The organism is Saccharomonospora amisosensis, from assembly GCF_011761185.1.
GTDB lineage: Bacteria > Actinomycetota > Actinomycetes > Mycobacteriales > Pseudonocardiaceae > Saccharomonospora_A > Saccharomonospora_A amisosensis.
Window position 1 is genome coordinate 2,316,514 of record NZ_JAAOYM010000001.1, and the last position, 56,466, is coordinate 2,372,979.

Genomic DNA, 56,466 nt, shown 5'->3' on the forward strand with positions numbered 1-56,466 from the left:
TTCGCCGCACCGCGTTGTCCGTGCTCAGTGAGGCCGCCGAGGACTGGGCCGAGGCCTCCCCGGTGTTCGCCGCGGCGCTGGCGGACCCCGACGCCGGAGTCCGGGATCGCGCGATCGACCTGCTCGCCGAACTGCGCGAGGTGCTGATCGCCGGGACGGAGTTCGCCGACGCCCTGCGTGCCGCCACGACCCAACCCGACCCCGCCGTGCGGATTGCCGCGATCGGATCCCTGTGGCGGCACGGGTTGAGCACGGAGGCGGAGCTGACCGGTCTGCTGAACGACTCGGTCGAGTACGTACGCGCCGAGGCGATTCTCGGGCTGGTATCGCTGGACGCGCTCGATGCCATCGACGCGGCGGCCGCCGATCCGAGCGCGACGGTGAGGCTCGCGGTCGCCCGCGCGGTCGCGGCCGTCGGGGACCCCCGTGGCGTCACCACGCTCATCACGCTGTCCGGGGACAGCGACCCACTGGTCCGGGCAGCCGCTCTGAACGGCATGGCCGCCACCGGCTGTACCGAAGCCGCCGTCGCCATCGCAGCCTCGGCACTGACCGACCCGGCATGGCAGGTTCGGCAGGGAGCCGCCGCCGCCCTGTCCGCCGCCGACCCTGCCGACGCGGTCGGTCCCCTCATCACCGCCGCCACCGACGGCAACCTCGACGTACGCAAGGCCGCGGTACGGGCACTGCTGCCCCGGATCGCGGGCAGGCCGGCCGTGCGCGCGGCACTCGAACACGCGCGGTCCGACGTGGACGCCGATGTTCGCGCGTTCGCCCGCATGGGGTTGACCGCGACCGACCACGACCGCTGACGGATCGCTCCCACGAGAAGGCGCTCCGCGTCACGGAAAGGAACCCGGAATGGCTCAAGTGAACACCCGTGTCGACGTACCGGTGACGGTCGACGAACTCAAGTGCATCGACGGCTGCACCCTCTGCGTCGACATGTGCCCGCTCGACTCGCTGGCCATCAACCCCGACACCGGCAAGGCCTACATGCACGTCGACGAGTGCTGGTACTGCGGGCCCTGCGCGGCGCGCTGCCCGGTGGACGCCGTCACCGTCAACATCCCCTACCTGCTGCGCTGAATGGAGCGACCATGAAGCGACTCTCCCGAGCAGGCGCCACCGTCATGGCCGTGCTGCTGACCACCACGGCGTGTGCCACGGGCGCGGCGGACTCGGACACCGTCGTTGTGGCCGTCGGCTACCAGTCGAAGACCATCAACACTGTCACGGCGGGCACGCTCATGCGTGAACTCGGTTTGCTGGAGGAAAAGCTAGCCGAAGCGGGCGCGGACAGCGGCAAGAAGTACGAGGTCACCTGGCACGACTTCGCATCCGGCCCGCCGTTGACCGCCGAGATGATCGCGGGCAAGGTCCACATCGGTTCGATGGGCGACTATCCACTGTCGGTCAACGGCGCCAAGACGGCGAATCTCGGTGACGTCAAGACCCGGTGGGTCAGCGTCACCGGCTACAACCTGCGAGGCTCGCTGAACCAGGTCGTGGTGCCGAGCTCCTCGAACGCCAAGACCATCGCCGACCTTCGTGGCAAGGTGGTCTCGACCAGTCTCGGTTCCACGGCGCACGGCAACCTGGTGAGCGCGCTCGACAGCGCGGGCATGGCCGTGGAGGACGTCAAGCTGCTGGGACAGGACCCGCCGGTCGGCGTTACGGCACTGGAGTCCGGTCAGGTGGCGGCGCTTGCTCAGTTCGTGCCGTTCCCGCAACGTGTGATCTTCTCCGGCGAGGGGAGGCTGCTGCACGACGGCAACACCGGGGTACCCACCTTCCACGGCGTGGTGGCGAACGAGCGCTACGCCGGTGAGCATCCCGAGGTACTGCGGGCGTTCCTGCGGGCGCAACTGGAGGCCACCGAGTACCTGCACGAGAACCCACTGGAAGCTGCGTTGAAGGTCGCCGAGGCCACCGGCCTGCCACCGGAGGTGGTCTATCTCTACAACGGTCCGAACGGCGCGGTCACCTTCGATCCCACCATAAAGCGGGAACTGATCGACGCGGTGAGGACCGGGCTGCCGTTCTTGAAGGAACTGGGGGCGCTGGAGGAACTCGACGTCGACGCGTTCGTGGACGACAAGCCGCTGGCCGATGTGCTTGGCGAGGAGTTCGACGCGATGACGGCGTCACTGGCCAACCCCGCGACGATCACCGGTACCGACGAGGTCTGCGATACCGAGGTGGGCGACCCGAAGACCGCGTCCGAGGCGTGGCCGCGAGAGGCCTCCTCCACCACCGTGGCGGCCACCGCGACCTGCCTGCTGCGGCTCGTCGCACGAGGCGGGACCTACCGGGCGCTCTACGTGCCCGACACCGCCTCCGGTACGCGCATCTTCGGGCAAGCCGCGACCTGGGTCAACGACCCCGATGCGGCCGAGAACGCCCGACTGCTGCCGTTCGGCACCGTCGCCGACGCGGAGGAATACGCCGAGGGCAAGTCCGGTGCCACCGTGCTCGACTATCCGTCCGCGCTGGCCGCGGCCAGGGACCTGGGTAAGGAGTGACGATGACGACTACCGAGTCCCCAGCGTTGCCTTCGGCTTCCCCGCTGCCGACCTCCGACGTGACAACGGTTCCCCGCATCCAGCCGATATTCCGGCTGATCAGGACACTGCACCGGTTTCTGCCGCTGCTCCCGATCGTGGTGGCCGTACTTGTCTGGCACCTGCTCACCAGCCACGACGTGGTCGCTTGGGTCCGGTTCGACAAGCTGCCCTCACCGGCGCAGGTGGCCACGTCCCTGCTCACACAACTGGAGTCCGGCCTGTTCTACGGCCACGTGCTGGCGAGCCTGCGGCGCATCCTGGCGGGATTCGCCCTGGCGGCGGTGAGCGGAGTGCTGATCGGCATCGCCGTCGGCCGCTCGCGAAAGGTGGCCGCATTGCTGCGTCCCCTCGTCGAGGTGGCTCGGCCCATCCCCGCGATCGCACTCGTGCCGATCGCGATCCTGCTCTTCCCGACCAGCGAGCAGGGCATCGTGTTCATCACCTTCTTCGCCGCCTTCTTCCCAGTCACGGTCGGCACCATCCACGCGATGAAGACGTTGCCTGGCGTGTGGACGGATGCGGCGCGGACCCTAGGAGCCTCGCGCAGGCAGGTGCTCGTACACGTGGTACTGCCTGGGGCGATGCCCGCGATCTTCTCCGGACTGTCGGTCAGCATGGGCGTCGCCTGGATCTGCGTGATCAGCGCGGAGATGATCTCCGGCCAGTTCGGTGTCGGGTACTGGACCTGGATGTCGTACTCGCTGCTGGACTACGCCGGGGTGATGACCGGGATGCTCACCATCGGAGCGCTGGGTTTCGGCACCTCCTGGCTCATCGAGCGAGTCGGCAGGAAGGTCAATCGCTGGCTACCGGGGGAGGGTACGGCATGACCCCGGGCGTGCGGCCCCAGCTGACCGGGGCGCCGGTGCGGTTGCGTGATGTGCACATCGACTACTCCGACGGCCCGGCCGCCCGAATCGACCTCGACGTGGAGCCTGGGGAGGTGGTGATGCTGCTGGGGCCGTCCGGCTGCGGCAAATCCACGATCCTGCGGGCGCTGGCAGGTCTGCTACCGATCACTGCAGGCGAAGTCACCGTCGATGGCAAGCCCCTCGCCGGTCCCGGCGCGCGTTGCGCGATGGTGTTCCAGGAGGATGCCCTGCTGCCGTGGCGCACGGCGCGGCGCAACGTGGAATTCGCGCTGGCGCTGCGTGGTGTCCGGCGCGCGCAGCGGCACGTGATGGCCGCCGATCTGCTGGAACAGGTGGGCCTGGAGGCCTTCTCCGGGCACCTGCCGCTGCGGCTGTCCGGTGGTATGCGGCAACGGGTGCAACTCGCGCGCACGTTGGCGGCCGAACCCCGCGTGCTGCTGATGGACGAGCCGTTCGGCGCGCTGGACGCGCAGACCCGGGCCGAAATGCAGCGACTGCTGGTCTCGGTCTGGGAACGGCACCGAGCGACCATCCTTTTCGTCACGCACGACGTCGACGAGGCGCTGTTGCTGGCTGATCGGATCGTGCTGCTCACCCCACGCCCCGCGCGGGTCAGCCGCATCGTGGAGATCCCCGAACCGCGCCGCCCCGGCTGGCAGTTCCAACCCGACTTCGCCCGCCGCCGATACGAGATCCTCGCCGGCCTCGGTCACGTCTCGGAGGACGAGTCGGTGCCGCTAGCCGAGCGGAAGGGAGTCACCCCATGACATTCGTGATCGGGTCCGCCTGCCTGGACGTCACCGGCCGCGCCTCCCACCGAGGAATGTCCGGTGGACCGCATTCACATCGGCGCACACAGCGCCCATGTCGGCTATGCCAACCCGCAAGAGCGCATCGACTGCGGTGCCCGCGAGCCGGTTTGCCCGGTGGAGGCGATCATGCCCGCCGTTGACACCCCGTTCGTCGCCGGACGACCGGTCCGGTGAGTGCGCTCAGGACCGAGCGCGGGAGTCTGCCGGGATAACCCTGACTGTGCCGGGGTGCCCGCTGCGCGAAACCATCGGCGGTGGGGGAAGCCGGAGACCGCGGACTCCCGCACCTACTGTCCGAATAGGACTTTGGTGTCGCCGTGACTGTCGTCAGCCGTGGCCAGGAGTCTTTCGGGGCACGAACGCGGCATCGCCTGCCGCCCAACTGCCACCCAGGGATCGGCTGACCTTCGTTCCAGTCCTGCCCTCACCAGCAGCGAGTCCGCCGTGTGTGGCGCGCTCGCACCCGAGCTGCCCAGGAGATGACCCAGGAGATGACAATGACCTCACATCGGTTGCGCGTCGCCGTCGTCGGTTCCGGTCCCGCGGGGGTGTACGCGACCGACGCGCTGCTGAAGTCGACAGCCGCCGTCGAGACGGACCTCAGCATCGACCTGTTCGAACGGTTGCCCGCACCGTACGGCCTGATCCGGTACGGGGTGGCGCCCGACCATCCTCGGATCAAGGGCGCGGTGAGTGCCCTTGCCCGGGTGCTCGCCCGGCCCAGGGTGCGGCTGTTCGGCAACGTCACCTACGGAACGGACCTGAACCTGGACGACCTGCGCGGGCTGTACCACGCGGTGATCTTCGCGACCGGCGCGAACCAGGACCGGCGGCTGCGGATACCCGGCATCGATCTCGCGGGCAGCCACGGGGCGGCGGAGTTCGTCGCCTGGTACGACGGGCATCCCGACGCGCCTCGCACGTGGCCGCTGCGTGCCGAGCAGGTGGCCGTCGTCGGTGCCGGGAACGTGGCGCTGGATGTGGCTCGAATACTGGCGAAGACAGCCGACGAGTTGCTGCCCACCGACATCCCGCCCAACGTCTACTCCGGGCTGCGTGCCAATCGTGCGACCGATATCCACGTCTTCGGCCGCCGCGGCCCGGCGCAGGCCAAGTTCACCCCGCTGGAGCTGCGCGAACTCGACCACTCGCCGACGGTGGAGGTAGTCGTCGATCCCGAGGGCATCCGGTACGACGACGCCTCGGTGCGGGCACGTCGGCAAAGCAAGCAGGTCGACCTGGTCGCCGCCACGCTCGAGGACTGGGCGATCCGTGATACCGGCTCCCGGCCCCACCGCATTCACCTGCACTTCTTCGAGGAACCCACGGAGCTGCTCGGGGAGAACGGTCACGTGGTGGGGCTGCGAACGCAACGCACCGAACTCTGTGGCGATGGCAAGGTTCGTGGGACCGGGCGATTCCGCGACTGGGACGTGCAGGCGGTGTACCGCGCCGTGGGATACCTCAGCGAGCCGGTGGCGAAGCTGCCCTTCGACGACGAGTCGGGAACCGTTCCCAATGAGGCGGGCCGGGTGCTGGGCGTGGACGGTGCGCCGCTGCCCGCCACCTACGTCACCGGCTGGGTCAAGCGCGGCCCGGTCGGGCTGATCGGGCACACCAAGGGCGATGCGAACGAAACCGTCGCCTGCCTGCTCGACGACCATGCCAGCGGTCGGCTGCCGACCCCGGCCGCCGCGGAACCGGAGGCGATTCTCGCGTTGCTCGCGGCGAAGGGCGCGGACTACACGACCTGGGCGGGCTGGCAGCGGCTCGACGCCCACGAGCGCGACCTCGGGAAGGCGCAGGGCCGGGAGCGGATCAAGGTCGTCGACCGCGCGGCTATGACGCGGATTTCCTCCGAGCCCGTGCGCGCCAGCGACTGATGGCCGGGTTTGACACTCACCCAACTCGCGGCCGCGACCGGGGACAAGTCGCGGACAGTGCCCGAAGCTGGTCGAACGGGTAGCCACCCTGCCGCAGGGCTGACGACGGCGACACCGGTCCCTCGACATCGTGGGGTAGGTGGCCGATCCCCAGCACGTCGCCGGGACGGCACCGGGACGGCACCGGGACGACGGAGTCGTAGCCGACGGTCGAGGTGCTCACGTGGCGCCATCCCCCATCCGGGGCTCCATGGCGGAAACGCACGGCATCGAATCACCCGGTGGCGTTGAGTGAGGACCCGGAAGAGTGGGCAGCCCGGGTGGGTCACACGCCGACATACCCGCCTCGGTCTACCTTCGATCGAAGGGCTCGCCCACCATGGCCGTCGTGTCGCCGCCGAAGCGCCCGCGGGCGCGACCGCTGGTGGGCGCGGGGTGGATCGTGATCTTTCCGTCGACAGGAGGCGCGAAGGCTTGAGTACCGTGCTCGCCTTCGCCGTCGCCATGGCGGTCACCGGGGCCATGTTCATCGCCGTGGGATCGGCGTTGCAGGAGCGCGTGGCGGTGCGAAGCTGGACGCTGGGCGGCGGGCAGTTGCGGTTCTTCCTGCGCCTGGTCAAGCAGCCTCGATGGCTGCTTGGGGCCGCCTTCGCCGGCGCGGGAGTGGCGCTGCATGTCGTGGCGCTCAGCTTCGGGCCGGTCAGCATCATCCAACCCTCCGGCACGACTGGCCTGCTGTTCGCCGTGATCACCAAGGCGGTACTGGACCGCCGTCGTATCCGGCTACCCGAACTCGCCGGCTCCATGGCCATCGTGGTCGGACTGGGCGGGCTGCTGCTGGCTCTGCCGCACACCCCGAAAGATCCGGTGCTCAGCTTGCCCCCGGCCCTGCTGCTCACCGTCGTGACCCTGGGCCTGAACGCCGCGGCGATGGCCGTGTCGTGGCTCGTCGTCTCCGGCAGCGCCAAGGCCATCGCACTCGGCTTGGCCGCGGGAGTGACCTTCGGGGTCGGCTCCGCGCTGGTAGGAGTCGTCGGGCACCGGGCAGTGGCCGATCCGGCGGCGGTGCTCGACTGGCTGACCCTGGCGATCGTGGTGCTCCTCTCCATCGGGGGAATAGCGCAGCAACACGCGTACAGAATGCGACGGTTCGCGCTGGCGTTCGCCATGCTGGAGATCAGCGATCCTGTCGCCGCATCCTCCGTCGGTGTGCTGGTTCTGGGCGAACCCATGCCGGAGACGGCCCTCAGGACCGCGTCGATGGGCCTTTCGGCCGCGGTCATCGTCGTCGGTGTGGTGGTACTCGTCCGGTCGTACGCCGCTGTGAATGTCGCCGAGAAGAGCTGAACATGCGAGTGCTGATTGCGACCGACACCTATCCGCCGGATCTCAGCGGGAGTTCGTTCTTCGCCGACCGGCTCTCGAAGGGCCTGGCCGAGCGCGATCACGACGTGCACGTGGTGTGCGCCTCCGAGACAGGTCCACGGCAGGACGTCCGTGACGGTGGCGTGCGGCTGCACCGGTTACGCTCGCTGCCACTGCTGATCCATCCCAGGGTGCGCTTCGTCCCACCACCCGGAGTACCCCTCGTCGTCAGGCGTATTGTCGCCTCGGTGCGGCCGGACGTGGTCCACACGCAGGACCACTTCACCATCGGCCGCGCCGCCATCAAGGCCGCGCAGCGATACGGCATTCCCGTTGTCGCGACCAACCATTTCATGCCGGACAACCTGCTTCCGTACCTGCCTCGGTCGCTGCACGCGCCCGTCGCTGACCTGGCCTGGCGCGACTTCCGCCGCGTCTACCGCCATACGGACTACGTCACCGCACCCACTCCCACCGCCGCGGCGCTGCTGGCCGAGCACGGCTTCGCCCGGCACGTCGAACCAGTCTCCTGCGGAGTCGACACCGTGCGGTTCCACCCGCCCGAGGGCTCCGCCACCGCGATCCGCAAGGAACTGGGACTGCCCGACCTGCCCACGGTCGCGTTCGTGGGCAGACTCGACGCCGAGAAGCGGCTCGACGAACTGATTCGCGCCTTCGCACGGCTGCGGCACTTGGAGGCCCAACTGGTGCTCGCGGGGGAGGGCACCCGCCGCCCGGCGCTGGAGCGGCTCGCCGAGCAGGTCGGGGCGGGTCCTCACGTGCACTTCCTCGGGTTCGTGCCCGACGAGCAGTTGCCGTCGGTGTACCAGGCCGCGGATGTCTTCGCGATCCCGGGCATCGCCGAACTGCAGAGCATCGCGACTCTTGAGGCGCTCGCCTGTGGCCTCCCGGTCGTCGCGGCGAACGCGGTGGCGCTGCCGCACCTGGTCTCGCCGGGAGAGAACGGCTTCCTCGTCGAACCCGGCGATGTCGCGGGGCTGGCCGCGGCACTGGACCGGATACTGTCCTATGAGGAGATGCGACGCGACATGGGCGCGGTCAGTCGCTCCGTAGCGGTGTCGCACGGCCACGAACGGACGCTGTCACGGTTCGAGGAGATCTATCGCGCCGTCATCACGGGCTGATCCACGTGAGCGGCCTGCCGGGGGCAGTCCATTCTGGATTGAGCTGACGCTCGCCTTCACAGCAGTTCGGAGGAGACGACCGGGGGTAGCGCTCGGAGGTGGTCGAGCAGCGGTTCCACGCCGCCGTCGCTGATCATGATGGTGCACACCATGCTGCCTTCGGTGACGCCGTCGCGGACGTCCACGGACAGGTCGTGCACCCGGTAACCACCCTGCCGCAGGGCTGACGAGAGCGCCAGCAGGCCGTCGACGCCGCCGGTGAAGTACGTGGCGATCCGGCGGCGTGCCGGGAACGACGGCCGGGTGGAGTGGATGCGGTACGAAGTGGAACCGACATCGAGAGACATGGTGGAACTCCAACTCGAGGAACCGAACGGATCCGGGCCAGGTCCCGAGATGGATTCGACAACCGAGGTCGACAGCACTGCGCGTCGGCGACCTGGGTTCAGCCGACGCGCCTCACTACTACGTTCAGTGACGATGTTATCGGCGCACGCATGGGTCGAAGGGTAGCAGACCGTCGTGCGCGGACCCAGCCGTACCGCGGTCGACGGAAGAGTCGCAGGCTGTTCTTGATTGATTCCAGAAATTAGGGCACACTGCTGAGCGTGCCAACGACTTCGGACTTCGAGCGCATGTTGCGCGGGGTCGCGCTGCGGGTGACGCGCCCTCGGGTAGCGGTGCTGTCCGCGGTGCACGACCATCCCCACGCCGACACGGAGTCGATCACCAGTGTCGTGCGGGAGAACCTCGGTGCAGTGTCCCATCAGGCGGTCTACGACGTGCTGCGCGCGCTGACCGACGTCGGTCTGGTGCGGCGCATCCAGCCACCCGGCTCGCTGGCGCGCTACGAGGCACGCGTCGGGGACAACCATCACCACGTCGTGTGCCGGTCGTGTGGCTCCATCGCCGACGTCGACTGCGCTGTCGGCGCCGCCCCCTGCTTGACCGCGTCCGACGACCACGGCTTCGCCATCGACGAGGCCGAGGTCATCTACTGGGGCCTGTGTCCCAGTTGCTCCACCGCAACCAGTTCCTGAGCACAAGTTCCGATCTCCTGGAAGGATCCCTGTGTCTGACAGTCCTGACGCCGTTGTCGGCGAGATGAACGACGAGAGCGCCGGTGGGTGCCCTGTCGCGCACCCCAAGCACCCGACCGCGGGCGCCAGCAACCGCGACTGGTGGCCGAACCAGCTCAACCTGAAGATCCTGCGCAAGCACACCGCCGTCTCCAACCCCATGGACTCCGACTTCGACTACGCCTCGGAGTTCCAGAGTCTGGACCTCGACGCCCTGGCAAGGGACGTCGACGAGGTGCTGACCACGTCGAAGGACTGGTGGCCAGCGGACTTCGGCCACTACGGGCCTTTCATGATCCGGATGGCGTGGCACAGCGCCGGGACGTACCGCATCAACGACGGCCGCGGCGGCGCGGGCGCGGGTCAGCAGCGCTTCGCCCCGATCAACAGCTGGCCCGACAACGGCAACCTCGACAAGGCGCGCAGGCTGCTTTGGTCGGTGAAGCAGAAGTACGGCCGCAAGATCTCGTGGGCCGACCTGATGATCTTCACGGGCAACCGCGCCCTCGAGACCATGGGCCTGAAGACCTTCGGCTTCGCGGGCGGTCGGGAAGACGTGTGGGAGCCCGACGAGGACGTGTACTGGGGCCCGGAGGCCACCTGGCTCGGCGACGAGCGCTACAGCGGTGACCGGGAGCTGGAGAACCCGCTGGCCGCCGTCCAGATGGGCCTCATCTACGTCAACCCGGAAGGCCCCAACGGCAACCCTGACCCGCTCGCGGCCGCCAGGGACATCCGCGAAACCTTCCGCCGGATGGCGATGAACGACGAGGAGACCGTCGCGCTCATCGCGGGCGGGCACACGTTCGGCAAGGCACACGGCGCGGCCGACCCGGACAAGTACGTCGGGCCGGAGCCCGAGGGTGCTCCGCTGGAAGAGCAGGGGCTCGGCTGGAAGAACAGCTTCGGCACCGGCAAGGGCAGGGACGCGATCACCAGCGGCCTGGAGGTCACCTGGACGCCGACCCCGACGAAGTGGGACAACACCTTCTTCGAGACGCTGTTCGGCTACGAGTGGGAGCTGACCAAGAGCCCAGCGGGGGCCTACCAGTGGCAGCCCAAGGACGGCGCGGGCGCCAACACCGTGCCGGACCCGGAGGACGGCTCGCTGTCACGTCCGCCGACGATGCTGACGACCGACCTCGCGCTGCGGTTGGACCCGATCTACGAGCCGATCTCGCGCCGCTTCTACGAGAACCCAGCCGAGTTCGCGGACGCGTTCGCCAGGGCGTGGTTCAAGCTCACCCACCGCGACATGGGTCCGATCCAGCGCTACCTCGGCCCGCTGGTGCCGCAGGAGACGCTGATCTGGCAGGACCCGGTTCCCGCCGTGGACCACGAGTTGATCGACGCGCAGGACATCGCGACCCTGAAGAGCCAGATCCTCGACTCGGGCCTTTCGATCTCCCAGCTCGTCTCCACCGCGTGGGCGTCGGCCTCGACGTTCCGTGGCAGTGACAAGCGGGGCGGAGCCAACGGTGCGCGCATCCGGCTCGAGCCGCAGCGGGAGTGGGAGGTCAACGAGCCCGACAAGCTGGTGAACGTGCTGAGCACGCTGGAGGGAATCCAGAGCGCGTTCAACGGTTCCCAGACCGGCGGCAAGAAGGTCTCGCTGGCCGACCTCATCGTGCTCGGCGGGTGCGCCGCGGTCGAGCGCGCCGCCAAGAACGCGGGTTTCGACGTCGAGGTTCCGTTCACCCCTGGCCGTACGGACGCCTCGCAGGAGCAGACCGACGCGGAGTCCTTCGCCCCGCTGGAGCCCGCCGCCGACGGGTTCCGCAACTACCGGGGTAAGGCCAACCAGCTGCCGTCGGAGTACCTGTTGCTGGACCGCGCGAACCTGCTGACGCTGACCGCGCCTGAGCTGACCGTTCTCGTGGGTGGGATGCGCGTCATGGGCGCCAACTACCAGCAGTCTTCGCTGGGCGTGTTCACCTCGGCACCGGAGTCGCTGACCAACGACTTCTTCGTGAACCTGCTCGACATGGGCATCGAGTGGAAGCCGACGTCGGAGGACGCTGAGATCTTCGAGGGCCGCGACCAGGCCACCGGTGAGGTCAAGTGGACCGGCAGCCGGGTCGACCTGGTGTTCGGCTCGAACTCCGAACTGCGCGCGCTCGCGGAGGTCTACGCGTGTGACGACGCGCGGGAGAAGTTCGTGCGCGACTTCGTGGCCGCGTGGGACAAGGTCATGAACCTGGACCGGTTCGACCTCGCCTCCTGATGAACCCGGCGTCCAGGTCGGCGGGCTCGCCCGCCGACCTGGACGCTCACGGCGGCACTACAGCGCGCCCCATCTCCCAGGGCCCGGTCACCGCGTAGGTGATGCCGGGGCTTTGCACGTTGAAGAACAGAATCCGACCGTCGGGGCTGAACGTGGCGTACCGGCGAACTCGCTGGTGTTGGAACTGTTCAACGCCGCGAGGTCGAAGATCTGGCCCCGGTCGGTGACCCGCACGCGGGAAGTCGCGGCCGTCGCCGTCCTCACACAGCACCAGCCCGCCGGTTTTGGGTGAGACACTGGGTGAGACACATGGAAAAGGACACGGGGCCTGGGCCCGCTCCCCGAAGGGACCGGGCCCAGGCCCCGTGCGTGGTTCAGGCGCTCAGCAGGCTCACATGCCGAGGTCCAGATCCGGAGTGCTCGGCAGGTTGTCGGTGCCGGGCACGTCGAGACCACCCGCGAGGTTGCCGACATCGCTGACGTGGACACTGTCCACAGTGTCCATCACGGTGTCGACCGGGTCCATGACGGCGACACCCTGGGCGAGGTCGGAGCTTGCCAGGCCGCCGACCGTGTCGTTGACGTCGTCGACCACGGTGCCCGCGACGGGCACGTCCTCGGTGACGTCGCTGACGGTGTGCTGCACCGTGCCGACGGTGCCCTCCACCGTGCCGACAGCGTCCTCGACGGACGGCGTGGCGGGCAGCGCCGGAGCGGCGGCCGCGACGTGGTCCAGCGTGTCGGCCACGTCGCCCGTCGCGTCGAAGTCGCCGTCGTTGTTCGCGGCGGCCAGTGCCTGGCCGCTCGGCTCACCGATCGGGGTGGAGCCGAGCGCACCGTTGGCGGTGCCGAGCATGGCGCCGCCCTCGTACCGCACGGTCTCCACAAGCCCGCCGAGCGGCTCACCGACGGCGGGCAGCCCGCTGACGGTGTCGACCAGGGCGCCTGCCAGTGCGGCATCGCCGAGGTGGTTGGTGACGCCGTCCGCCACCGCCCCGACGAGCTTGCCGTCGTAGATGTGCTCGCCGACACCGGCCACGGTGTGCTGCAGGTCGGTGGCGGCGGCGTCCACCAGCGGGCCCGCCACCGGCACCTCGTCGACGGTGTCGGCCACACCGTCGACGACGTCGGAAACGGTGTTGAGCACGCCGTCGGTGACGGTGTTCAGCCCCGTCGCGCTTGCCACGTCACTGACGCCGCCGAACACACCGCTCAGGTCAGGCAGGGCGCCCAGCGGCCCGGAAGCGACGTCGGCCACGCCACCGATCAGCGTTGAGCCCGCCTCGCTGACGTGGGTGACGGCGTTGTCGAGAGTGCCTGTGACGTCGGCGGTGGCCGCGAGGGAGCCGAGCGTCTCGGCAACGGCAGCGGGTGCGGTGTCCATGACCAGCGGAAGGATCTCCCGCACGTCGGCTGCGGTGACGTCTCCGAGTCCGGCGGCATTCAACACCCCCTGCGGATCGGCGTCGAAGTCCGCCAGCGCCTGTGGGTCGCTCAGGAGGTTCGTTGCGAATTCGTGCAGCGTCTGCACCGGACCCATATTGGTTATCTCCATCGAATTGCTACTTAAAACGGACATATCGGACAAGATCAAGAACCTTTGGGTTCCAAGCGACGGTAAGCCGGTAGCGTCTGCGTCCGCATCGGAGATCACTCCGAGTCTCCGAGCGATCGCACTAGGGATGCTGGCGTCGCCCGGCTAGGGGTACTAGGGATGCCGGCCCGGTGATGGGGGTGGAGCCGAGCGTGCGGTACGAGTCCGAGCGAGTGGGTCAACTGCTCAGCGGCGACGAGGCGGGTGAGCTGCTCACCGCCGTCGCCGACGACCCGCTCGCGCCGTTACGCGCCATGATCGTCGCTCCTGGCGGGTATGGGAAGAGCGCACTGCTCGGTGAGTTGCGTCGCGGCTACCGGCGCGCCGAGGTACCCGTGGTCGACGCCCACGACGCGCTGACCGACCCGGCGGGATGCGCGCGAGCCGCGATCCTGGTGGACGACGCGCACCGGCTGCCCACCGACCACGTAGCTCGGCTGACCGAACTGGCCGCCGAGCAGCGGAGCCGGCTGATCGTCGCGCGCAGACCGTGGCCGTACTCGTCCGCGCTGGCCGAACTGACCGGCGTCCTGGAACGCACGCGTCCGACGGTGCTGCTGCGACCGCTGGATCGCGCGGCCATCGCCGAGCGAGTCCGCGCGCTGCTCGGTGATGTGCTCGCCCACGACGAAGTCCCTGCCGAACTCGTCGAGGCGCTCGAGGCGCAAACCGGTGGCGTCCCGCGATATGTCGACCGGGTCCTGCGCGCGTTGCGTCCCACGGGGGCTGAGCAGGCGCCGCTGACAGTGCCCTTCCGCGTGCCGCACGCGGCGGTCATCGGGTTCCAGTCCGAACTCGACCGCCTCGACCCCCGGCTGCACCGGCTGCTGCTCGCCAAGGCGGTGGCTCCGGAGTTGCAGGCCGAACTGCTCACCGCGCTGCTCGGACTCGACGCGGACGACGCGTGGGAACTGCTGGACGCCGCCCGCGCCACCGGGCTGCTCGACCGCGGCGGTGCGCTGCTGCCGATAGCCAGGCGTGCGATCACCGCGCTCAACCCGGCCGAACGCAGACTGGCCGTGCACCGAGGACTCATCGAGGCGCAGCGCGAGCGGGGTGGTCCGTTGCTGGCGCTGGTGCGCCCGCTACTCGGCACGGGCGTGGGCGGCAGTGCCATCGCGGCGGCGTTCGAGGAGGCAGCCGACGAGGCCTTCGCGGACTCGCCGGAACTGGCCGCCGAGTTGTACGCCGCTGCCACGGCGGCGGGATCACCGGCCGCCGCGCTGGCGGGTCGCCGGGCACGCGCCGCCGCGCTGTGCGGTGACCTCGACACCGCGATGCGGCTGGCCGACGGTGTGCTCTCCGGCGCACAGGACGCCGACAGGGCGACAGCCGCCAACGTCGCGGGCACGGTGCTGGCACATCGTGGTCTGCTCGGCTCCAGCGCCGAACTGCACCGGTGGGCAGGTTCGGCCTCCGGCAAGGCGTTCGCCGTGCTCGCACTCATCGGCACCGGGCAACTGGCACAGGCGCGGGAGCTGTTGGCCGGGCGCGGCTGCGGCGGTCCACCGGTGCTGGTCAACAGCGTCCTCACGCGGCTGGCGCAAGGCGTCCATGAGTCGGTGACCGAAGGTGCCGTCACCGCGCTGGCCACCCTCACGCGAGCATCGTCGATGCTGGAACCGGTTGGCCGTGCTGAACTGCTGCCCGAGACACCTGCCGCGCTCGCCGCGCTCGTGGCCTTGCACTGCGGCGAGTTCACGGCCGCGGACTCGGTGCTGCGGCGCGCGGAAGCAGCCGGGATGGGAGGTGCGCTCGCCGCCCGCAGGCACCGGCTGTTGCGGGCGTGGGGCGTGATGCTGCGCGGCGACACCGACATCGCCGGGCGGCTCCTGGCCGAGGCGGGCGGTTCGCCGGACAAGCTGGAGCCTCGCGACGCGCTGGTGGCTTCGGCGCTGCGGGCGGGGATCGCCCGAAGGGAAAGCGACCTCGGTGCGCTGCGCGACGCCTGGGAGCAAGCCAAGGAAGTCGCCGTGCGGCACCCCACCGATCTGTTCTGCCTGCTGCCGCTGGGTGAGCTCGCGGTGGTGGCGGCGAGGCTCGGCGAGCAGGACCGGTTGGCCCCACATCTGGCGGAGGCACAGACACTGCTCGACCAGCTTGGTGACCCGCCGCTGTGGGAGGCCCCGCTGCGCTGGAACCGGATGCACGCCGCGATCGTCAGTGAACGGCTGGACGCAGCCGAGCCTCACGTCAGGGCGCTCGCCGCGATGGCTGACGACCACCCGTACTTCAAGGCGCTGGCGACGGCCGCGCACGGCTGGCTGGACGTGCTCGCCGGGAACATCGACCCCACAGTGGTGGAGTCGGCAGCGCGAGGGCTGCACGCCGCGGGTCTGCGGTGGGACGGGGCCCGGCTCGCCGGTCAGGCCGCGATCCGCACCACGGACCGCAAGGCGATGCTGCGGCTGCTGGGGTGCGCCCGTGCCTTGCAGCCGTCGACGTCGCGGCAGGGCAATGATCGGCGGGACAGCCAGGCTGCGACCGGCGAGCCGGGCCGCCGCGCAACGGGCACGCTCAGCGAGCGGGAGCGTGAGGTCGCCGAGCTGGTGGTGGACGGCTTCACCTACAAGGAGATCGGGCAGCGGCTGTTCATCTCGGCGAAGACCGTGGAATATCACGTGGCCAGAATGCGGCAGCGGTTTGGCTGCACGTCTCGAAGCGACCTGCTCGAGCGGTTGCGGAGCCTGCTGGGTCACCGGTCGACGTCCTGACGTCCCGCCGCGAAGCCCGCTCAGAGGCTGCGCAGCACCGAGACGACGATGCCGAGTACGACTGCGTCGTCGCCGTCGATGACCTCGTAGTCGGGGTTGCGCGGCTCGAGATACACGTGGCCGCCCCTGCGGCGATACACCTTCACCGTGGCCTCGTCGTCGATCATGGCGGCGACGATCTGACCGGAGTAGGCCTCCGGCTGTTGCCGCACCACCACGAGATCGCCGTCACAGATCGCCGCATCGACCATCGAGTCACCGCGCACCCGCAACCCGAAGACGTTGCCTCGGCCGGCCAGTTCGCGCGGCAGCCGCAGCATGTCGTCGATGTGCTGTTCCGCGGCGATCGGGATGCCCGCGGCGATCTCGCCGACCACGGGAACGGTCACCGAGTCGTCGGCGGACTCGGCAGCGACCTGCCGCGGCAGGAACATCCGCACGTCGATCGGTCTGGACATCGCACCACCACGCCGCAGGAACCCGTTCTCCTCCAGGCTCGCCAGGTGCTTCGACACCGAGGACGTCGACCGAAGCCCGACGGCGTCGGCGAGTTGCCGCGTTGTCGGCGAGTAGCCGTGCCTGATCACCCAGTCCCGGATCACCGCCAGGATCTGCCGCTGCCGTGGCGGCAAGATCGACGTGTCGAGGTATGCGAGATCATCGTGGGCCGTCACCGGCCAGATGATAGGGACCGGTACCCGAGGCGGGTGCGGCCGCCCAGCGCGGTCCCCGAACGGGCATGCGGTGCCGAACCGGGCGGAGCGCCACGCTATCCTCAGCAGCCGCGTGACGCTGGCTGAGCCATTGTCACAGGTGTGCGTGCTGCCCGGACCGCTACGACGTCGGTTCCGGACACCCGCGCGGCCATCGAGGGCATCGGCCGGCGAGGGCTGGACGATACCTCATCGGCGCCGGGATGAGTTGTTGTCCGAACACTGGAGGAAACCACCGGATGTCCGTGCTTCGAGCCTCGGTGCCCGAAGGGCTTGCCAGTCCTACGCGGCCGCAGCGGCGGTTCCGGCCGGAGTTGCAGGGCCTGCGCGCGCTCGCGGCCGTGCTCGTGGTCGTCTACCACGTGTGGCTGGGCCGCATTTCCGGTGGTGTGGACGTGTTCTTCCTCATCTCCGGCTTTCTGATCACGGGTCAGCTGTTTCGCGCTGGGCTGCGCGGCCGCATCGAGTTCCGGCCGATGTGGGGCCGCATGATCAAGCGGCTGTTCCCCGCGGCGCTGACCGTGTTGCTGGCCACCATCGCGCTGTCGGTGTGGTTGCTGCCGGAGCACCGCTGGTTGCAGACCATCCGCGAAGTGGTCGCCTCGGCGCTGTACGCGGAGAACTGGGTGCTGGCGGCGGACTCGGTGAACTACTTCGCGCAGCACAGCACCGCCAGTGTGGTGCAACACTTCTGGTCGTTGTCGATCCAGGGGCAGTTCTACCTGGTGTGGCCGCTGCTGGTCGCCGCAGTCGCGTTCTTCGCGCGCAGGGCGGGTTGGAGCCTGCGGCGGTCGCTGTTCACCGTGGTCGGCGTCCTGCTCGCGGCATCGCTGGCCTACTCGGTGTGGCTGACCGCTGTCGACCAGCCGCTGGCGTACTTCACGTCACTGACGAGGATCTGGGAGTTCGCGCTCGGTGGGTTGCTGGCGCTGGCGATCGAGGCGATCAGGGTGCCGGGGATGCTGCGAGTCCTGCTCGGCTGGCTGGGCGTGTTCGGTCTCGTGTCGTGCGGGATGCTGTTGCAGGTCGGTACCGTGTTTCCTGGTTACGCGGCGCTGTGGCCGACCGTGTCGGCCGCGTTGGTGCTGGTGGCGGGCGTCACCGGCTACCGGGTGGGTGCCGACCGGATCCTGTCGTCGCGTCCATTGATCTACCTGGGCAACCTCAGCTACTCGCTGTACCTGTGGCACTGGCCGGTGTTGCTGTTCTACCTGATCTGGCGCGACCAGCCCGCCGTCGGCTGGCGCGGCGGCGCCGTGGTGATCGCTGTCTCGACGGTGCTGGCCGCGTTGACGTATCACCTGGTGGAGCAGCCGGTGCGCGACTCCCGAATCGGGGTGAGCACCAACTGGGGTGCGTACCGGTTCGGCGTGGCCGCGCTGGTGCCCGTCTTGCTCGCGGCGGGGGCGTGGCAGCTGGTGAGCACGCAGCGGGCGTCGTTCGCACTCGACGTGGACGACCCGAACCACCCCGGGGCGATGGCGATGGAGGCGGGCGGGCCGATCCTGGACCTGCGGGCGTCGGTTGTGCCACCGTTCGCGGCCCTGCCGCGCCAGTACGCACCGCTTCCCGACGAGGAATGCGTCGACTCGCCACGGCACGAGGACCTGCGGGTGTGCACCATCGAACCCGACGGACCGCCGACCCGGCATGTGGTGCTCACCGGCGATTCGCACGCCCACCAATACATCGCCGCGTTGCGGCCGATCGTGCGGCACCGGGGCTGGCAGATCACCACGATGCTCAAGGGCGGGTGCGCGCTGACCGAGGGATCGAAGTGGCCTGAGTGCGCGAGCTGGAACGAGGCCGTGATGGCCGAAATTCTGCAGCGGCGGCCCGAGGCCGTGATCACGATGGGCACCAGGGATGTGCGGGTGGGGCTGCGGGAGCGAACCCCCGAGGGCTACGTCGCGCAGTGGCGGGTGCTCGCCGAGGCGGGCATCCCAGTGGTGGCCATCCGGGACAACCCGCGATTCGACTACGAACCTTCGGAGTGCGTGCAAAAGCACGGGCTCGACGCGTGGCAGTGCCGCCAACCGAGAGCGGACATGCTGGCGGACGAGCCACCGTACGAGCGGCTCTCGGGAATCCCGTCCACCGTGTCGTTCCTGGACTTCAGTGACTACTTCTGCACCGATCGGCACTGTCCGCCGGTGATCGGAAACATGCTGGTGTATCTCGACGACAACCACGTCACCGCCGCATACCTGGAGACCATGTCGCCGATGGTGGAGGAGCGCATGGTGGGCGCGCTCGGCTGGGAGAACGACCCGCTTCCGGTAGCGAGTCGCTGAGCGGCAGCGAGTCGCGGGCGGCACGGTGGTGATCCGCGGTGGCTGCGGGTACGGCGGGGAGTTCGCGAGCGTCGGGGCGGTTCGTCGCGGGATCACCGCTGCGGGGCGTGGTCGCCTGCCGTCCTGACCGTTCGGCGCCTGGACGCTGACCGCGCAACCCCATTCGATCTGGCGGTCGCCGCCGCGATTCCTGACCACCGACCGAAACCGCTGTGGTTCTCACCCGAGAACGGAAACGCTTCTGCTACCTCGTCGCAGCCCTGCCGTCGCGAATCAGTGGGATGGTCGCCCCGCGGGTTATGCCGGAGCGGCGGTGTCGTGCCGTGCCGCGAACCGTGAGCGGTAGCGCTTCGGTGAGATGCCGACCTCCTGGGTGAAGGCGGTTCTAAACGTCACCGGCGACCCGAAGCCCACGTCGGAAGAGATCCGGTCCACCGTCAGGTCGGTGGCCTCGAGGAGTTCCTTGGCCGCCGCGATCCGCTCCGCGGCGACCCAGCGCATTGGCGTGGTGCCGACGTCCTGCTCGAACCGCCGGGCGAGGGTGCGAGGTGAGAGGTTCGCCGCTCGTCCCAGTTCGGTCAGCGTCAACGGTCGGCGAAGGTTCTCGCGCAGCCAGGCGCGGAGGTTGTCCAGCCAGGCGGCGCGATCCTCAAGCGGCTCCGCGTGCACGTACTGCGCCTGATCACCGTCACGGTGGGCGGCGACCACGAGATGTCGGGCCGTGTTGTTCGCGGCGCGCTCCCCGTGGTCGCGCCGGATCAGGTGCAGGCACAGGTCGAGGCCCGCCGCCGAGCCCGCACTGGTGAAGATGCCGCTGTCCTCCACATAGAGGGCGCGTGCGTCGACCTCGACGTCGGGGTACATCCGCCGCAGCAGCGCGGCGTGCCGCCAGTGGGTGGTGGCCCGACGGCCGTCGAGCAGGCCGGCCTCGGCGAGTGCGAAAGTGCCGGTGCACAGGGCTACGATGCGGGCACCCCGGTCGGAAGCGCGCCGTAGCTCGCGGACCAGCCGGGAGCCGACCGACCGCCCCGGTGGCACCGCGGGCACGAGCACCGTGTCGCCCTCGGCCACGGCGCTGAGTGGCTGCTGCGGTACCAGCCGCGCGCCGGTGTGGGTGCGAACGCCGCGCAGGTCGCCGCACAACGTCACGTCGTACAGCGGGTCCTGGTCCGGTTCCCAGACATAGCCAAGTGCTTCCAGCGGCATGCCGATCTCGAATAGGGTCATGCCGTCGATGAGCGGGATCGTGATCGTCGGACGCCGCGCGACCATAATGGCAAAATCCTAGCAGTTTGCGTCAATCCTGCCACTCCCGTTGGGGCGCGAAGCTTGCGACTGTTGAGCTATGCACTTCGATGACTTCATCGCACAACAGATCCTGAAGACGGACGACTCGGCTTCGCGATGCGCCTGCGCCCAGCAGCGCGTCCGGCAGCTGCTCCGCACCCTGTGGAGCGGCGCCCGCAGGATGGCCTGGGGCGTCGACGCGTTCTCCAGCGTGCGGCACGGGATCGACGTGCCTGCCGACCACGGTGCCCGCGGCCGAGCCCCGTCGGTGCCATGCCGGCACCGACCTCGATGGGGCAGCCGACGGTAGCGGCTTCGCTGCTCGATTCGATCAGGGTCGCCGCACAAGCGTTCAAGATCTCCCGCGCTCCTCGCCGCTACAACGGACACCGTTCGTTCGGCAACGGTGTCTCGCGGGCCAAGGGGGACAAACTCGTCGCCGGTGCGCCGCCGTGCTCAAGGCCATCAGGAACGCAGCGGGCGTGGTGACGTCGGGCCGCGATCCACGCTCGGGCCCTCCTTCCCGGGCGGGAGTGCAGAACTCGCGGTCCTGGGCGGGGGACTCGCGGGCGAGAGCGGGGGACTCGCCGAGTCAGGCGGGCGAGGGCGTGCAACGCGGGCAGTGGTCCTGCGCCGAGGACACGACGTGGTGGCAATCGGGGTGGTAGTAGCGCCTGGACGCCCACAGGACGGGTCCAGCGGTACCCGCACCGATGACGAGCAGGCCAGGAAGCACCCAGCCGAACACCAGCAGTGCCAGTCCGGCTCCGACCGCGGCGAGAATCATCAGCGTGAGCCAGACCGACGTGGTGTGCTCGGTGCGGCTGACGTTCGCGAGTACGTGCGCCAGTCGCGGGTCTTCGGTTCGCAGATTCCGTTCGAGTTCGAACAGCACATGCCGTTCCTGTTCGTTCAGCGGCACGGCCAACCGCCTGTGATTGGTGCGACGAGATCGAGCACGGACAACTTCTCCTTCGGGGCCATGCACTGAGGGGGATGGTCGAATATCCTGGTCACTGGCCTGACTTTGTGCAATGACCACCGTCACAAAGGGCTCTAGATCTTTTTCGAAGAATTGTCGCTGAGTGTGCCGAAATTGTTGCTGGCTGAATTGTGCTGAGTGCTGAAGTTTCTTGCCCGCGAGTCCCCCGTTCCTGCCCGCGAGTCCCCCGTTCCTGCCCGCGAATTCTGCGTTCCGTGTCGCGGGGGCGGACCGGCCGGGAGACCGTGGGTAGCTACTGCTAGGGCGTTGCCGATCGGGGACCCAGCAGTGCGATGGAGGCGCGCACGGCGAGTTCGCTCACCTCGCCGATGTTGCCGCCGTCCTCGACGGTGGTCGCCAGCAACTCGCGCAGCCCGCCGATCAACAGGATCGCCAGCTGCCGGGGCAGTGGCCCGACACCGGCCGCACGCAGTTCCTCGGTGTCGCACAGCCGCTGGATCATGGTCACGAACGCGTCCGTCATGTCCCGCTGCAACTCGCGGGCGGCTGAACCGAGTGAGGGCAGGTCCCTGATCCAGCTCACCGTCAGCGCAGGGGCGGACTCCGACGCCGCGATCCAGGCGCCGACAGCCTGCCTGATCTGGGTCTCCCAGTCCGCCTTCGGATTCACCGCCGAGGAGATCCGCCGGATCATCTCGGCGTTGGCATCGCTGAGCAGCGCGACGTAGCAGGCCTCTTTGCCGGAGAAGTGCTCGTAGAAGGTCCGCCGCGACGTGCGTGCGACGCGGACGATATCGGCGACCGTGGTCGCTCGGTAACCGTCCTGCGCGATGCAGGTCGCGAGGGCGTCGAGCAGGCGACGGCGGAATCCGCTACCCGCGTCGTCCGCCACCGTGCTCGTGGTCGTCACCGTGGTCATCTCCGCACCTCGTTGCCTGAAGACCCTTGCCGCACATGGTACATCGGCGTACCGTACGGCTGGTACGTTCGCGTACCAGGCTAGAAGGGGGTCACCTCGATGTCGACCGTGCGACTGCCACCGGGGCCCGCGTTGCCTCGCGCCGTGCAGGGGGCCTTCGCGGTCGCCGCGCCGCTGCGCGGGGTTCGCATCCTGCGAAACCGCCACGGTGACGCCTTCACCGTCAATGTGCCGATCTTCGGCAGGGCCGTCGTCATCAGTAGTCCCGCCGAGATCAAGCAGCTGTTCACCGCCCGCGCGGAAGACGTGGGCAACCTGGAACGCAACCTGGGGCGGGTACTCGGCCCTGGCTCGCTGTTCGCGCTGTCCGGCGAGGAGCACCGCAAGCAACGCAGGCTGCTGGTGCCGCCGTTCCACGGCCGCAGGTTGGCCGCCTACGAGCGGATCGTCGAGGAGGAGACGGTGCGGGAACTGGCCGACTGGCCGCGGGGCCGGGCGTTCCCGACGCTGCCGTCGATGATGCGCATCACGCTCAACGTCATCCTCCGCGCGGTGTTCGGCGCCGAGGGGGCCCAACTGCACCGGCTGCGCGCGTTGCTGCCACCGTTCGTGCGGCTCGGGTCCTGGCTGGCCGTGGCCCCGGTACCTGCCCTCGGCGGCGGTCGCTGGACGCCGTGGGGGAGGTTTCGACAACTGCGCCGCGACTACGACACGATCGTCGACCAGCTCATAGCCAAGGCGGAGCGCGAGGACCTGGACGCGCGAGACGACATCCTCGCGCTGTTGTTGCAGGCCCGCCACGACGACGGCACGCAGCTGAGCCGCGCCGACATCGCCGACCACCTGCTGACGCTGCTCACCGCGGGACATGAGACCACGGCGACCACGCTGGCCTGGGCCGTCGAGCGGCTTCGCCGTCACCCGGCCGTCCTCGACCGGCTGATCGAGGAGGTCGACACGGGCGGCAGCGAGTTCAGGCAGGCGACCATCACCGAGGTGCAGCGCACCCGGCCGGTGATCGACCTCGTTGGCAGGCAGATCCTGACCGACGGCTACCAGCTCGGCCGGTGGCGGCTGCCGAAGGGATACTCGGTGCTGGTCAGCATCTCGCTCATCCACGAGGACGAGTCGCTGTTCAGCAACGCCTCCGCCTTCGACCCGAGCCGGTTCCTGGACACCAAGCCGGATCTGTACCAGTGGATTCCCTTCGGCGGCGGCACCCGCCGCTGCCTCGGCGCCGCCTTCGCCAACATGGAGATGCACGTGGTGCTGCGCACCATGCTGTGGCACTTCACGCTCGCACCCACCGGCGAGCGGGGCGAACGGTGGCACTCCCGCGGTGTCGCAGGCGCACCCGGCAACGGCGGGCGGGTGATCGTGCACCGCAGGACGCCCGCCGACGCACCCCACCGCGCCACGGCACCGGGTGCGCGGGCATGACCGAGCCGGCGCACGTGGATGTGCTCATCGTGGGTGCGGGGCTTTCCGGAATCGGCGCGGCACACCACATCCAGGCCGCCTTTCCCGGCCGTCACTACGCGATCCTCGAGGCGCGCACGGCACTGGGCGGGACGTGGGACCTGTTCCGGTATCCCGGCGTTCGGTCCGATTCGGACATGCAGACCCTCGGCTACCGGTTCCGGCCGTGGCGGCAGGCCACGGCCATCGCGGACGGGCCGGCCATCCTGAGCTACCTCCGCGAAACCGCGGCGGAGGCCGGGATCGACCGGCACATCAGGTACGGCCATCGGGTGGTGCGTGCCCGGTGGTGCGGCGAGACGGCTCGATGGACGGTGGAGGCCGAGCACGAGGGCGAGCTGGTGCGGTTCACCGCGTCCTTTCTGTATCTGTGCGGCGGTTACTACCACTACGACGCGGGCTACGACCCTGGTTTCGCGGGTACCGAACGGTTTCGCGGTCAGATCCTGCACCCGCAGCACTGGCCCGCCGAGTTCGACTACACGGGCAAGCGAGTCGTCGTCATCGGCAGCGGCGCTACCGCCGTGACACTGGTACCCGCCATGACCGACCGGGCCGCGCACGTCACGATGTTGCAGCGTTCGCCGACCTACATCGTCGCGATGCCTTCCGAGGACGCGCTGGCGACCGGGCTGCGGCGACTGCTGGGGGACAGACTCGCGTACCCTGTCGTGCGCTGGAAGAACATCGTGGCGAGCACGCTGATCTACCAGCTCAGCAGGCGAAGGCCCGCCATGGTGAGGGCCGCGATCCGCGGGATGGTGCTGCGCAGGCTGCCACCGGGCTACGACGTCGACACCCACTTCCGGCCGCGTTACCAGCCGTGGGACCAGCGGCTGTGCCTTGCCGCCGACGGTGATCTGTTCGCCGCGATCCGCCGTGGCCGCGCCTCGGTGGTCACCGACGAGATCGAGGAGTTCACCGAGACCGGGCTCGCGCTGCGCTCCGGCGAGGAACTACCGGCCGACGTCGTCGTCACCGCCACCGGGCTGCGGCTGCTGGCGCTCGGCGGTATCGAACTGTCCGTGGACGGCCGGGACGTGGAACTGCCGAAAACCATGGCTTACAAGGGAATGATGCTGTCCGGCGTACCGAACCTGGCATTCACCATCGGCTACACCAACGCCTCCTGGACGCTGAAGGCCGACCTCGTCGGCGAGTACGTCGTGCGGCTGCTGCGCTACCTGGACAAGCACGGTTACGACAGCTGCGTGCCGGTCAACGACGACCCGGACGTCACCGAGCGGCCGTTGCTCGACTTCGACGCGGGCTACGTGCGGCGCTCGGTCGACCAGTTCCCGCGTGCGGGTTCGCGGGAGCCTTGGCGCCTCGGGATGAGCTACGTACACGATCTGCTGAACCTGCGTTACGGCCGCGTCGACGACGGCGAGTTGAGGTTCTCGCGGCGGGCCGAACCCGCGTAGTCGCACGGCCTGCCAACGGGATCGTCGGTAGGGTCGGGGGTGGCGACACGAGGAGCGAGGTGACATGGCCGAGGATGTCGACGTCGTCGTACTCGGAATGGGGCCGGGCGGGGAGGCGCTCGCGAGCAGACCGGTGCCCGGCCTGGCCCACACTCCGTACTGGACCAACCGGGACGCCGTGACCACCGGCACCGTGCCGGAGTCGCTTGTCGTGCTCGCCGACGTGTTGACCGCGGAGGGACTTTCGCTGCACACCTCGGCCGCCGCGGAGCGAGTCGGCCACGACGGCACGGACTTCACCGTCCGGCTTGCCGATATCCGGCTGCGAGCCCGGCGGCTGCTTGTCGCCACCGGCAGGCGTGCCGACCTGGAAGCCGTCGGGCTCGCCGAACTCGACCGGGAGCCGCGACCGTGACAGGCAGCGAACGCCTCGAGTTCACCGGTGCGACGGGTGCGCCGCTGGCGGCCCGGCTCGAACTCCCCGGTTCGCAGCCAAGGGCCTACGCGCTGTTCGCGCATTGCTTCACCTGTGGCAAGGACGCGCTGGCCGCCACCCGGATCTCCAGGGCGCTCACCGAGTTCGGGATCGCGGTGCTGCGTTTCGACTTCACCGGCCTCGGCGGGTCCGGTGGCGACTTCGCCAACACCGATTTCAGCTCCAACATCGAAGACGTCGTGCGGGCGGCCGACCACCTGCGAGACAACCGCGCGGCACCGACTCTCCTGATCGGACATTCGCTTGGTGGCGCGGCCGTGCTGGCAGCCGCCGGGCACGTGCCGGAGGTGAAGGCGGTCGCCACCATCGCTGCCCCCGCCGACCCTGCGCACGTCCTCAAACTGCTGGGGCCGGTCAGCGAGAAGATCCAGCGGCGCGGCGAGGCCGAGGTGTCGCTGGCAGGGCGGTCGTTTCGCATCCGGCGCGGTTTCCTCGACGACATCGCCGCCCAGCCGCAGGCGGAGCGCATCGCCGGGCTCGGGGCGGCGCTGCTGGTACTGCACTCGCCCGCCGACGACATCGTGGGCGTCGACAACGCACGGCGCATCTTCGAGACGGCGAGGCACCCGAAGTCGTTCGTCGCCGTCGACGGAGCCGACCACCTGCTCACCCGCTCCGACGACGCCGACTACGTCGCCTCGCTGCTGGCGGCATGGGCGAGCCGCTACGTGTTCGAACGGGGCACCACGACCAGGCAACCACCCGAGGAGGGCCTGGTGACGGTCGCCGAGACCGGTGACGGCCCGTTCGCCCAGCGGATAGTGGCGGGCAGGCACGTGCTGGCCGCCGACGAGCCGAGACCGATCGGCGCCGACACCGGGCCGTCGCCCTACGACCTGCTGTTGGCCGCGCTGGGCTCGTGTACGTCGATGACCCTGCGGATGTATGCCACCCGCAAGCGGTGGCCGCTGCAACGGGTGAGCGTGTCGCTGCGGCACTGGCGCAGCCACGCCAAGGACTGCGTGCACTGCGAGACCCGCACCGGAATGGTCGAGCACATCGAACGGGTGATCCGAATCGAGGGTGAGCTGGACGCCGCGCAGCGGCAACGGTTGCTGGAGATCGCCGACAAGTGCCCGGTGCACCGCACGCTGCGTTCCGAGGTCGTCGTCGAAACGACCGAAGCGGGCTGAACCGTCGGGCGCGGGGGTAGGGTCGCGTCGTGGCGGGCGGGGAGCTGATCCACGTCCCCGCGGGTTACGCCCAGTTGCCAGCTGTCCGCCGAATCCGACGAGATCGGGTGGGACCCTCGCGCCGACGGGTACCGGTTGCCGACCGAGGCCGAGTGGGAGCACGCCTGCCGAGCGGGCACGGCGGGCCCGCGCTACGGGAACCTCGCCGACATCGCCTGGTGTTGGGGCAACTCGCGGGAGCGGCTCCCGCTGATCCCGAACGGCTGGCAGGGCCGAAAGACCCTCGCGAGACCGTCCGGTCAGCTCCACCGGCGGCGCCTGCGGAGTTCCTACGGTCTCGGGCATGACGGCTCTGCACACCGACCTCTACGAGGTCCGGATGGCGGCGAGTTACCTGCGTCGCGGGATGACCGAGCTCGCCACGTTCAGCCTGTTCGCCCGCAAACTCCCGCGGGACCGTGGCTTCCTCGTCGCCGCCGGGCTCGCCGACTGCCTCGACTTCCTGCGGCGGTTCCGGTTCGGCGACGCCGAGCTGGCCTACCTCGGGCAAGCGGTGGGATTGCCGGACTCGGACCTGGCCGCGCTGGCGGAACTGCGGTTCGACGGTGACGTGTGGGCGGTGCCGGAGGGGCGCGTGGTGTTCGCAGGGGAGCCGCTGCTGGAGGTGACCGCCCCGCTGCCGCAGGCACAACTGGTGGAGACGGCGCTGCTGAACTACGTCACCTTCCAGTCGGCGGTGGCGACCAAGGCCGCGCGCTGCCGGATCGCGGCGCCGGATGCCGACCTGGTCGACTTCGCGGCCCGCCGCACGCACGGCCTTGAATCGGCGAGGGCGATGGCGAGGGTGTCGGCCATGGTCGGCTTCGCGGGAACCAGCAACGTGGCCGCCGCCAGGGAGTTCGACATCCCCGCGCTCGGCACCATGGCCCATTCCTACGTGCAGGCCTTTGCCACCGAGTACGAGTCCTTCTTCGCGTTCGGCACCGACTTCCCCGGTGCGGCGGTGTTCCTTGTGGACACCTATGACACGGAGCGGGGGGTGCGAACCGCGATCGAGGCCGCTGCTGAGCTCGGACTGGCGCAGGAGCGGGTTGGGGTGCGGCTGGACTCCGGGGACCTGGCGGAGCTGGCCGTGCTCGCGAGGCGGCTGCTGGACGAGGCGGGGATGCCGAAGGCACGCATCGTCGGCAGCGGCGGCCTCGACGAGTACGCGCTCGCGGAGTTGACCACCGCAGGCGCCCCGATCGACACATACGGGGTCGGCACGAAGATCGGGGTGTCGGCCGACGCACCTTCACTGGACAGCGCCTACAAGCTGGTGGAGTACGCGGGACGGCCGGTGCTCAAGCTCTCGCCAGGCAAGGCCACCAACCCCGGGGCCAAGCAGGTCTTCCGGGGCGGTCGAGGAGAGCAGGACGTGCTGGCGCTGCGCGAGGAGGAGCCGCCCGGCGGGACCGAACCGCTGTTGCTGCCCGTACTGCGCGCCGGGATGCCGCGGCCCGGTGTGGACTCGCTGGACGCTGCGCGGCGGCGGTTCGACCGCGAGTTGGCGTGGTTGCCGGAGGCGGCGCGACGACTGCGGGCCCCCGAAACCGTCCCCGTCACCCGGTCGGCGGCGCTGCGGGAATTGACCGATCGGCTGACGGCCGACCACACCACTGCCCGACCCGGACGCTAACCCTTCACCACGCCCAGCGGGACCAGCCTGGCGACCTTGCGGCACAGTCGGGCACCCTCGCTGGCCTCGATGACCGCCGTGATGTCCTTGTAGGCGCTGGGCGCCTCTTCCGCCAGCCCCTTCCATGACGTCCCGCGCACGGCGATGCCGTGGGACTCCAACTCCTCGCGCAGCGCGCGCCCGCTGACTCCCCTGGCCGCCGCGTGCCTGCTGCGGGTGCGGCCCGCGCCGTGGCACGTCGAGTGGAACGCCGGTGAGCCCGCCACCCCGGCGAGTACGTAGGAGGCGGTGCCCATGGTGCCGGGAATCAGGGTCGGCTGACCGGTGCCTGCCAGGTCGGCGGGAAGGTCGGGGTGGTGCGGTGGCAGCGCTCTGGTGGCGCCCTTGCGGTGCACGCACAACCTCCGGGGCCGACCGTCAACCTCATGTGTCTCGATGGTGGCGAGGTTGTGGGAAACGTCGTAGACGAGGTCCAGCCCGCTGCCCAGGTGGGCCTCGAACGCGCGGCGCGCGGTCGCTGTGAGCAGCTGCCGGTTGGCCCTCGCGTAGTTCGTGGCGGCGGCAAGCGCACGCAGGTAGTCTCCGCCTTCGGGCGACTCGACGGGTGCGCACGCCAGTTGCCGATCAGGCACCTGGATGTCGTATCGCGACATCACCTGTTCCATCGACCGCACGTAGTCGGTGCACACCTGATGACCGAGGCCGCGGGAACCGCAATGGATCATGACGCACACCTGGTCGCGGTGCAGCCCGAAGGCCGACGCGGCGGTGTCGTCGTAGACCTCCTCGACTGCCTGGACCTCGAGGAAGTGGTTGCCGGAGCCGAGACTGCCCACCTGACCAAGGCCCCGCTCGAAGGCCCGCCTGCTGACAAGCGACGGGTCGGCGCCCTCGACGCGGCCGCCGTCCTCGCAGCGGTCCAGGTCGCGCGCGACGCCGTGGCCGGACTCCACCGCGTATCCGGCGCCACCGGTCAGCACCCGCTCCAGCTGGCCCGGCCCGGTCAGCTGCCACACGCTGCCCCGGTGCATGCCACGTGGCACCGTGTGGCCGAGCGTGTCCATCAGCCCGGCCAACCGCGAACCCAGCTCGGCGCGGCCTACGCCCGCCGCCAGCAGCCGCACCCCGCAGGAGATGTCGAAGCCCACCCCGCCGGGCGAGACAACGCCGCCTGCGTCGATGTCGGTGGCGGCCACGCCGCCGATCGGGAAGCCGTATCCCCAGTGCACGTCGGGCATCGCGTAGGAGGCGACCACGATGCCCGGCAGCGTCGCGACGTTGGCCACCTGCTCGAGCGACCGGTCCTCCTGCGCCATCGGCAGCAGCTTCCTTGACGCGAACACGATGCCGGGGACCCGCATCGCCCCGTGCGCGGGCATGCGGAACCGGTAGGGGTTCTCCTCGATGATCTCCACGGTGGCCTCACACGTCGATGGTCACCGAACACGACCAACCGTCGGCGTCCGGTGCGATTCGAAGCTCGTGCAGCGACACGGCCTTGGGCACCGAGCCTGTCGAGGCAACGGCGGCGGAGTCGACCATGCGAAACAGCACCCGCACCCCCTTCTCGGTTGGCGACACCTCTGTGGCGACGGGCAGTTCGCCCCGGGTCTCCATGCGGTAGATCACCTCGTCCAGCACGCCGACGAGCAGGTCTTCGTCCCGTTCACCGGCCACCACGCACTCCACGGTGGTGTCCGGTGGCGGCAGCTCCGCTTCGGCGAAGCTGTCCACCATGCCGTGCACGGCCTCGGCGATACAGCGTTCCCTGGTCGGTGCCCACGCCTCGATGCGCAGGTCGGCGGTGTGAGCCACGGACCGGTGGCCCGCGCCGGACCCGGCCGTCACGACTTGCCCGCCTTGTTACGCGGCCGGGGCCTGCGGGGGAGGGGGAGGAGATCCCCGGGTCGCCCGGCGCCCGACCGGCCGTGCGCGCTACCGGACCTGACCAAGGCCTGCCTCCCGCAGCACGGTCACCAGCACCTCGGCGCGCTGGCGGGCCCGCTCGGCGTCCTCGCACTTCACGGCTGTGCGGACCTCGCGCATGGCGGCCTGTACCCGAGTGCGGTACTCGGTGCCGAGCGTGTCGCCGAGCGCCGCGACGGTGCGCGCCGCGACCGCGCAAACGGCGTCGGCGTCGTGCAGTTTCTCGGCGCGCTGCTGGCGCAGTTCCTGCGTGCTCGGACCGTGGTGCACTTCCTGGGTCATGGTGCGTCTCCTCCCGCGTCGTGGTCGGGGCCGTATCGCACGGTCGCGCGCGGCGGTGGGTCGCCGGCAGGGGCGAAAGTCACCGTGGACCGGGAAAGCCGTACCTGCCGTGAAGCCGGACGAACCGAGCCGGTACCAGCACCCGTTCGCGAACCAGCCCGGATTCGGCTCGTTCGAAGGCGACCACGTCCTCCTGGCCGCCACGTCCGATGGGCTGCACGATTGCGCCCCCCACTCGTAGTTGCTCGATCAGTGGCGGCGGCACCTCCGGGTACGCCGCGGAGACGAGGATGGCGTCGTAGGGCGCGTGTGCTGGCACTCCGCCACTGCCGTCCCCGGTGAGCAGGGTGACCCGCTCGATGCCCTGCGCCCGCAGGTTGCGTCGTGCCTGCTCGGCCAGGTCCGGCCACCATTCGACGGTGACGACGTCCGCGGCGAGGCGGGCCAGCAGCGCCGTCTGGAAGCCGAGCCCGGTGCCGACCTCGAGGACGTGCTCGTCGCCGGTGAGCCGCAGTCCCTCGATCATCCGCGCCGACAGTGACGGCTGCGTGGTGACCTGGTCGTGCCCGATGGGGATGGGCACGTCGGCGTAGGCGTCGTCGACCGCGTCGGGGGGTACGAAAGCCGCTCTCGGCGTCGCACGCACGGCATCGAGCACGCGCTCGTCGCTGACCCCGCTCTCGCGCGCGGCGGTCACGAGATCTTCCGGAGAGGAGCCCATCTCACCTGCCATTCGCGCTGCTGTACATCCCGATTGTGCGCGGCGCTCCGGCCGTGCACCGGGTGTGGCGCCGCCGGTGACCCCATCGGGTGGTCGTGGCGTGCGCTCAGCGCACCAGGTCGCGCGTGATCTCCAGTTGGCCGTGGTGCTGCGCGAGTTCCTCGTAGACGTGCAGCAGCGCGCCGCCCTGGGTCAGGCCCTGTCCGGCGAGGTAGTGGCCGGGCCGTGGTTCGTGCCGCAGCGGCGCGGCTGGGTCGGCGGCCGCGACGTCGGCGCGTAGTTGGTGCTTGGCCCGCGCGACCCGGTCGAGCAGACCGTTGACCGGGCCGGAGGCTCTGAACTCCGCCTCGCGGTCGCGGTGCACGGTGCGACCGGCCACCAGATGGCCCGCCCAGTACTCCAGTACGCCCAGGCAGTGGTTGACGATCGCGTAGGCGGAGTTGGCCGACGGCAGGTCCGGTGCCCGGTTCGCTCGATCGTCGCCGAGTGCGGCAAGGATGTCCGCCATGCCGTCAAGCGCACGGTCGGCGAAGTACAGGTACTCCTCTTCGCTGATCACGATCGAGATCGTCGCATCCCGAGCCGGGCTCGGCAGCCGGGGCATCGGTGGACGACACGCGCCGCTAAGGTGGCCCGATGGCATCGGTCAAGCAGTTCCAGGTCACCTTCGACTGCGCGGAACCTGAGCGTGTCGCTCGGTTCTGGTGCGAGGTGTTGGGGTACGTCGTGCCGCCTCCGCCGGAGGGGTTCGCCACCTGGAGCGACTTCGATCGTTCGCTGCCTGCCGAGGAGCAGGGTGCGGCGTTCGCCTGCGTCGATCCTTCCGGTGTCGGCCCGAGGTTGTACTTCCAGCGCGTTCCCGAAGGCAAGGTCGTCAAGAACCGGCTGCATCTCGACGTGCGGGTCGGCACAGGGCTGGTGGGCGAGGAGCGGGTGGCCGCACTCGAGGCCGAGTGCTCCCGGCTGGTCGCGCTCGGCGCGGTACGCCTGCGGCTGCTGCTCGCCGACGGCGAGAACGAGTCCTGCCTGGTGATGCAGGACGTCGAGGGCAACGAGTTCTGCCTCGACTAGGGCGGGCCCGCGTACGCGCGCTCGCCGCTCGCTGCGAGTCCGTTGTGGACGGAGTTCCCGCCGGTCGGGTCCCGCGTGCTTGACGGTGCGCCACGGTCCGGCCAGACTGAGTGCGACCGCATGGCGGACAAGTGTCCGCTCAAACCTCGGTCTGGCGGAAACCTCGTCGAGGAGGGCTCATGACACCCCTTGTGTCAACCTCGAGATCAAGGTTAGGCCGTGAGCGGTTGTTTGATGCGTTGTTGGGCGCCGCCGTGCAGCGCCGGGTCGTAGGGCGTGCGGTTTTGCCAGCAGCGCCACATGACCCGGACCCAAGCGCGAGCCAGGATGCGGGTGGCGTGTGGGTGGTCCTTGCCGCTGGCGCGGGCACGGTCGTAGATGTCGGCGGCCCACGGGCTGCAGAAGCGGCTGTTGGCGGCGAAAGTGGTGATGGCCACGCGCAGGCGTTTGTTGCAGGCCCAGCGGAAGGACACGCCGCGTTGCTTGCCGGAGGCTTTGGTGACTGGGGTGATTCCGGCCAGTGCGGCGATGGCGTCGGGATGGTCGAACACCTCGCGGGCATCGCCCCATTCGGCCAGGATCTGGGCGGCGTTGATGGTGCCAGCGCGGGGGAAGGACCGGAACACCTCGCCGTCGGGATGGGTATCCATCCGCTCGGTGATCGAGCGGTCCAGCGCTTTGATCGCCGTGTTGAGGGCGGTGAGTACGCCGACCTGGGCCAGCACGGCGTCACGGATGCCCTCGCAGGTGGTGGGGTCGGTCGTGCCGCCCGGTGCCGAGCGCAAGCGAGCGAGCAGGACCGCGGCGGGCTTCTTACCCGAGTAGCCCTGTTTGGCGCAGAAGGCGGCCAGCCGCTTCTCGGTGAGGCTGGCGGCCGAAGCGGCGGTCGGGTACCTGGTGAGGAAGGCCAGGGCGATCGCGGACTCGATGTTGGCGAATACGGCCTTGGCGCCAGGCCAGTGGGCATCCAGCAGCGCGGCGAGCTGGTTGACCGCGGCCACCCGGGCCTCGACCAGCTCAGTCCGGGCGCGGACCACGGTGCGCACTGCCTTGGTGTGACCGGACAACGGCGGGGCGGGGCGCAGCCGGTGGATGCGCACCCGCAGGTAGTCGGCGATCACGTGCGCGTCGCCGGGATCGGACTTGGCGCCGGAGAGGACCTCGGACTCGCGCCAGGTCTTGATCGCGTTGGGCTTGACCGGCATCACCGGGTGCCCGGCCTCCAGCAGCGCGTCGACCAATCGGCCGTCCGGACGCTCGATCGCGACCGGCATGTCCTCCGGCTCGGCGTGCTTGTCCAGCCGGGCGGCCAGACCGGTGAAGCCGGCGGCGGTGTGGTCGATGGTGAACGCGGCGACCTTGCGGCCGTCCCGGTCCAGCACGCACACGGCGTGCTCGGCCGCTGCCCAGTCGATCCCGACAAAGAACAACGGCCCGTCATGCTGCGGCAACTGTGTCGCCTTCCTGCTCGCACGGGGCAGTGGCCAGGCGGAGGCGAGGGAACCGACAGCAGAGTGGTCACTAACCGGCGCTCTACGGCGCGTCCCTTTGTCATCGCTTCGCGGTTCCGGAGAAGCCGGGGACGGCAGTGTCATGCAAGCCCACGAGGGGCGACCGAACCAGGCCGTCACCCCGGCTTCCGCCTGGTTCCTACCACATCCGCCGTTCTGGCGTCTGCACGGAAGAGAGTGCACTAGTGACCGTGCCGGCATCGTTGCCACCGCTGCCGACCTCGCTGGTGGGCAGCTACGCGCAGCCGGAATGGCTGATCGACAGGGCCCGGCTCGCGGACCGCTTCCCGCCGAGAGTGCGGGCGAAGGAGCTGTGGCGAATCGCGCCGGAATTCCTTGCCGAGGCCCAGGACGACGCCACGGTGGTGGCCGTGCGGGCGCAGGAGCTGGCCGGACTCGACATCGTCACCGACGGCGAGATCCGGAGGGAAAGCTACTCCAACCACTTCGCCACCGCGTTGCAGGGCGTCGACGTCGACAATCCCGGGACGGCGCTGGACCGCAGCGGCCACCCGAACCCGGTTCCGCGCATCGTCGGGCCGATTCGCCGGACGCACCCGGTACAGGTGGACGACCTGCGCTTCCTCAGAGCGCACACCGACCGCGTGATCAAGATGACCGTTCCCGGCCCCTTCACGATGGCGCAGCAGGCGCAGAACGACTACTACCCCGACGACGCCTCGGCGGCGATGGCCTACGCGCAGGCCGTCAACGCCGAGGTGGCGGACCTGTTCGAGGCGGGAGCGGACGTGGTGCAGCTCGACGAGCCGTACCTGCAGGCGCGGCCCGCCGCCGCCCGCGAGTACGGCCTTGCCACGCTCAACGCCGCACTGGAGGGAATCACCGGCACCACCGCGGTGCACCTGTGCTTCGGGTACGCGGCGATCATCCACGAGCGGCCGGAGGGCTACTCGTTCCTGCCGGAGCTGGCGGGCTGTCCGGTGGATCAGATCTCCATCGAGACCGCACAGTCCAACCTCGACCTCGGGGTGCTCGCCGACCTGTCCGACAAGACGGTCATCCTCGGGGTGCTGGACCTGTCCACCCCTGCGGTGGAAACTGTCGAGGTGGTCGCACGTCGCGTGCGCAGGGCGTTCGACCGGCTTCCGCCTCGGCAACTCGTTCTCGCCCCCGACTGCGGGATGAAGTACCTGCCCCGGTCCGCCGCGGAGGGCAAGCTGCGCGCCTTGGCTGGTGCCGCGGCGCTGTTGCGGGAGGAACTGGGCCTACTCGACTGACCCGGCCGGAATGTCGGTGGCTGCCGGAGAATGGCGGGCATGGGAGTGTCCAGCACGGAGTGGCTACGGATCGTGGCCGGACTCGCGGAGGTCGAACGCGCCGAGTCCCGCGACTACACGGCGTTCGACGTGCGCGGCAAACGGTTCGGCTACCACTGGCCGAGGACCGAGACGGTGGGGCTGAAACAGCCGTTGTCGGAGCAGGTCGCGCTCGTGTCCGAGCGGCCGGAGGTGTTCGAGGCCCAGTTCACGGCAGGCGGGTTCGGCTGGGTCGTGGTGCATCTGGACAAGATCGAGTCCGACGAGTTGGCAGAGCTGGTGTACGAGGCCTGGCGACTCTCGGCTCCCGGCGTGCTGGTCGAGCAATACCCGTTCCGGTAGCGCCCGCGGTTGGGCCGGGCGGAGCCGTCGCGAAGGCCTGCCGAAAGGCTGCCCCGAGCTACCGCCGAGATCCGGCGGCAGGGGGCGGCTTCGTGTCTGATCGCGCCCCGGCCTCGGGTTGGTACGACGCCGTCGCGGCAAGGCCGCTCCACAACAGGTCCATCGCGGTGTCGACAGCCTCGGCGCGGGTCAGCCCGCCGTGCTTTCGGCGCCACTCGACGGCCCTGGTAAGGGCTCCGATCAACATCTCGACCAGCAGCGCCGCCCGCTGGTCGTCCGGATCGATGTCGGCGGTACGCAGGTCGTCGGCCAGTAGCCGGGTGACAGCATGGTTGAGGGACACCGCGACGTCGTTCCACGCCGCGTCGATGTCCGGGTCGCCGTGCGTGGCGTTGACGAACAGCATGCGCCAGGCGTTCGGATAGCGCTCAGCGAAGTGGAACACCGCTTCGGTCGTTGCCAGCATGCGTTCGGACTTGCTGCCTTCACCCGTGATGCGCGCGGCGATGAAGCCGAGAAACGTGGCCCGCTGCTCCTCCAGCACCGCGAGGAAGAGCGCCTTCTTCGAGGCGAAATGGTCGTAGAGCACCGCGCGAGTGACTCCGGACAGCCGGGCGACATCGCCCATGCCGGTGGCGCCGTACCCACCCGAGGCGAACGCGTCCAGCGCGGCGGCGACGATGTTAGCTCGACGCGCGGGTGCCTTGAGTCGAGGCTGTACCGACATACCTGGAGGTTAGCAATGCGTCCTTCGTTGTGCCTCCTGGCTTTTCGTCGCGTGGTCTTTGCTTGACTAACCAACACATGTGTTGGTAGCTATATATCGGTACTGGTCTGGTCCGGTTGACAAAGGAGTCGGCCTCGATGAGCAGCAGCGGAATCTCTCGACGTCGTTTCGTGCACGGCGCGACCCTCGCCGCCGCGGCGACCGGCATCTTCGCGCCTGCCGGCTGGGCGCTGACATCGCCGCCGGGCAGGCGGGTCGCGGTGCTGGGTGGCGGAATGGCCGGGTTGGCCGCCGCGCACGAGCTGGCCGAGCGCGGCTACTCGGTGAGTGTCTACGAACCCACCGCGCTGGGCGGCAAGGCTCGCAGCATGGGCGTGCCCGGCACCGCCGACGACGGCAGGATGGACCTGCCGGGTGAGCACGGGTTCCGCTTCTTCCCCGGCTTCTACCATCACGTGCCCGACAGCATGCGCCGCATCCCGGTACCGGGTAACGCCAACGGGGTGTGGGACAACCTTGTCGATGCCACCGACTCCAAGTCGGAGCGGACCGGTGGCAGGCCGGACGCCACGCTGTTCGGCATGCTCCCCGATCCCAGGCAGGCGCTGACCCCGGACGGTCTGCGGCGCATCCTCGTCGAGGAGATCCTCAAGCAGCAGGGAGTCAAACCGTGGGAGGCGGAGTTCTTCGTCAACCGTCTCATCGTGTTCCTGACCAGCTGCGACGAGCGCCGGTTCGGGCAGTGGGAGCGGACGGCCTGGTGGGACTACGTGCGCGCGGAGCAGTACTCGCAGGAGTACCGAACTGTAGTCGCGCGGGGGTTGACCCGGTCGCTGGTCGCGGCGAAGGAAGAGGTCGCCAGTACCCGCACCATCGGGAACATGGCCGAGGCGTTCCTGATGAACATCATGGGCCGGGGCAACGACGGCGCTCTCGACCGCGTGCTGAACGCCCCCACCAACGAGGCCTGGATCGATCCGTGGGTGCACCACCTGCGTGGCCTCGGCGTGGGCTTCCACCTTGGACAGCGGGTGGAGGCACTGCAGACAGGGGGAGGCCGGATCACCGCAGCCCGGCTACGTGACCGGACCGGGGGCACCACGACGGTGCGGGCGGACTGGTTCGTGTGTGCAATGCCGGTCGAGCGGGTCAGCGAACTCTTGACGCCGGAGCTGCTGGCGCTGGACCCGAGCCTGGCCGAGCTACGGCGGCTGTTCGTCGACTGGATGACCGGGATTCAGTACTACCTGCGCGAAAGCGTGTCGATCACGCACGGGCACATCACCTTCGTGGATTCGCCGTGGGCGTTGACCGCGCTGACCCAGGGCCAGTTCTGGGCAGGCAGGAACTTCCGCGCCGACTACGGCGACGGCAACGTCGCCGACTGCCTGTCGGTGGACGTCTCGGACTGGGACACGCCCGGCATCCTGTTCGGCAAGCCCGCCAAGGAATGCACTCCCGACCAGATCGCCAGTGAGGTGTGGGCGCAGCTGAAGGCACACCTGAACGACGAGGGTGAGGTGGTGCTTGCCGACGAGCTGCTGCACTCCTGGTTCCTGGACCCGGGCATCGTCTGGCGGCCCGAGGCCGGTCGCAACACCAATGACACACCGCTGCTGGTCAACACGGTCGACTCGTGGAGTCGGCGGCCGAACGCCGTCACCGCGATCCCGAACCTGTTCCTTGCCGGCGACTACGTGCGGACCAACGTCGACCTGGCCACGATGGAGAGCGCCAACGAGTCCGCCCGCGCCGCGGTCAACGGCCTGCTCGACGCCGCCGACTCCAACGCGGAACGGGCGCGGATGTACCAGCTCTACCGGCCGCCGGAGTTCGAACCGTTCAAGGAGGCCGACGCTCAACTGTTCGCGGCCGGGCTTCCCAACGCCTTCGATCGCCCGTGACCGAACCCGTCGACGCGACAGCAGAAGGCACAGTGGACGCCATCGTGGTCGGCGCGCGGTGCGCCGGTTCCGCCGCCGCCGTCGCGCTGGCCCGTGCCGGCAGGCAGGTGGTCGTCGTGGACAGTGCCACCTTCCCCTCGGACACACTGTCCACGCATCTGCTGTTCGCGGGCGGGGTGGCTGAGCTCGCCGCGATCGGGGCGCTGCCGCGGGTACACGCGTTGGGCTCGCCCCGGCTGACGGTCGCCGAGATGACAGGGGCGGGGATCACCGTGCGGGCACGGTACACACCGGTCGACGGCATCGACCACGGGCTGTGCGTGCGCCGCACCGGCCTCGACGCCGCCTTGATCGACACCGCGCGGCAGGCCGGTGCGCAGGTGCGGGAGGCCACGAAGGTTACCAGCCTGCTGTGGGACCGAGGCCGGGTCGTGGGGGTGCGCACCCGCGACCGCGGTGGCGGGGAGCGCGAACTGCGCGCGCCACTGGTGATCGGCGCCGATGGTCGGCGCTCCACTGTCGCCCGCGCGGTCGGGGCCGAGCGGCCCTACCGCAGCAACCCGAACCAGCGGGCGTGCCTGTTCGCATACTGGCACGACCCGGACTCCGCCCAGCGGTCGGTCGCGGCCCAATGGCGGGCAGGCTCCGACCTGGGGACGGCTTTCCCCTGCGACGACGGCCTGGTAATGGTGCTGGTGATGCCGCCAGCCGACCGGCTTCGCGACAGCACACCCGCCGCTGCCTACGCCGACGCACTCGACAGGTTGCCAGGCCTTCGGCATCGGCTGCGCGACTGCGCGCAAGCCACGAAGGTGCGGTCCACACGGGACACGACGTCCTACTTCCGCCGCTCAACCGGCCCCGGGTGGGCGCTGCCCGGTGACTCCGGGCATTTCAAAGATCCCGTGACCGCACAGGGAATCCGGGACGCACTGCGATACGGCAGGCTGCTCGGCGAAGCCGCGGCACCTTCGCTGCACGATCCGGCAGCGCTGGACCGGGCGTTGCTGCGGTGGGAACGGCGGCGCGAGCGGGAATGCCTCGAGGTCTACCAGTGGACCAACGGACTTGCCCGCGCCGAGGTGATGTCACCGCTGGAAGTCGAGTTCTACCGCGCGGCCGCGGCCGACGAGAACTTCGCCCGGCACGCCCTGGACGTCTTCGCCCGCACCCGCCGCCCCGGCGAGGTGTTCACACTGCGCCGCAATCTGCGGCTCGCATCGGCCGCGCTGCGGCGAGCCCGGGGCCGCGTGCATACGCTTCGAGCCATCGCCGCCGAGCTCCGCCGCGACGTCAACGCGCGCCGCGAGCGCGCGGCCATCGGCCGGTGACGACGGGCGCGCCGCGCCGCGCCGGTCCTGCCGACCGCCTCAGGTGGCTGCGGAACCCCTCGCCTCACCGAGCGCCGCGTAGGTGGCCGCCAGCAAAGCGTTGCCGCGCGAGGGATTGAGCAGCCCCGGCTCCATCGCGTTCGGAACGTAGGCCAGTGTCAGGTCGCGGTCGAGATCGTTGACCACCAGCGAGCCGCCGAAACCCGCCCACCAGCAGACGTCGCCGCCGGGTACGGCGGGCACCGCGGCCGCCGGGCCCACCGCGAGGCCCGCACCGAACCGCACGGACGTACCCAGTACCAGGTCGGTTCCCTGGCCGCGCGGTCGCAGCGCCGCCCGCACCGTCCGCTCGGACAGCAGCCGCACGCCCGCTGACTCGCCACGGCCGGAGAGCAGCGCCTGCACCCGCGCGACCGAGCGTGCGTTGCCGTGGCCACCCGCGGCGCCGATCTCCGCACCCCGCCAGCCGGGCGTGCTCGTCACCGACACGGGCACCACCGGGTTGGTCAGTGTCCTGGCGGCGATGCTGTCGGGGTCCCATGCCGTGCCCCGGGACGGCATCGCCGGGGGTGGCACCAGTGTCGCGATCCGGTCGGCGTACTCGGGAGGGGTCCCGATGTGGAAGTCGGCGGCCAGCGGTGCCGCCAACTCGGCGGCGAAGAACCGGCCGAGCGAGGTCCCCGTCACGCGCCGGACCAGCTCCCCGAGCAGGTGCCCGTAGCTCAGCGCGTGGTAACCCGAGCGCGTGCCAGGGGGCCACCACGGTGGCTGCTCGGCGAGCCGTGCCGCCGCCGGTTCGGTGTCGTACAGCTCTTTCAGGGTGATCGGGTCGGCCCAACCGGACACGCCCGAGGTGTGGGACAGCAGGTGGCCCACCTCGACGCCGTCCTTGCCGGCGGCGGCGAACTCCGGCCAGTAGCGCGACACCGGTGCGTCCAGTTCCAGCTCGCCACGGTCCACCAGCAACAGCACGGCCAGTGCCGTCATCGGCTTGGTCACCGAGTACACGTTGACGATGGTCTCGGCCGCCCACGACCGGTGGTCGTGCTCGCCCATCCGCCCGCCGTGCAGGTCCACCACCACCTCACCGCCGACCGACACGCACACCGACGCGCCGACGTCGGTGCCCGAGGCGAGGGAGCGCTCGAGCAAGGCCCGCAGCGAGGCGAACCGGTCCTGGCAGTGCCCTGCCACGACAGCGGTCATGCCGCCGCCCTCCTGGCCCCTCGCAGCAGTTCCTTGCGCAGGTCGGCGACGTAGCGGTTGAAGTCAACCTGGATGGTGTGGCGGGGGGAGTCGTAGAAGTGTCCAAGATGGTCGCGTTCGTCGCGTTCGATGGTGGCCAGCATCTCCTCCTCCGGTGGCAGCACGTACCAGCCCTTCAGCAGCGCCGCGACGAGCTTGCTCTGCTGCTCGGCGAAGTTGACCAGGGTCGGATTCGGCTGTGCGAGGCCGAGGTAGAACAGGTTCGGGATTCCTGGTTTGATCATCCGCTTGAACAGCCGCAGCCGGTGCCGTTCGTCGGGCAGCAGCGCCGGGTCGTCGAAGAACGGGAAGCTCATCTCGTACCCCGTGGCGCACACGATCACGTCGACGTCCTCGACACTGCCGTCGGCGAACCGCACCCGGCTGCCCTCCAGCGCCGAGATGGCGGGTTTGACACCGATGTCGCCGGAGCCGACCCGCGTGAGGAACTCGCCGCTCACCGACGGGTGCGCCGAAAGGGGTTCGTGGTCGGGCGCGGGCAGGCCGTAGTTCTCCATCGGCCCCAGCGTCTTCTTGATCATGCGCCGCGCCATCGCGAGGCCGACCTTCCTCGGCAGCCAGGGTGGCCTGGACATCTTGTCGGCGGGTACGCCCTTGCGGTACTTCGACAGCACCCAGACCCCTCGCCTGGCCGAGACCCACAGCCGTTGTGCGATGAACCGCTGGGACAACTCGGAGGCGATGTCGAGCCCGGAGTTGCCCAGCCCCACCACGACGATCCGCTTGCCGTGCATGTCGACCGGCTCACCCGGATGGCGATAGCTGCGGCTGTGGATGAGTTCGCCGTCGAAGGTACCCGGGTAGTGCGGCAGCCTCGGCTTCCAGTGGTGCCCGTTGGCGACCACGAGCGCGTCGTAGCCGCGCTCCTCGCCGCCGGAGAGCCGCACGGCCCAGCGTCCGTCCCCGGTCCGGCGCGCGTGCTTCACCTCGGTGTTGAAGGTGATGCTGTCGCGCAGGCCGAAGTGATCGACGTAGTCGTGGAAGTACCGCAGAACCTGCGAGTGGTGCGGGAAGTCGGGCCAGTCGGCCGGTACCGCGAAGTCCTCGAACGCCATCCGCCACTTCGACGTGTCGATGTGCAGGCTGCTGTAGCAGGCGGAGCGCCCGTTGGGGTTGCGGTAGTACCAGTTGCCGCCGATGTCGTCGGACATCTCGAAGCAGTCGTAGTCGATCCCGTGGTCGGCCAGCCGCTTGGCGGTGGTGAACCCGGAGACTCCCGCGCCGATGATGCAGACCCTGGGTGGGTTCCCCGCACCCGCTTCCCGTCGTGTCAGTTCAGCTCGCCACAACGCCACCCGATCATGGTGCCGCTCGGCAGCTAACGAAGCAAGTGCTTGGTTGAGACCAGCAGGGGCGTCGCGTCGCGCTGCCGCCACGGGAGTTTGGGTGTTGCATTGGCCTGTGGGGCACGTGGGACGCGGCTTTGCGGGACGCACAGGCGGCGGTGGGGCGGCCGCTGGTCGGGCACTGGTTCCGTGGCGGATCGCGCCGCGGGTCTACTGCCTCGGTCCGTCCGGCAGGGCTGGGACCAACGTCTTCTTCGTGCGCTCGGCTACATCCTGGACACTCGTCGACACGGGCTGGGCGAGCGACGCCGACCGGATCGAGCGTGCCGCGGCCGCGTTGCTCGGCGGGGACACCCGCCCGGACGCGATCCTGCTCACCCACTGCCACCCCGACCACTCGGGCGCGGCGGAGCGACTGGCCCGCGACTGGGACTGCCCGGTCCACCTGCCTGCCGAGGAGGTGCCGATCGCCATCGGTGACTTCGCCGCGATGGTCGCCGACGCGGGACCACTCGACCGCTGGGTGGTGTTGCCGATGCTGCGTGCGCTCGGCAGGCGGCGGCGCGAGGCCGTGCTCGCCCGCTCGAGGCTGGACTGCTCCCTGCGTGCTTTCCGGCCCGGCACGGACGTGCCCGGCATGCCCGGCTGGGAATGCGTGCCGACGCCGGGTCACACGCGTGGCCACGTGTCGTACTCCCGGCCTGCCGACGGCGTGCTCATCACCGGTGACGCGGTGGTGACCCTGCGGGTCAACTCGCCTGCCGGGCTGCTACTGAGCAGGGAGGGGATCTCCGGGCCGCCGTGGTACACGACCTGGGACCGTCGGCTCGCCCGCGAGTCGGTCGCCAGGCTCGCCGACCTGGAGCCGAGCGTGCTCGCCTGCGGGCACGGCACCCCGATGACCGGACCGGACACCGCGGAGGCGCTTCGCGCTCTGGCCGAGCGTCTCGGCGGCCACTGAGCGCTGGAACTGCCCGCCGCCGCCGGATGTCAACGGCCCCACCGGCATGAGCACCGCCGCCGCGTTCCCCTTCCGGGGGTCGTCCGGTCGGCGGGTTCGTGCAGTAGCCGTCTCCGGACGGTCTACAGCCCTGAAGAGCGGAAGCGAGAGCGCTTCCGACGAGATCACACGAACGCGATCACGGGCTGTGGCGCCGAACCGCAGGCGACGTCGGTGACGTCGATTGCGGACCAGCGCGGCGCTGACCCGGTCGAATCCCGAGAGAGGAGTTAGGCCATGAGGTGGAAAACCATAGCGGCCGTGTTGTGCGGCGCGAGTTGCGCGCTCGCGTTGGCCCCTGCCGCGGCCGCTCAGCAGACCGCCACGGCTTACGTCGTGCACGGCATTCCGGACACCCCGGTCGACGTCTACGTCGACGGTGAACGCGCCATCGACGACTTCCAGCCGGGCACCGTCGAGGGGCCCGTTCAACTGCCCGCGGGGCCACACGAGGTCACGCTGTATGCCGCGAACACGCCCGACAACTCGGGTGCGCCACTGGTGCGGGCTGAGGCGAACGTGCAGGCGGGTGCCAACCTGAGTCTCGTCGCCCACCTGACCGTCGACGGGGAGCCGACGATCACACCGTTCGCCAACGACGTCGCGCCGGTCCCGGCAGGCGAAGCCCGGCTCGTGGTGCGACACACCGCGGCCGCCCCCGCGGTGGACGTGCGCGCGGGCGGTCAACCGGTGATCACCGGCCTGACCAACCCGAACCAGCGCGCGCTGCAGGTGCCATCGGGCACCGTGTCGGCCGATGTCACTCTCGCGGGCACCGACCAGGTGGTACTCGGCCCCGCGAACCTGAACCTGTCCGAGGGCACGGCCACGTTCGTGCACGCAATCGGATCGGCGTCGGCGGGCAACCTCTCGCTGGTGTCGTTCACCGTCAGCGGGCTGCACAGCGCGCCATCCGGTGTCCCGGCTGGCTCCGGCACGCCAGCCTCGGGTGCACCGTGGGCCGCGCTGGGGGCGGTCGGGCTGCTCGTGCTGGCGAGCGGTGCCATGGCAGGGCGGTTGCGCCGGTCGCCGCGGTGACAAGACGGTTCACCGCGCGCGCGGGGGCGACGTGGCTCGGCCTCGCCATGGTCGTCACGGCGGGCACCGGATGGTTGAACACCGGGTCCGGCCCGACCGAACCGGCGGGGTTCGCAGACCCCTCCGCCCGTGGGTCCGCGGTGAGTTCACCGTGGACCCACGGGGCCTCCGGCGCACCCCCAGAGCAGGGTTCGCCCGGCAAGCACGACCCGGCCCGGGAGTCCGTCCGGGAGGTGCGGCTGCCTGAACGTGACGTGCGGATACCGGTGATCGCGGTGGGCGTGGCCGCTGACGGCACCATGCGAGTGCCCGAGGATGTGCGAGTCGCCGGTTGGTACCGCTTCGGTCCGAAACCGGGTGATCCTCGGGGCTCGGCGGTGATCAGCGGCCACATCAACGATCGGGACCAGGGCCGCGGTGTCTTCGGGGTGCTGACCGAGGTCACCGAGGGCGAGCCGGTGGTCGTCACCATGGCGGACGGCAGCGCCGTGCGCTATCGAGTGACAGCCCGAAGGCTCATCGACAAGGGCGAGGCTGACATGCCGCGCCTGTTCGAGCGCGACGGTGCCCCTCGACTCACGCTCATCACCTGTGGCGGCCCGCTCGACCGATCGACGCACGACTACCGGGCCAACATCGTGGTGACCGCCGTGCCCAGCTCCTGACCCGGGACCGTGCCGAGACCATGGCGCGCCACGACATGCACACGCCCGTTGTCGAGTTGGTAGGTGAGGCCCACCACGGCGCTGCGGTGCCCGGCGACCGCGTCGGCCAGCGGCCTCGAACGGTCCAGGAGCAGTTCGGTGGTGTTGTGCACGTGGCGCCTGCCGATGGCGTCACTCTCGGTGATGCCGGCCGTGTGCGCGGTGACGATCTCAGGGCTGAGTCGCTCGACGATGTGCCGCAGAAAACCCGGCGGCATGACTCCGGTGTCGTAGGCCCTGATCGCGGAACCGATGGCTTCGCAGTTGTCGTGGCCGAGAACGACGACAAGTGGTGCGCGCAGCGCCGTGACACCGAACTCGACGCTGGCGAGAACGTCGGTGCCGACCAGGTGGCCGACGGTACGCACGACGAACAGGTCACCGAGCCCCCGGTCGAAGATGATCTCCGCTGCCAGCCGGGAGTCGGAGCAGCCGAGCACCACCGCGAACGGTCGCTGCGCGTTCACGCCCTGCCGCCTGGCAGCGTCCTGGTTGGGGTGCCGTGGCTGACCGGTGACGAACCGGCGGTTGCCTTCGAGCAGGGTTCGCAGGGCCCGCGCCGGGGTGGCTGGCCGGGCGGATGCGGGCACGGTCGGTTGGTGTGGTGTTGCTCGCACGTTGGGAGTCCTCTTCGTGATCGTCGGCGCGTTCATGGTTGCCCGCGCCGAGGAAGGCGCTGAGGTCTCCCTCGACCCGCGAGGTTGGCATCGCGGGCCGCCTGCGCCAGATCCGGATCGGCCGGATCGTGCTGACGACGAAAGCCGCTGGTGGAGGTACTCCCCTCCCCATCGAGATTGACGAAGTCTGGTTCGTCTGTCAAGTCGCTAGTCCGGCTCGGCCTGCCGTGCGAGGGCTGGGCGGTGCCGGCGCGGGGCGGGCCGAGCCCCTCCGCTGTCACTCCCGGTGGCAAGCAAGTCCGCAGTGGACTTCCGGACTGCCGGTGGTTTCCGCCTCCGAAATGGTGTCCCGTGCGAATCTGGCAGTCATTTTTCCCTGTCGATACTCGATCTTTCGATCTGCTGTCCGCAGTGGACAAGGCGGCGAAAGGGCAGCGAGCCCCGACCCCCGCGAATCCCACGCGGGCTCGCATGTCGAACCGGTTCGCTCGCAAGGATGGATCCTGGTGTGACCGCGATGACGATGTGACGTAGCGAATCCATACGCCCGTAAGTAGCACGGCCATTTGGTACGGATGGAGTACTATTTTCCTTCAGATGAAGCGCGGAGTGTTACGACCAGGTCTCGATTGGCCGGTGGGTTCGTCGTTGTTGTCCGCCCGTTGTCGTAACGCCCGTTCCGAAACAGGTAGGTTGCTTAGGAACGACGAGAGGACGGGTCCCGAATGGCCCTGGCCGTCGTGCTGAACGTGACACGACGGGCACGCGCGGTGATCGCGCCGGGCCACGCTCGTCCCACCCGAGTGAAAGGTGATTGTGGCCGCGATACGGACGGAAGGCCTCTACAAGATCTTCGGTCGGCGCGCCGACGAGGCGCTGCGTCGGCTGCGGGACGGGGCCACGAGCGAGGAGGTGACCTCGCTCGGAGTCACCGCTGCCGTCATCGACGTGACGTTCGAGGTGCGACCGGGCGAGATCTTCGTGGTGATGGGACTGTCGGGATCGGGCAAGTCCACGTTGATCCGGATGCTGAACGGACTGCTACCCGCCACGGCGGGGCATGTCTACGTCGGTGACGACGACGTGGCCGCGCTCGACGACGCCGCACTGCGAGAGTTGCGCCGCGACCGGATGAGCATGGTGTTTCAGCACTTCGCGCTGCTTCCGCATCGGACGGTGCTGGAAAACGCCGCGTACCCGCTGAAGGTGCGCGGGGTGAGCAAACCCGACCGTGCTGACAAGGCGAGGGAAGCGCTGGAGATGGTCGGGTTGAAGGGCTGGGAGGACCGGCTCCCGCACCAGCTCTCCGGTGGTATGCGGCAGCGGGTCGGCCTTGCCCGCGCGCTCGCCGCCGAGACCGAGATCATGCTCATGGACGAGGCGTTCTCCGCGCTGGACCCGCTCATCCGCAGGGAGATGCAGGATCAGTTGCTGGAACTGCAGCATCGCCTCGGCAAGACCATCGTGTTCATCACCCACGACCTGAACGAGGCCATGCGGCTGGGCGACCGGATCGCCATGATGCGCGCAGGCAGGATCGTGCAGATCGACACCGCCGAGGGCATTCTGCGTTCGCCCGCCAACGACTACGTCGCCCAGTTCGTGCAGGACGTCGACCGCAGTCGGGTGCTGACGGCGGGTGCTGTCATGGAGCGCGCCGACGGTGGGACGCCCGACCCCGGCCAGCCAACGGTCGGGCCGGGCACACCGCTGGTGGAGGTGTTCGGAGCGGCCGCGAGCAGCGCCCTGCCGGTGGCCGTGGTGGACGAGACACAGCGCGTGGTGGGGGTCGTCGGGCGCGAGGCACTGCTCGCCGCGATGAGCGAGGACGGCTCCAACCACGCCGAGCGCGGGGAGGTCAGCCGTGGATGAGTGGCGCATCCCACTCGGCGAGTGGGTGGACGACTTCGTCGACTGGCTGCTCGACAACTTCCGGCCCGTGCTCAGCGGGATCCGCGATTTCCTGGTGTGGTCGTTCGAGGAGTTGTCCAGCCTGCTGACGCTGCCGCCGGCCTGGGCGATGATCCTCATCCTCGGTGCGCTCGCGTGGCTGGCACGTGGTTGGAAGCTGGGGATCGGCGGAGCGCTGTCGCTGCTGTTCATCATGCTGATCGACCAGTGGGACAACGCGATGCAGACGCTGGCGCTGGTGATCATCACAGTGGTCGTGGCGGCGGTGCTGGCGGTTCCGATCGGCATCCTCGCCGCTCGATATCGCGTCGTGAGCAACGTCTTGCGGCCGGTGCTGGACCTCATGCAGACCATGCCGCCGCTGGTGTACCTCATTCCCGGAGTGGTGCTGATCGGCGTCGGGCCGCAGGCGGGCATGGTGGCGACCGTGATCTTCGCGATGCCGCCGGGTATCCGGCTCACCGAGTTGGGCATCCGGCAGGTCGATTCCGAGGTGGTGGAGGCCGGGCATGCCTTCGGCAGCACGCCGGGTGCCATCCTGCGCAACATCCAGCTTCCGCTGGCCATGCCGACGATCATGGCAGGGATCAACCAGGTCATCATGCTGTCGCTGTCGATGGTGGTGCTTGCCGGGTTCGTCGGCGCACCGGGGCTGGGCCAGCAGGTGCTTTCCGCTATTTCCCAATTGGACGTCGGCCTCGGTGTCGAGGCCGGGCTGTCCGTGGTGATCCTCGCGATCTACCTGGACAGGGTGACCGCGGCTCTCGGGTCGCGGTCGGCGGTCGCGCGTCTGCAGAAGACCGCGTGAGCCGTCACGAGCGAACAGTCACAACGCGGGTAACCAGTTCGGATGCCCTAGGAGAGATTGAGATGCGAGTGAGCAAGTTCGGAAGGTCCGCGCGACTGATCGCCGGGCTCGCCGCCGGTGCGCTGCTGCTGGCCGCCTGCGGTGGCGGTGACGGCGGCGACGGAGACCAGCAGGCGGGCCAGGGCGGCGAAGGTTCGCTGCAGGGCCAGGACATCACCATCGGTGTGTTCAACGGGTGGGAGGAAGGCATCGCCGCTTCCTACCTGTGGGGCCACATCCTGGAGCAGGAAGGGGCCAACGTCAGCTACGAGACCGCCGATCCCGGCCCCATCTACGCGGGCGTGGCGCAGGGCCAGTTCGACGTGTCGTTCGACGCGTGGCTGCCCGCCACCCACGAGGACTACTGGAAGGAACACGGCGAGGACCTGGAGGACCTCGGGGTCTGGTACGACAACGCGCCGCTGACCATCGCGGTGAACGAGGACGCGCCCATCCAGTCGCTGGACGAACTGGCCGGTGCGGCCGACCAGTTCGGCGGCAAGATCGTCGGGATCGAGCCGGGCGCCGGGCTGACGAAGATCACCAAGGAGCAGGTGATCCCGCAGTACGGCCTGGAGAACATGAAACTGGTCGAGTCCTCCACTCCGGCCATGCTGGCCGAGCTGCAGGGCGCCATCGACAGGGGCGAGAACGTGGTGGTCACGCTGTGGCGGCCGCACTGGGCCTACGACGCGTTCCCGATCCGCGACCTGAAGGACCCGAAGAACGCGCTCGGCGACCCCGAGGAGATTCACTCCTTCGCGCGTCCAGGGTTCTCCGAGGACCTGCCGCAGGCCGCCGAGTGGATCGGCAACTTCAAGATGACCGACGAGCAGCTCAGCTCACTCGAGAAGATCATGTTCTTCGAGAACAAGGGTGAGAAGAACGCCGAGTCGGTCGAGCAGTGGCTCAAGGACAACCCCGACTTCATCGACTCGCTGAAGGCGGGCAAGCTCTAACCGAGCCGGCGAAACGGCCGCCCTCCCACCTCGCGTCGTGGGAGGGCGGCCGTTTTCGCGTTTCAGGGACGTTGCTGCGACGGCGAGTACGCAGGCTCGTCGGGTGGGACGAGCGTGCCGAGGTCGATCGGATCTTCGTCCGAGGCGTCGATCGACGACTGGATACCCGGCGCGATGACGGGCGACTCCGGCGGCCGGGGGTGCGACTCCATGGCCCTGCGCTCCACCATCTCGGCGCGGGAGTCCACCGCGTCCACCTCGGCGGTAGGCCGCACCGGCTGCTGGGTCACCACCACGGTCACATCCTCGCCCGGCCGCGTGGCCGGTGGCGCGGTGGTGCCGCCCGCCGTGCTCGCCGGGGTGAGGGTGCGCAGCCGCAGGTCACGGATCTCGTCGAGTACCGACTGCGTGGCCGCGGGCCGATCGGAAACCGCTTCGGGTTCACGTGACTCGGGGGAGGGCCACAGCGCGACCGTCAGCACGGTTGCGGGCACGGCGGCGCCGAGCAGCCCCACCGAGGTCCACAGTGCACGCCGAGCGGGGATTCTTCGCATGTGTGCCAGGTCCTCTCGTCTGCCGAAGCGGCGGTCCGGACATTCCGGACGCGCGGGAGCAACCTACCAGGCGGGTCGGGGCGCGGCAGCCGTCACCGGTTGCGCCACACCGGAGGTCGCTTCTGCGCGAACGCGGTGATGCCTTCGATGGTGTCCGCGCTGACGAGCAGGTCGTCCATCGCGCTGGTCGGGTGGGTGACCGCGTCGATGACGTCAGGTATGCCCTGGGTCTGTTCCATGACCTGCAGCGAAGCCCGCACCGAGGTGGGGGAGCCCTCCAGGATCTCCGCGGCGAGCTCTCTCGCCGCCCGCAGCGCGGTGCCCTGCTCGACGACCCGGTTGACCAGTCCCCAGTGCTGTGCCTGCTGCGCGCTGATCCGCTTGCCGGTGAGGATCATCTCGCTCGCCACCTTGGGCGGCACGGTCCTCGGTAGCCTGATCAGACCACCGGCGCCCGCGATGAGGCCCACACGCACCTCGCTGAGCGCTAACTGCGCGGTCTCGTCGGCGACGACGAGATGGCAGGCCAGCGCGATCTCCAGGCCGCCTCCCATGGCGAAGCCGTTCACCGCGGCGATCACCGGCTTGTGCATCTGGCGCCTGCTGGTCAGCCCCGCGAAGCCGTTCTTGGGCACCCACAACTGCTTGCCGGAGGCGGAGTACATCAGGTCGTTGCCCGCGCTGAACGCCTTGTCCCCTGCACCGGTGAGGATCGCCACCCACAGCTCGTCGTCGGCGAAGTAGGCGTCGAAGATCTCGTCCAGTTCCTGATTGGCCGGTGGGTGCAGGCTGTTGCGGGACTCCGGCCGGTTGATGGTGATCTCCAGTACGTGCCCGTCCCTGCGGACCTCGACGAACTCGTACCGCTCCCGCAGTACCTTGGGCCTCGGCGGGAACAGCTCGTCCATCCGCTCGGCCGTGGTGGTGACACGGTTGCCGAACCCGAAGGAACGCGCGTAGACCCGCGTGCCGATCGGCTCGCCCGTAACCAGCCGGTCGAGGAGCTCCTCGTCCTCGCTGTGATTGGTGGCGACGAAGCGACGCCCGTCGGCCTCAAGCCTGCCGACCACCACCGCGGTGCGCTTGCCGTCACGGCCGTACTTGACGGTGTAGGTCTCGATGGTGGCCCAACCGTCGGCCTGCGGGGCGTGGCCGGGAGCGGGCCAGGAGTCGATCTCGGCCTGGATCTCGGCACTGGTGTCCGCACGCCAGTTGACCGGCGTCGTGGAGTACACGCCGACGGAGTACTTGCTGAGCATGCCGCCGTTGGCCCCGACGAGGCCGTAGCCGCCCGGCCGCTGCCGCAGCCGCGACACGGTCTCGGCGATGGCGTGCATGGAGTAGTTGTTGCCCGGACCGCCGAAGAACGGAAGGCCACCCGTGACGGTCAGGCCGCGTGGGTCGTCGGTGGCCAGTCCCAGCCCGTCGCAGACGGCGAACACCGCGATCGGGAAGCAGCTGTACAGGTCGATGCTGTCCAGGTCGGCGACGGTGATGCCCGCGGTCCGCAGCGCGTGTTCCACTGCCAGCACGGCGGCGGGCGCCCTGCTGAGATCCTCTCGCTCGAACAGCGGGCGCTCGCGCGTGTCGGCGTGCCCATGCAGGAACACCCAGTTCGCCCGAGGCACGCCGAGTCGCTCCGCGGCCCCCACCGACATCACCAGCACGGCCGCGGCCTGGTTCACCTTCTCCCGCGCCACCAGGTATCGCGGGTAGGGGTCCACGATCGGCCGGTTGGACTCCGACGGCGTGGCCAGTTCCCGTGCGTCGTGCTCGAAGGGCGCCGCCGCGTGCGGGTTCGTGGCGGCGACCTTGGTGAACGGGGCGAACAACTCGCCCATCGCGATGGCGTAGTCCTCCCGCGACAGCTTCAGCCGCGCCCGCCTGGCGTTCTCGAAAAGCGCGTACTGCGCGGGCACGTCGGCCAGGCCGTGGTCCAGTTGCTCGCGGGTGATGAGGCCTTGCAGGCCGAAGCCGCGATCTTCCAGGCTTGCATCGACGTGCTCGGTGAAGTCGGGCTTGTCGTCGGCGCTTGCCAGGTGCTGCACGGTGGAGATCGCCTCGGACCCGAACGCCAGCGCGACCTCACTGCCGCCCGCCGCGATGGTGGCGGCCAGTTCGGTGATCAGGTGTTGCGGCCCCTGCCCGCCGGACACCTCGAGGACGGCCCTCGCGGGGGAGGCGCCGACTCGGTTGGCGACGGAGCGCGGGTAGTTGTCCGACCGGCCAAGCGGTGCGCTCGCGACCGGGCTGGAGTTCTCGAACTGCCGGATGCCCGCCACGGTGTCGACCGCACCGGCGAGCGCACCCTCGTCCGCACCGGCGTCGCGCAGCGCCGCCCGCACCGCCTGCGCGGCAAGGTCCACAGCGGACAGTCCCTTGTAGCCCGGCTCGCCGATCCGCTCGCTGAACTGGCCGGCGCCGACAACGACGGGCGTGCTCGGGTCGAGTTCGGTGCCGGTCATGCTGTGCTCCTGTGCGTCGAGTCGGCGGCGCGGGTACGCCGAACGCGGAGGGTGGTCGTCGTGGTGTCGGGCGGCAGCCAGGCGATATCACCGAGCCCGACCAGGTAGTCCAGGTGCGCGGTGGTCTCCGCGATCGCGCCGAACCGCATCATCCCGATGTCGGCCCACGGGCGGGACCAGGTCAGCTGCTCGGCGACCTGCCACAGCGTCGGTTCGACGAGGCCGTCGACGACCTCCAGGATCTCGGCGCAGCGCTGCGCGTGGTGCAGGCGTAGTTGCCGCGCCCGCGCCGCTATGCCGCGGAACCGGTACTCGTGGGCGGGCAGCGCGTCGTGGTCGTCGTAGTCGGCCGTGCGGTCCAGCGACTCCAGGAAGCGGCGAAGCGGTGCGTCGGTGGACGCGGGGTGCATGCCGATGTTCGGTGTGATGCGCGGCAGCACGTGGTCGCCGGTCAGCAGCACCCGCGCGTCCGGCTCCTGTAGGCACAGGTGTCCGGGGGTGTGGCCGGGCGTCCACACGGCGCGCAGCCTGCGGCCCTTGACGGGGGCCAGCTCGCCGTCTTCGAGCAGCACGTCCGGTTCGGCCATCGCCTTGCCTCTGGGGTCGGACTCGGAGCCGAGGGTGCCCAGCAGTTGCGCGATGTCGGTCTCGGCCGCGCCGAGCACCCGCAACCAGTCGGCGGTGCCGTCGCGGTGTTCGCGTTCGGATGCGGCCAGGCGCTGCGGAAGCGTGTCCCGCTCGGCCGGGTGCATGGCGATCCACGCACCGGACTGCTCGCGCAGCTTCGTCGAAAGGCCGTGGTGGTCCGGATGGACGTGGGTGGCCACGATGCCGGTGATGTCAGTGACCGAGGCGCCGGCGTGTTCGAGTCCGGTGAGCAGCGTCTGCCAGCCTTCCTCGGCGTCCCAGCCCGGGTCGACGACGACGAGGCCGTCGGCACTGGGGACGAGGTAGCTGAGCGTGTAGCGCAGCGGGTTGTCAGGGATCGGCACGGGAACGGACCAGATGCCGCCACGCAGTCGTTCGACGGGTGGCAGCGTCTTGCGCTGCCACGCCGCGCGCTGCAGCGTGCCGAGCACAGTGATCCGCGAGACGTCCCTGGCGCAGGGATCAGTCGCCATTGCTCACCGACTTTTCTAGACGGATTTCGTCTGAAACAATGGCCACACGATAACGTCGTGTGGACGACCGTTCAACGAGCGCTTGATCACGTGTCGGGCGGGTTTGGCGAGCTGCGGGTATGGCGAGTAATCCTCGGGTGACGGCGGCGGACACCTCCAATCTCGGCCGTCCACGTGATCCCGGGGTGGACCGGCGAGTGCTCCGTGCCGCGGCGGAGGTCTTCGGCGAGAGCGGCTGGGGCAGCTTCACCGTCGACGCGGTGGCCCGCAGGGCGGGCGTCGGCAAGGCATCGATCTACCTGCGCTGGCCAAACAAGGAGGCGCTGCTTTCCAGCGCGCTGGCGGCCCTGGTCGGCCGGGTCTCCGACATCGACACCGGCTCGGTGCGGCACGACCTCGTGCGGCTCGCCGAGCAGATGCTGAAGTCCTACTTCGGTATCTCCGGCCGTGCCACCGTGCGACTGATGCTGGAAGCGGGCCGCATTCCCGGTGTTTCGCACACGCTGGAGCGGCTGCGCGAGTCGCAGGTGCTCGCGGCGCGGGCGATCGTGCGGCGTGGCATCGCCAGGGCAGAGTTGCGTGAGGACGCCAGCGTGACCCTGCTGCTGGACGCGATCTGCGGTGGCTGCCTCAACCACGTGCTGGCCACACCCGACCACCTTCGCGACGAGGTCGGGGCGCGGCTGGCCGACTACGCGGGCGAGCTGGTGGACTTCGTGCTCGGCTCCGTCGTCTCCCTTCCCGTCTCCTCCTCGTCCACCACCTCGACTCCTCCGGGGCGACGTTCGTCCGAATAGCCGATTGTGGTGACGCTCGTCACGGGTTTGGGTATCGGGACGCGCGAATTCGGGAGGAACCCGCGAATCGCGGAGAAACCGGAGGAGACATGAGAGCGAAGATCGCTACCGCGACTATCGCGCTGCTGGCGGCGGCGGCCCTCGGGGCGCCATTCGCATGGGCGCACGAGCAGTCGTTCGACGAGGTCGAACCGCCCACACAGGCGGAACGGCAAGCCGAACTTGACGCCGCCCCGCAAGGCCGGGCGAAGTGTGTCAACGGGACGGCGGCCGACACCTACGCCTGCGACGACATCGACATGCTCGACCACCTCTGGCTCGAGGATCTCGGGCTCAGCTTCGCCAACGACATGTGGGGCTGGACCGACCCGTCGACCGGCAAGGACTACGCCATCGTCGGCGGTACCGAGGGAACGGTGTTCGTGGACATCAGCAGGCCCACCGACGCTCGCGTGGTGGGAACGCTGCCGGCTCACGTGCTCGATCCCGACCGTCCCTACTGGCGTGACATCAAGGTGTACGACAACCACGCGTTCGTGGTGTCAGAACAGAAACCGCACGGCATGCAGGTCTTCGACCTGACCCGGCTGCGACACGAGCGGGGTACCTACACCGAAGACGCGCACTACGCCGGATTCGGCAACGCACACAACATCAACATCGACACCGAAGCCGGTGTCGCCTACGCCGTTGGCACCAGCACGTGCGAGGGCGGGTTGCACATGGTGAACATCTCACAGCCGACCGCGCCGGTACCAGCTGGATGCTATTCCGACCACGGCTACATCCACGACACGCAGTGCGTGACCTACGCGGGTCCGGACGAGGACTACGCCGGGCGTGAGATCTGCTTCAACTCCAACGCGGCGGCCGACGGGAACTTCGTGTCCATCGTGGACGTGACCGACAAGGCTGCACCGGTCGCGATCGCGCGGGTATCGTACGCCGACAACGGTTACAGCCACCAGGGCTGGCTCACCCCGGACCAGCGGTACTTCTTGCACGGTGACGAGCTCGACGAGCTCGACCACGGCAACAACACCAGGACCCGGATCTGGGATATGTCCGATCTGGACAATCCGAGGCACATCGGGTCGTTCGACAACGAAACCACCTCGATCGACCACAACATCTACACCGAACGCGGTCTCGCCTACGCGTCCAACTACACCTCGGGCCTTCGCGTCTACCACACCGGCAGGGTGGCTCAGGGTGAACTGAAGGAGGTCGGCTACTTCGACCTGTACCCCGAGAACGACAACGCATCGTTCGAGGGCGGTACGTGGAGCAACTTCCCGTACTTCAAGCGGGACGTGATCGGCGTCAGCAGCATGGATCGCGGGTTGTTCATCCTCAAGTTGCGGAACTGAACCGGACCTGCCCGCGTTACCCGTCGCGCCGCCCGGACCGCTGCCCGGGCGGCGCGACGCTGGCACCGGGCAGGCGCGATTCAGCCGCGCGCGATGTCGATGTAGACGGTGTGCAATCCGTTGGCGCGCTGGAAGTGCCGGACGACGAACCCGTTACGCTCGGCCAGCCCCAGCGCGAGCGAGACGTAGCCCTCGTAGTCGCCGTTGAGGACGTAGGAGACGAGTTCGTCGTAGCCGACCCGCATCGGGTTCACCGGCGGTGAGGTCAGCGTGGACTCACCCTGCTCGTCGTGTGCCTGCGCCGGGTTGAACACCAGTTGCAGGTAGGCGCTGCCGGGAAGGCGTACCCGCTGCCCGGACCCGTCGCGGGTGACAGTGTTCTCGTAACGCGCCCGGTAGCCGGGCATTCCGCGAAAGTCCAGCGCCACCCGGTCGAAGCCGTTGGCCGGATGCGCGCCGACGCGGATGCCCACCAGCGTCGGCGTTGGCGGAACCTTCCCTGTGAACGGTGCGGACACCTCGCGGGTGGACCACTGTGCGGGAGGGGTCGGTACCCGGGGCTGGGCCGGTGGCCTGGTCGTCGATGTCGACGTTGTGGGCGTTGTGGGCGTTGTGGTCGTGGTCGCGGGGACCGTGGCGGATGTGGTCGCGGTGGGAGCAGGCGGTGCGGCCTGTTCAGGGCCGACACATCCGGCGAGTGCCAGTGAGGCCACCGAAAGCACCGAGAGCACAGTGATCATCGTGCGCGTCATGTCGAAGATGATCGAGCCAATGCGGCCGCACCGGTAAGGGCCGCAAAGTCCCCGTCACGGGGGTAC

General features: G+C 69.5%; 53 protein-coding genes and 1 pseudogene (1 of these 54 only partly in view). 33 read left to right on the forward strand and 21 right to left on the reverse strand.

Features of this window, described 5'->3' with window-relative positions; all coding sequences use genetic code 11:
- From FHU38_RS27355 to FHU38_RS11355, 7 genes are all read left to right on the forward strand, one after another.
- Positions 1-812: the 3' portion of a HEAT repeat domain-containing protein gene (locus FHU38_RS27355; protein ID WP_243852236.1), read on the forward strand. It extends 106 nt beyond the left edge of the window; the window shows 812 of its 918 coding nt (coding positions 107-918); the start codon falls outside the window, past its left edge; its stop codon occupies positions 810-812.
- Positions 813-861: 49 nt separating this feature from the next.
- Entirely contained in the window at positions 862-1,089 is a 228-nt protein-coding gene (locus FHU38_RS11330) for a 4Fe-4S dicluster domain-containing protein (RefSeq protein WP_167169949.1), read from the forward strand.
- An 11-nt stretch (positions 1,090-1,100) separates the two neighbouring features.
- On the forward strand, positions 1,101-2,525 hold the full coding sequence (locus tag FHU38_RS11335) for an ABC transporter substrate-binding protein (protein WP_167169952.1): 1,425 nt from the start codon (positions 1,101-1,103) through the stop codon (positions 2,523-2,525).
- A gap of 2 nt (positions 2,526-2,527) precedes the next feature.
- Positions 2,528-3,397 (forward strand): ABC transporter permease, encoded by an 870-nt coding sequence (locus tag FHU38_RS11340; RefSeq protein ID WP_167169955.1) that lies wholly within the window; start codon positions 2,528-2,530, stop codon positions 3,395-3,397.
- On the forward strand, positions 3,394-4,206 hold the full coding sequence (locus FHU38_RS11345) for an ABC transporter ATP-binding protein (protein WP_167169958.1): 813 nt from the start codon (positions 3,394-3,396) through the stop codon (positions 4,204-4,206). The genes FHU38_RS11340 and FHU38_RS11345 overlap by 4 nt, the downstream gene beginning before the upstream one ends.
- Before the next feature lie 63 nt (positions 4,207-4,269).
- Positions 4,270-4,425, forward strand: coding sequence for a hypothetical protein (locus tag FHU38_RS11350; protein WP_167169961.1), 156 nt, complete (start codon positions 4,270-4,272; stop codon positions 4,423-4,425).
- Between the two features lie 323 nt (positions 4,426-4,748).
- On the forward strand, positions 4,749-6,134 hold the full coding sequence (locus FHU38_RS11355) for an FAD-dependent oxidoreductase (protein ID WP_167169964.1): 1,386 nt from the start codon (positions 4,749-4,751) through the stop codon (positions 6,132-6,134).
- A gap of 16 nt (positions 6,135-6,150) precedes the next feature.
- On the opposite strand, the gene FHU38_RS11360 is transcribed toward FHU38_RS11355, so the two are convergent.
- A complete protein-coding gene (locus FHU38_RS11360) occupies positions 6,151-6,357 on the reverse strand; it encodes a hypothetical protein (protein WP_167169968.1) in 207 nt (68 codons plus the stop codon).
- 260 nt (positions 6,358-6,617) lie between these two features.
- On the opposite strand from FHU38_RS11360, the gene FHU38_RS11365 reads away from it, so the two are divergent.
- Together FHU38_RS11365 and FHU38_RS11370 are read left to right on the forward strand one after the other, a co-directional pair.
- Complete coding sequence (locus FHU38_RS11365; protein WP_313886874.1) at positions 6,618-7,481, forward strand: DMT family transporter; 864 nt, start codon at positions 6,618-6,620, stop codon at positions 7,479-7,481.
- Positions 7,482-7,483: 2 nt separating this feature from the next.
- Entirely contained in the window at positions 7,484-8,644 is a 1,161-nt protein-coding gene (locus FHU38_RS11370; RefSeq protein WP_167169974.1) for a glycosyltransferase, read from the forward strand.
- Between the two features lie 56 nt (positions 8,645-8,700).
- Here FHU38_RS11370 and FHU38_RS11375 read toward each other — a convergent pair whose 3' ends face one another.
- Complete coding sequence (locus FHU38_RS11375; protein WP_167169978.1) at positions 8,701-8,991, reverse strand: hypothetical protein; 291 nt, start codon at positions 8,989-8,991, stop codon at positions 8,701-8,703.
- A gap of 261 nt (positions 8,992-9,252) precedes the next feature.
- Here FHU38_RS11375 and FHU38_RS11380 point away from each other — a divergent pair, with 261 nt between their 5' ends.
- On the forward strand, positions 9,253-9,684 hold the full coding sequence (locus FHU38_RS11380; protein WP_167169981.1) for a Fur family transcriptional regulator: 432 nt from the start codon (positions 9,253-9,255) through the stop codon (positions 9,682-9,684).
- A gap of 64 nt (positions 9,685-9,748) precedes the next feature.
- Entirely contained in the window at positions 9,749-11,947 is a 2,199-nt protein-coding gene (gene katG, locus FHU38_RS11385; RefSeq protein WP_167175954.1) for a catalase/peroxidase HPI, read from the forward strand.
- Between the two features lie 391 nt (positions 11,948-12,338).
- Here the strand turns inward: katG and FHU38_RS11390 are convergent, their stop codons facing one another.
- Positions 12,339-13,502: an IniB N-terminal domain-containing protein gene (locus FHU38_RS11390; protein WP_167169984.1), complete on the reverse strand. Its 1,164-nt coding sequence runs from the start codon at positions 13,500-13,502 to the stop codon at positions 12,339-12,341.
- A 191-nt stretch (positions 13,503-13,693) separates the two neighbouring features.
- On the opposite strand from FHU38_RS11390, the gene FHU38_RS11395 reads away from it, so the two are divergent.
- Positions 13,694-16,255 (forward strand): helix-turn-helix transcriptional regulator, encoded by a 2,562-nt coding sequence (locus tag FHU38_RS11395; RefSeq protein ID WP_313886738.1) that lies wholly within the window; start codon positions 13,694-13,696, stop codon positions 16,253-16,255.
- 20 nt (positions 16,256-16,275) lie between these two features.
- Here FHU38_RS11395 and lexA read toward each other — a convergent pair whose 3' ends face one another.
- Positions 16,276-16,929 (reverse strand): transcriptional repressor LexA, encoded by a 654-nt coding sequence (lexA, locus tag FHU38_RS11400; RefSeq protein ID WP_167169988.1) that lies wholly within the window; start codon positions 16,927-16,929, stop codon positions 16,276-16,278.
- A gap of 278 nt (positions 16,930-17,207) precedes the next feature.
- On the opposite strand from lexA, the gene FHU38_RS11405 reads away from it, so the two are divergent.
- Positions 17,208-19,262 carry an acyltransferase family protein gene (locus FHU38_RS11405; protein ID WP_167169991.1) on the forward strand — a complete coding sequence of 685 codons (2,055 nt, stop codon included), beginning with the start codon at positions 17,208-17,210 and terminating at the stop codon, positions 19,260-19,262.
- 297 nt (positions 19,263-19,559) lie between these two features.
- Here the strand turns inward: FHU38_RS11405 and FHU38_RS11410 are convergent, their stop codons facing one another.
- Positions 19,560-20,534 carry a GlxA family transcriptional regulator gene (locus FHU38_RS11410; protein ID WP_167169993.1) on the reverse strand — a complete coding sequence of 325 codons (975 nt, stop codon included), beginning with the start codon at positions 20,532-20,534 and terminating at the stop codon, positions 19,560-19,562.
- A 288-nt stretch (positions 20,535-20,822) separates the two neighbouring features.
- Between FHU38_RS11410 and FHU38_RS11415 the strand changes: the two genes are divergently transcribed.
- Positions 20,823-21,038 (forward strand): hypothetical protein, encoded by a 216-nt coding sequence (locus tag FHU38_RS11415; RefSeq protein ID WP_167169995.1) that lies wholly within the window; start codon positions 20,823-20,825, stop codon positions 21,036-21,038.
- Positions 21,039-21,141: 103 nt separating this feature from the next.
- Here the strand turns inward: FHU38_RS11415 and FHU38_RS11420 are convergent, their stop codons facing one another.
- On the reverse strand, positions 21,142-21,471 hold the full coding sequence (locus FHU38_RS11420; protein WP_167169998.1) for a DUF3040 domain-containing protein: 330 nt from the start codon (positions 21,469-21,471) through the stop codon (positions 21,142-21,144).
- Positions 21,472-21,790: 319 nt separating this feature from the next.
- Complete coding sequence (locus tag FHU38_RS11425; protein ID WP_167170001.1) at positions 21,791-22,411, reverse strand: TetR/AcrR family transcriptional regulator; 621 nt, start codon at positions 22,409-22,411, stop codon at positions 21,791-21,793.
- Between the two features lie 99 nt (positions 22,412-22,510).
- Here FHU38_RS11425 and FHU38_RS11430 point away from each other — a divergent pair, with 99 nt between their 5' ends.
- The 6 genes and pseudogenes from FHU38_RS11430 (at position 22,511) to FHU38_RS11455 (ending at position 28,621) form a co-directional block, all read left to right on the forward strand.
- Positions 22,511-23,851: a cytochrome P450 gene (locus FHU38_RS11430; RefSeq protein WP_167170003.1), complete on the forward strand. Its 1,341-nt coding sequence runs from the start codon at positions 22,511-22,513 to the stop codon at positions 23,849-23,851.
- On the forward strand, positions 23,848-25,314 hold the full coding sequence (locus FHU38_RS11435; protein ID WP_167170006.1) for a flavin-containing monooxygenase: 1,467 nt from the start codon (positions 23,848-23,850) through the stop codon (positions 25,312-25,314). Before FHU38_RS11430 ends, FHU38_RS11435 begins: the two co-directional genes overlap by 4 nt.
- Before the next feature lie 64 nt (positions 25,315-25,378).
- Positions 25,379-25,729: a hypothetical protein gene (locus tag FHU38_RS11440; protein WP_208415636.1), complete on the forward strand. Its 351-nt coding sequence runs from the start codon at positions 25,379-25,381 to the stop codon at positions 25,727-25,729.
- On the forward strand, positions 25,726-26,943 hold the full coding sequence (locus tag FHU38_RS11445) for a bifunctional alpha/beta hydrolase/OsmC family protein (protein WP_167170009.1): 1,218 nt from the start codon (positions 25,726-25,728) through the stop codon (positions 26,941-26,943). The genes FHU38_RS11440 and FHU38_RS11445 overlap by 4 nt, the downstream gene beginning before the upstream one ends.
- Positions 26,944-27,078: 135 nt before the next feature.
- Positions 27,079-27,132 (forward strand): annotated as a pseudogene (locus FHU38_RS28165) (hypothetical protein); the annotation flags it as partial.
- Between the two features lie 154 nt (positions 27,133-27,286).
- A complete protein-coding gene (locus tag FHU38_RS11455; protein WP_167170012.1) occupies positions 27,287-28,621 on the forward strand; it encodes a nicotinate phosphoribosyltransferase in 1,335 nt (444 codons plus the stop codon).
- Here FHU38_RS11455 and FHU38_RS11460 read toward each other — a convergent pair.
- From FHU38_RS11460 to FHU38_RS11480, 5 genes are all read right to left on the reverse strand, one after another.
- Positions 28,618-30,036 carry an RtcB family protein gene (locus FHU38_RS11460; RefSeq protein WP_313886739.1) on the reverse strand — a complete coding sequence of 473 codons (1,419 nt, stop codon included), beginning with the start codon at positions 30,034-30,036 and terminating at the stop codon, positions 28,618-28,620. The two genes, FHU38_RS11455 and FHU38_RS11460, sit on opposite strands and share 4 nt — an antisense overlap.
- 7 nt (positions 30,037-30,043) lie before the next feature.
- Complete coding sequence (locus FHU38_RS11465) at positions 30,044-30,469, reverse strand: archease (protein WP_167170015.1); 426 nt, start codon at positions 30,467-30,469, stop codon at positions 30,044-30,046.
- Positions 30,470-30,556: 87 nt separating this feature from the next.
- Positions 30,557-30,829 carry a hypothetical protein gene (locus FHU38_RS11470; protein WP_167170018.1) on the reverse strand — a complete coding sequence of 91 codons (273 nt, stop codon included), beginning with the start codon at positions 30,827-30,829 and terminating at the stop codon, positions 30,557-30,559.
- Positions 30,830-30,908: 79 nt separating this feature from the next.
- Positions 30,909-31,562, reverse strand: coding sequence for a protein-L-isoaspartate(D-aspartate) O-methyltransferase (locus FHU38_RS11475; protein ID WP_243852237.1), 654 nt, complete (start codon positions 31,560-31,562; stop codon positions 30,909-30,911).
- 94 nt (positions 31,563-31,656) lie between these two features.
- A complete protein-coding gene (locus FHU38_RS11480; protein WP_313886740.1) occupies positions 31,657-32,109 on the reverse strand; it encodes a mycothiol transferase in 453 nt (150 codons plus the stop codon).
- A gap of 77 nt (positions 32,110-32,186) precedes the next feature.
- On the opposite strand from FHU38_RS11480, the gene FHU38_RS11485 reads away from it, so the two are divergent.
- A complete protein-coding gene (locus FHU38_RS11485) occupies positions 32,187-32,621 on the forward strand; it encodes a VOC family protein (protein ID WP_167170021.1) in 435 nt (144 codons plus the stop codon).
- A gap of 212 nt (positions 32,622-32,833) precedes the next feature.
- Here the strand turns inward: FHU38_RS11485 and FHU38_RS11490 are convergent, their stop codons facing one another.
- Positions 32,834-34,072 (reverse strand): IS110 family transposase, encoded by a 1,239-nt coding sequence (locus tag FHU38_RS11490; protein WP_167165929.1) that lies wholly within the window; start codon positions 34,070-34,072, stop codon positions 32,834-32,836.
- 245 nt (positions 34,073-34,317) lie between these two features.
- Between FHU38_RS11490 and FHU38_RS11495 the strand changes: the two genes are divergently transcribed.
- Together FHU38_RS11495 and FHU38_RS11500 are read left to right on the forward strand one after the other, a co-directional pair.
- Complete coding sequence (locus FHU38_RS11495; RefSeq protein ID WP_313886741.1) at positions 34,318-35,370, forward strand: uroporphyrinogen decarboxylase family protein; 1,053 nt, start codon at positions 34,318-34,320, stop codon at positions 35,368-35,370.
- 39 nt (positions 35,371-35,409) lie between these two features.
- Positions 35,410-35,751: an MmcQ/YjbR family DNA-binding protein gene (locus FHU38_RS11500; RefSeq protein ID WP_167170024.1), complete on the forward strand. Its 342-nt coding sequence runs from the start codon at positions 35,410-35,412 to the stop codon at positions 35,749-35,751.
- A gap of 58 nt (positions 35,752-35,809) precedes the next feature.
- On the opposite strand, the gene FHU38_RS11505 is transcribed toward FHU38_RS11500, so the two are convergent.
- Positions 35,810-36,478: a TetR/AcrR family transcriptional regulator gene (locus FHU38_RS11505; protein WP_167170027.1), complete on the reverse strand. Its 669-nt coding sequence runs from the start codon at positions 36,476-36,478 to the stop codon at positions 35,810-35,812.
- A 137-nt stretch (positions 36,479-36,615) separates the two neighbouring features.
- Here FHU38_RS11505 and FHU38_RS11510 point away from each other — a divergent pair, with 137 nt between their 5' ends.
- Together FHU38_RS11510 and FHU38_RS11515 are read left to right on the forward strand one after the other, a co-directional pair.
- On the forward strand, positions 36,616-38,382 hold the full coding sequence (locus tag FHU38_RS11510) for a hydroxysqualene dehydroxylase (protein WP_167170030.1): 1,767 nt from the start codon (positions 36,616-36,618) through the stop codon (positions 38,380-38,382).
- Positions 38,379-39,713 carry an NAD(P)/FAD-dependent oxidoreductase gene (locus FHU38_RS11515; protein WP_313886742.1) on the forward strand — a complete coding sequence of 445 codons (1,335 nt, stop codon included), beginning with the start codon at positions 38,379-38,381 and terminating at the stop codon, positions 39,711-39,713. The genes FHU38_RS11510 and FHU38_RS11515 overlap by 4 nt, the downstream gene beginning before the upstream one ends.
- A 39-nt stretch (positions 39,714-39,752) precedes the next feature.
- On the opposite strand, the gene FHU38_RS11520 is transcribed toward FHU38_RS11515, so the two are convergent.
- Both FHU38_RS11520 and FHU38_RS11525 read right to left on the reverse strand, forming a co-directional pair.
- Positions 39,753-40,919, reverse strand: a complete 1,167-nt coding sequence (locus FHU38_RS11520) for a serine hydrolase domain-containing protein (protein WP_167170032.1) — start codon at positions 40,917-40,919, stop codon at positions 39,753-39,755.
- Positions 40,916-42,274: a flavin-containing monooxygenase gene (locus tag FHU38_RS11525; RefSeq protein WP_313886743.1), complete on the reverse strand. Its 1,359-nt coding sequence runs from the start codon at positions 42,272-42,274 to the stop codon at positions 40,916-40,918. The genes FHU38_RS11520 and FHU38_RS11525 overlap by 4 nt, the downstream gene beginning before the upstream one ends.
- Between FHU38_RS11525 and FHU38_RS11530 the strand changes: the two genes are divergently transcribed.
- From FHU38_RS11530 to FHU38_RS27980, 3 genes are all read left to right on the forward strand, one after another.
- Positions 42,207-43,226, forward strand: coding sequence for an MBL fold metallo-hydrolase (locus tag FHU38_RS11530; RefSeq protein WP_243852533.1), 1,020 nt, complete (start codon positions 42,207-42,209; stop codon positions 43,224-43,226). The genes FHU38_RS11525 and FHU38_RS11530 overlap by 68 nt on opposite strands.
- Before the next feature lie 276 nt (positions 43,227-43,502).
- Positions 43,503-44,303 (forward strand): DUF4397 domain-containing protein, encoded by an 801-nt coding sequence (locus FHU38_RS11535; protein WP_167170038.1) that lies wholly within the window; start codon positions 43,503-43,505, stop codon positions 44,301-44,303.
- Positions 44,300-44,968, forward strand: coding sequence for a class F sortase (locus tag FHU38_RS27980; RefSeq protein WP_167170040.1), 669 nt, complete (start codon positions 44,300-44,302; stop codon positions 44,966-44,968). The genes FHU38_RS11535 and FHU38_RS27980 overlap by 4 nt, the downstream gene beginning before the upstream one ends.
- Here the strand turns inward: FHU38_RS27980 and FHU38_RS11545 are convergent.
- Positions 44,926-45,597: a carbonic anhydrase gene (locus FHU38_RS11545; RefSeq protein ID WP_313886744.1), complete on the reverse strand. Its 672-nt coding sequence runs from the start codon at positions 45,595-45,597 to the stop codon at positions 44,926-44,928. The genes FHU38_RS27980 and FHU38_RS11545 overlap by 43 nt on opposite strands.
- Positions 45,598-46,434: 837 nt before the next feature.
- Between FHU38_RS11545 and FHU38_RS11550 the strand changes: the two genes are divergently transcribed.
- The 3 genes from FHU38_RS11550 to FHU38_RS11560 all read left to right on the forward strand — a co-directional run bounded on the left by FHU38_RS11550 (position 46,435) and on the right by FHU38_RS11560 (position 49,341).
- Complete coding sequence (locus tag FHU38_RS11550; RefSeq protein WP_313886745.1) at positions 46,435-47,496, forward strand: quaternary amine ABC transporter ATP-binding protein; 1,062 nt, start codon at positions 46,435-46,437, stop codon at positions 47,494-47,496.
- Positions 47,489-48,343, forward strand: a complete 855-nt coding sequence (locus tag FHU38_RS11555; protein WP_167170046.1) for an ABC transporter permease — start codon at positions 47,489-47,491, stop codon at positions 48,341-48,343. Before FHU38_RS11550 ends, FHU38_RS11555 begins: the two co-directional genes overlap by 8 nt.
- Positions 48,344-48,405: 62 nt before the next feature.
- Positions 48,406-49,341 carry a glycine betaine ABC transporter substrate-binding protein gene (locus tag FHU38_RS11560; protein WP_167170049.1) on the forward strand — a complete coding sequence of 312 codons (936 nt, stop codon included), beginning with the start codon at positions 48,406-48,408 and terminating at the stop codon, positions 49,339-49,341.
- 62 nt (positions 49,342-49,403) lie between these two features.
- On the opposite strand, the gene FHU38_RS11565 is transcribed toward FHU38_RS11560, so the two are convergent.
- The 3 genes from FHU38_RS11565 to FHU38_RS11575 all read right to left on the reverse strand — a co-directional run bounded on the left by FHU38_RS11565 (position 49,404) and on the right by FHU38_RS11575 (position 53,481).
- Positions 49,404-49,895: a hypothetical protein gene (locus FHU38_RS11565; RefSeq protein ID WP_167170052.1), complete on the reverse strand. Its 492-nt coding sequence runs from the start codon at positions 49,893-49,895 to the stop codon at positions 49,404-49,406.
- A gap of 92 nt (positions 49,896-49,987) precedes the next feature.
- A complete protein-coding gene (locus FHU38_RS11570) occupies positions 49,988-52,360 on the reverse strand; it encodes an acetyl-CoA acetyltransferase (protein ID WP_167170055.1) in 2,373 nt (790 codons plus the stop codon).
- Positions 52,357-53,481 (reverse strand): MBL fold metallo-hydrolase, encoded by a 1,125-nt coding sequence (locus FHU38_RS11575; protein WP_167170058.1) that lies wholly within the window; start codon positions 53,479-53,481, stop codon positions 52,357-52,359. The genes FHU38_RS11570 and FHU38_RS11575 overlap by 4 nt, the downstream gene beginning before the upstream one ends.
- 119 nt (positions 53,482-53,600) lie before the next feature.
- Between FHU38_RS11575 and FHU38_RS11580 the strand changes: the two genes are divergently transcribed.
- A complete protein-coding gene (locus tag FHU38_RS11580) occupies positions 53,601-54,278 on the forward strand; it encodes a TetR/AcrR family transcriptional regulator (protein ID WP_167170061.1) in 678 nt (225 codons plus the stop codon).
- Between the two features lie 89 nt (positions 54,279-54,367).
- On the forward strand, positions 54,368-55,648 hold the full coding sequence (locus FHU38_RS11585; RefSeq protein ID WP_167170063.1) for a choice-of-anchor B family protein: 1,281 nt from the start codon (positions 54,368-54,370) through the stop codon (positions 55,646-55,648).
- An 80-nt stretch (positions 55,649-55,728) separates the two neighbouring features.
- Here the strand turns inward: FHU38_RS11585 and FHU38_RS11590 are convergent, their stop codons facing one another.
- Positions 55,729-56,400 carry an AMIN-like domain-containing (lipo)protein gene (locus FHU38_RS11590; protein WP_167170066.1) on the reverse strand — a complete coding sequence of 224 codons (672 nt, stop codon included), beginning with the start codon at positions 56,398-56,400 and terminating at the stop codon, positions 55,729-55,731.
- Between the last annotated feature and the right edge of the window lie 66 nt (positions 56,401-56,466).

What these genes read in the sequence shown, in the direction of transcription:
- FHU38_RS11570 (WP_167170055.1), bottom strand. Translation starts at nt 52,360, where the DNA reads ATGACCGGCACCGAACTCGACCCGAGCACGCCCGTCGTTGTCGGCGCC.
- FHU38_RS11345 (WP_167169958.1), top strand. Translation starts at nt 3,394, where the DNA reads ATGACCCCGGGCGTGCGGCCCCAGCTGACCGGGGCGCCGGTGCGGTTG.
- FHU38_RS11500 (WP_167170024.1), top strand. Translation starts at nt 35,410, where the DNA reads ATGGGAGTGTCCAGCACGGAGTGGCTACGGATCGTGGCCGGACTCGCG.
- FHU38_RS11410 (WP_167169993.1), bottom strand. Translation starts at nt 20,534, where the DNA reads ATGGTCGCGCGGCGTCCGACGATCACGATCCCGCTCATCGACGGCATG.
- FHU38_RS11470 (WP_167170018.1), bottom strand. Translation starts at nt 30,829, where the DNA reads ATGACCCAGGAAGTGCACCACGGTCCGAGCACGCAGGAACTGCGCCAG.
- FHU38_RS11405 (WP_167169991.1), top strand. Translation starts at nt 17,208, where the DNA reads ATGTCCGTGCTTCGAGCCTCGGTGCCCGAAGGGCTTGCCAGTCCTACG.
- FHU38_RS11390 (WP_167169984.1), bottom strand. Translation starts at nt 13,502, where the DNA reads ATGGAGATAACCAATATGGGTCCGGTGCAGACGCTGCACGAATTCGCA.
- FHU38_RS11520 (WP_167170032.1), bottom strand. Translation starts at nt 40,919, where the DNA reads ATGACCGCTGTCGTGGCAGGGCACTGCCAGGACCGGTTCGCCTCGCTG.
- FHU38_RS11560 (WP_167170049.1), top strand. Translation starts at nt 48,406, where the DNA reads ATGCGAGTGAGCAAGTTCGGAAGGTCCGCGCGACTGATCGCCGGGCTC.
- FHU38_RS11585 (WP_167170063.1), top strand. Translation starts at nt 54,368, where the DNA reads ATGAGAGCGAAGATCGCTACCGCGACTATCGCGCTGCTGGCGGCGGCG.
- FHU38_RS11430 (WP_167170003.1), top strand. Translation starts at nt 22,511, where the DNA reads ATGTCGACCGTGCGACTGCCACCGGGGCCCGCGTTGCCTCGCGCCGTG.
- FHU38_RS11375 (WP_167169978.1), bottom strand. Translation starts at nt 8,991, where the DNA reads ATGTCTCTCGATGTCGGTTCCACTTCGTACCGCATCCACTCCACCCGG.
- FHU38_RS11535 (WP_167170038.1), top strand. Translation starts at nt 43,503, where the DNA reads ATGAGGTGGAAAACCATAGCGGCCGTGTTGTGCGGCGCGAGTTGCGCG.
- FHU38_RS11440 (WP_208415636.1), top strand. Translation starts at nt 25,379, where the DNA reads ATGGCCGAGGATGTCGACGTCGTCGTACTCGGAATGGGGCCGGGCGGG.
- FHU38_RS11335 (WP_167169952.1), top strand. Translation starts at nt 1,101, where the DNA reads ATGAAGCGACTCTCCCGAGCAGGCGCCACCGTCATGGCCGTGCTGCTG.
- FHU38_RS11530 (WP_243852533.1), top strand. Translation starts at nt 42,207, where the DNA reads ATGCAGACCCTGGGTGGGTTCCCCGCACCCGCTTCCCGTCGTGTCAGT.
- FHU38_RS11485 (WP_167170021.1), top strand. Translation starts at nt 32,187, where the DNA reads ATGGCATCGGTCAAGCAGTTCCAGGTCACCTTCGACTGCGCGGAACCT.
- FHU38_RS11435 (WP_167170006.1), top strand. Translation starts at nt 23,848, where the DNA reads ATGACCGAGCCGGCGCACGTGGATGTGCTCATCGTGGGTGCGGGGCTT.
- FHU38_RS11455 (WP_167170012.1), top strand. Translation starts at nt 27,287, where the DNA reads ATGACGGCTCTGCACACCGACCTCTACGAGGTCCGGATGGCGGCGAGT.
- FHU38_RS11565 (WP_167170052.1), bottom strand. Translation starts at nt 49,895, where the DNA reads ATGCGAAGAATCCCCGCTCGGCGTGCACTGTGGACCTCGGTGGGGCTG.
- FHU38_RS11330 (WP_167169949.1), top strand. Translation starts at nt 862, where the DNA reads ATGGCTCAAGTGAACACCCGTGTCGACGTACCGGTGACGGTCGACGAA.
- FHU38_RS11415 (WP_167169995.1), top strand. Translation starts at nt 20,823, where the DNA reads ATGCCGGCACCGACCTCGATGGGGCAGCCGACGGTAGCGGCTTCGCTG.
- FHU38_RS11475 (WP_243852237.1), bottom strand. Translation starts at nt 31,562, where the DNA reads ATGGCAGGTGAGATGGGCTCCTCTCCGGAAGATCTCGTGACCGCCGCG.
- FHU38_RS11505 (WP_167170027.1), bottom strand. Translation starts at nt 36,478, where the DNA reads ATGTCGGTACAGCCTCGACTCAAGGCACCCGCGCGTCGAGCTAACATC.
- FHU38_RS11425 (WP_167170001.1), bottom strand. Translation starts at nt 22,411, where the DNA reads ATGACCACGGTGACGACCACGAGCACGGTGGCGGACGACGCGGGTAGC.
- katG (WP_167175954.1), top strand. Translation starts at nt 9,749, where the DNA reads ATGAACGACGAGAGCGCCGGTGGGTGCCCTGTCGCGCACCCCAAGCAC.
- FHU38_RS11580 (WP_167170061.1), top strand. Translation starts at nt 53,601, where the DNA reads ATGGCGAGTAATCCTCGGGTGACGGCGGCGGACACCTCCAATCTCGGC.
- FHU38_RS11340 (WP_167169955.1), top strand. Translation starts at nt 2,528, where the DNA reads ATGACGACTACCGAGTCCCCAGCGTTGCCTTCGGCTTCCCCGCTGCCG.
- FHU38_RS11590 (WP_167170066.1), bottom strand. Translation starts at nt 56,400, where the DNA reads ATGACGCGCACGATGATCACTGTGCTCTCGGTGCTTTCGGTGGCCTCA.
- FHU38_RS11510 (WP_167170030.1), top strand. Translation starts at nt 36,616, where the DNA reads ATGAGCAGCAGCGGAATCTCTCGACGTCGTTTCGTGCACGGCGCGACC.
- FHU38_RS11575 (WP_167170058.1), bottom strand. Translation starts at nt 53,481, where the DNA reads ATGGCGACTGATCCCTGCGCCAGGGACGTCTCGCGGATCACTGTGCTC.
- FHU38_RS11355 (WP_167169964.1), top strand. Translation starts at nt 4,749, where the DNA reads ATGACCTCACATCGGTTGCGCGTCGCCGTCGTCGGTTCCGGTCCCGCG.
- FHU38_RS11370 (WP_167169974.1), top strand. Translation starts at nt 7,484, where the DNA reads ATGCGAGTGCTGATTGCGACCGACACCTATCCGCCGGATCTCAGCGGG.